General features: G+C 41.2%; 55 protein-coding genes (2 of these 55 only partly in view). 31 read left to right on the top strand and 24 right to left on the bottom strand.

Annotation, left to right across the window (positions count from 1 at the left end):
* Nucleotides 1-656: the 3' end of an ATP-dependent DNA helicase RecG gene (recG, locus tag P3L37_RS01295; RefSeq protein WP_004266086.1), read on the top strand. It extends 1,426 nt beyond the left edge of the window; 656 of the gene's 2,082 nt are visible here — the last part of the coding sequence; the start codon falls outside the window, past its left edge; its stop codon occupies nt 654-656.
* Nucleotides 657-753: 97 nt separating this feature from the next.
* On the opposite strand, the gene gltS is transcribed toward recG, so the two are convergent.
* The gene (gene gltS, locus P3L37_RS01290; protein ID WP_004266088.1) at nt 754-1,968 is read right to left on the bottom strand and encodes a sodium/glutamate symporter; all 1,215 of its coding nucleotides are present in this window, start codon (nt 1,966-1,968) and stop codon (nt 754-756) included.
* Nucleotides 1,969-2,203: 235 nt separating this feature from the next.
* On the opposite strand from gltS, the gene P3L37_RS01285 reads away from it, so the two are divergent.
* Nucleotides 2,204-3,592 carry a uracil-xanthine permease family protein gene (locus P3L37_RS01285; protein ID WP_004266089.1) on the top strand — a complete coding sequence of 463 codons (1,389 nt, stop codon included), beginning with the start codon at nt 2,204-2,206 and terminating at the stop codon, nt 3,590-3,592.
* Nucleotides 3,593-3,718: 126 nt separating this feature from the next.
* Complete coding sequence (locus tag P3L37_RS01280; protein WP_240105550.1) at nt 3,719-5,473, top strand: AsmA family protein; 1,755 nt, start codon at nt 3,719-3,721, stop codon at nt 5,471-5,473.
* A 79-nt stretch (nt 5,474-5,552) separates the two neighbouring features.
* On the opposite strand, the gene fabY is transcribed toward P3L37_RS01280, so the two are convergent.
* The 3 genes from fabY to yihX form a co-directional block, all read right to left on the bottom strand.
* Nucleotides 5,553-6,467 carry a fatty acid biosynthesis protein FabY gene (gene fabY / locus P3L37_RS01275; RefSeq protein WP_004266091.1) on the bottom strand — a complete coding sequence of 305 codons (915 nt, stop codon included), beginning with the start codon at nt 6,465-6,467 and terminating at the stop codon, nt 5,553-5,555.
* A gap of 23 nt (nt 6,468-6,490) precedes the next feature.
* Entirely contained in the window at nt 6,491-6,928 is a 438-nt protein-coding gene (gene dtd, locus P3L37_RS01270; RefSeq protein WP_004266092.1) for a D-aminoacyl-tRNA deacylase, read from the bottom strand.
* Nucleotides 6,929-6,989: 61 nt separating this feature from the next.
* A complete protein-coding gene (yihX, locus tag P3L37_RS01265) occupies nt 6,990-7,604 on the bottom strand; it encodes a glucose-1-phosphatase (RefSeq protein WP_004266093.1) in 615 nt (204 codons plus the stop codon).
* Between the two features lie 350 nt (nt 7,605-7,954).
* Between yihX and P3L37_RS01260 the strand changes: the two genes are divergently transcribed.
* The gene (locus P3L37_RS01260; protein ID WP_004266094.1) at nt 7,955-8,557 is read left to right on the top strand and encodes a hypothetical protein; all 603 of its coding nucleotides are present in this window, start codon (nt 7,955-7,957) and stop codon (nt 8,555-8,557) included.
* A 76-nt stretch (nt 8,558-8,633) separates the two neighbouring features.
* Here the strand turns inward: P3L37_RS01260 and typA are convergent, their stop codons facing one another.
* Nucleotides 8,634-10,457 (bottom strand): ribosome-dependent GTPase TypA, encoded by a 1,824-nt coding sequence (gene typA, locus P3L37_RS01255; RefSeq protein WP_004262702.1) that lies wholly within the window; start codon nt 10,455-10,457, stop codon nt 8,634-8,636.
* Nucleotides 10,458-10,890: 433 nt separating this feature from the next.
* Between typA and P3L37_RS01250 the strand changes: the two genes are divergently transcribed.
* The 14 genes from P3L37_RS01250 to P3L37_RS01185 all read left to right on the top strand — a co-directional run bounded on the left by P3L37_RS01250 (nt 10,891) and on the right by P3L37_RS01185 (nt 25,038).
* Complete coding sequence (locus tag P3L37_RS01250) at nt 10,891-11,745, top strand: PadR family transcriptional regulator (RefSeq protein ID WP_227024231.1); 855 nt, start codon at nt 10,891-10,893, stop codon at nt 11,743-11,745.
* A 359-nt stretch (nt 11,746-12,104) separates the two neighbouring features.
* Entirely contained in the window at nt 12,105-13,514 is a 1,410-nt protein-coding gene (gene glnA / locus P3L37_RS01245) for a glutamate--ammonia ligase (RefSeq protein ID WP_004266097.1), read from the top strand.
* A 156-nt stretch (nt 13,515-13,670) separates the two neighbouring features.
* Nucleotides 13,671-14,720: a nitrogen regulation protein NR(II) gene (glnL, locus tag P3L37_RS01240; RefSeq protein WP_004266098.1), complete on the top strand. Its 1,050-nt coding sequence runs from the start codon at nt 13,671-13,673 to the stop codon at nt 14,718-14,720.
* A gap of 9 nt (nt 14,721-14,729) precedes the next feature.
* The gene (gene glnG, locus P3L37_RS01235; protein ID WP_109912873.1) at nt 14,730-16,202 is read left to right on the top strand and encodes a nitrogen regulation protein NR(I); all 1,473 of its coding nucleotides are present in this window, start codon (nt 14,730-14,732) and stop codon (nt 16,200-16,202) included.
* 902 nt (nt 16,203-17,104) lie between these two features.
* Entirely contained in the window at nt 17,105-17,629 is a 525-nt protein-coding gene (locus tag P3L37_RS01230; RefSeq protein WP_109912401.1) for a fimbrial protein, read from the top strand.
* Between the two features lie 59 nt (nt 17,630-17,688).
* On the top strand, nt 17,689-18,357 hold the full coding sequence (locus P3L37_RS01225) for a molecular chaperone (protein WP_004266101.1): 669 nt from the start codon (nt 17,689-17,691) through the stop codon (nt 18,355-18,357).
* Nucleotides 18,358-18,383: 26 nt separating this feature from the next.
* Nucleotides 18,384-20,894: a fimbria/pilus outer membrane usher protein gene (locus tag P3L37_RS01220; protein ID WP_110731466.1), complete on the top strand. Its 2,511-nt coding sequence runs from the start codon at nt 18,384-18,386 to the stop codon at nt 20,892-20,894.
* A gap of 13 nt (nt 20,895-20,907) precedes the next feature.
* Nucleotides 20,908-21,879, top strand: a complete 972-nt coding sequence (locus P3L37_RS01215) for a fimbrial protein (protein WP_272667474.1) — start codon at nt 20,908-20,910, stop codon at nt 21,877-21,879.
* A gap of 9 nt (nt 21,880-21,888) precedes the next feature.
* Nucleotides 21,889-22,404 carry a fimbrial protein gene (locus P3L37_RS01210; RefSeq protein ID WP_123382638.1) on the top strand — a complete coding sequence of 172 codons (516 nt, stop codon included), beginning with the start codon at nt 21,889-21,891 and terminating at the stop codon, nt 22,402-22,404.
* A 13-nt stretch (nt 22,405-22,417) separates the two neighbouring features.
* Nucleotides 22,418-22,915 (top strand): fimbrial protein, encoded by a 498-nt coding sequence (locus P3L37_RS01205; protein WP_227024232.1) that lies wholly within the window; start codon nt 22,418-22,420, stop codon nt 22,913-22,915.
* Nucleotides 22,916-22,959: 44 nt separating this feature from the next.
* The gene (locus P3L37_RS01200) at nt 22,960-23,244 is read left to right on the top strand and encodes a helix-turn-helix domain-containing protein (RefSeq protein ID WP_004266107.1); all 285 of its coding nucleotides are present in this window, start codon (nt 22,960-22,962) and stop codon (nt 23,242-23,244) included.
* A 9-nt stretch (nt 23,245-23,253) separates the two neighbouring features.
* Complete coding sequence (locus tag P3L37_RS01195) at nt 23,254-24,240, top strand: fimbrial protein (protein ID WP_109912397.1); 987 nt, start codon at nt 23,254-23,256, stop codon at nt 24,238-24,240.
* A gap of 190 nt (nt 24,241-24,430) precedes the next feature.
* A complete protein-coding gene (locus P3L37_RS01190) occupies nt 24,431-24,652 on the top strand; it encodes a helix-turn-helix domain-containing protein (protein ID WP_004266109.1) in 222 nt (73 codons plus the stop codon).
* Between the two features lie 98 nt (nt 24,653-24,750).
* Entirely contained in the window at nt 24,751-25,038 is a 288-nt protein-coding gene (locus P3L37_RS01185; protein WP_109912396.1) for a helix-turn-helix domain-containing protein, read from the top strand.
* A gap of 75 nt (nt 25,039-25,113) precedes the next feature.
* Here the strand turns inward: P3L37_RS01185 and P3L37_RS01180 are convergent, their stop codons facing one another.
* Nucleotides 25,114-25,998 carry a LysR family transcriptional regulator gene (locus P3L37_RS01180; protein WP_004266111.1) on the bottom strand — a complete coding sequence of 295 codons (885 nt, stop codon included), beginning with the start codon at nt 25,996-25,998 and terminating at the stop codon, nt 25,114-25,116.
* Nucleotides 25,999-26,181: 183 nt separating this feature from the next.
* Between P3L37_RS01180 and ampC the strand changes: the two genes are divergently transcribed.
* Nucleotides 26,182-27,324 (top strand): class C beta-lactamase, encoded by a 1,143-nt coding sequence (ampC, locus tag P3L37_RS01175; protein WP_110731467.1) that lies wholly within the window; start codon nt 26,182-26,184, stop codon nt 27,322-27,324.
* Between the two features lie 145 nt (nt 27,325-27,469).
* Here ampC and hemN read toward each other — a convergent pair whose 3' ends face one another.
* The 14 genes from hemN to greB form a co-directional block, all read right to left on the bottom strand.
* On the bottom strand, nt 27,470-28,843 hold the full coding sequence (hemN, locus tag P3L37_RS01170) for an oxygen-independent coproporphyrinogen III oxidase (RefSeq protein ID WP_004266112.1): 1,374 nt from the start codon (nt 28,841-28,843) through the stop codon (nt 27,470-27,472).
* A 334-nt stretch (nt 28,844-29,177) separates the two neighbouring features.
* Complete coding sequence (gene yihI / locus P3L37_RS01165) at nt 29,178-29,693, bottom strand: Der GTPase-activating protein YihI (RefSeq protein ID WP_109912393.1); 516 nt, start codon at nt 29,691-29,693, stop codon at nt 29,178-29,180.
* A gap of 511 nt (nt 29,694-30,204) precedes the next feature.
* Nucleotides 30,205-31,539: an NCS2 family permease gene (locus P3L37_RS01160; protein ID WP_004266114.1), complete on the bottom strand. Its 1,335-nt coding sequence runs from the start codon at nt 31,537-31,539 to the stop codon at nt 30,205-30,207.
* 186 nt (nt 31,540-31,725) lie between these two features.
* Entirely contained in the window at nt 31,726-32,478 is a 753-nt protein-coding gene (locus P3L37_RS01155; protein ID WP_004266115.1) for an amino acid ABC transporter permease, read from the bottom strand.
* A 1-nt stretch (nt 32,479) separates the two neighbouring features.
* Nucleotides 32,480-33,232: an amino acid ABC transporter permease gene (locus P3L37_RS01150; RefSeq protein WP_004266116.1), complete on the bottom strand. Its 753-nt coding sequence runs from the start codon at nt 33,230-33,232 to the stop codon at nt 32,480-32,482.
* Between the two features lie 110 nt (nt 33,233-33,342).
* Entirely contained in the window at nt 33,343-34,182 is an 840-nt protein-coding gene (locus P3L37_RS01145) for an ABC transporter substrate-binding protein (RefSeq protein ID WP_004266117.1), read from the bottom strand.
* 371 nt (nt 34,183-34,553) lie between these two features.
* Nucleotides 34,554-35,267 (bottom strand): phosphate signaling complex protein PhoU, encoded by a 714-nt coding sequence (gene phoU, locus P3L37_RS01140; RefSeq protein ID WP_036958602.1) that lies wholly within the window; start codon nt 35,265-35,267, stop codon nt 34,554-34,556.
* 13 nt (nt 35,268-35,280) lie between these two features.
* Nucleotides 35,281-36,057 carry a phosphate ABC transporter ATP-binding protein PstB gene (pstB, locus tag P3L37_RS01135; RefSeq protein WP_004262838.1) on the bottom strand — a complete coding sequence of 259 codons (777 nt, stop codon included), beginning with the start codon at nt 36,055-36,057 and terminating at the stop codon, nt 35,281-35,283.
* A 38-nt stretch (nt 36,058-36,095) separates the two neighbouring features.
* Entirely contained in the window at nt 36,096-36,977 is an 882-nt protein-coding gene (gene pstA, locus P3L37_RS01130) for a phosphate ABC transporter permease PstA (RefSeq protein ID WP_004266119.1), read from the bottom strand.
* A gap of 1 nt (nt 36,978) precedes the next feature.
* Entirely contained in the window at nt 36,979-37,935 is a 957-nt protein-coding gene (gene pstC, locus P3L37_RS01125) for a phosphate ABC transporter permease PstC (protein ID WP_004262847.1), read from the bottom strand.
* A 130-nt stretch (nt 37,936-38,065) separates the two neighbouring features.
* The gene (gene pstS, locus P3L37_RS01120) at nt 38,066-39,109 is read right to left on the bottom strand and encodes a phosphate ABC transporter substrate-binding protein PstS (RefSeq protein WP_004266120.1); all 1,044 of its coding nucleotides are present in this window, start codon (nt 39,107-39,109) and stop codon (nt 38,066-38,068) included.
* A 612-nt stretch (nt 39,110-39,721) separates the two neighbouring features.
* Nucleotides 39,722-41,053 (bottom strand): two-component system sensor histidine kinase EnvZ, encoded by a 1,332-nt coding sequence (gene envZ / locus P3L37_RS01115; protein WP_004266121.1) that lies wholly within the window; start codon nt 41,051-41,053, stop codon nt 39,722-39,724.
* Nucleotides 41,050-41,769 (bottom strand): two-component system response regulator OmpR, encoded by a 720-nt coding sequence (gene ompR, locus P3L37_RS01110; protein ID WP_004266122.1) that lies wholly within the window; start codon nt 41,767-41,769, stop codon nt 41,050-41,052. Before ompR ends, envZ begins: the two co-directional genes overlap by 4 nt.
* A gap of 116 nt (nt 41,770-41,885) precedes the next feature.
* Nucleotides 41,886-42,371, bottom strand: coding sequence for a transcription elongation factor GreB (gene greB, locus P3L37_RS01105; RefSeq protein ID WP_109912392.1), 486 nt, complete (start codon nt 42,369-42,371; stop codon nt 41,886-41,888).
* 168 nt (nt 42,372-42,539) lie between these two features.
* On the opposite strand from greB, the gene P3L37_RS01100 reads away from it, so the two are divergent.
* The 4 genes from P3L37_RS01100 to P3L37_RS01085 all read left to right on the top strand — a co-directional run bounded on the left by P3L37_RS01100 (nt 42,540) and on the right by P3L37_RS01085 (nt 48,035).
* Complete coding sequence (locus P3L37_RS01100; RefSeq protein ID WP_110731469.1) at nt 42,540-44,870, top strand: Tex family protein; 2,331 nt, start codon at nt 42,540-42,542, stop codon at nt 44,868-44,870.
* A 341-nt stretch (nt 44,871-45,211) separates the two neighbouring features.
* Nucleotides 45,212-45,442, top strand: coding sequence for a ferrous iron transporter A (gene feoA, locus P3L37_RS01095; protein WP_004266125.1), 231 nt, complete (start codon nt 45,212-45,214; stop codon nt 45,440-45,442).
* A 29-nt stretch (nt 45,443-45,471) separates the two neighbouring features.
* Nucleotides 45,472-47,790: a Fe(2+) transporter permease subunit FeoB gene (feoB, locus tag P3L37_RS01090; RefSeq protein ID WP_110731470.1), complete on the top strand. Its 2,319-nt coding sequence runs from the start codon at nt 45,472-45,474 to the stop codon at nt 47,788-47,790.
* An 11-nt stretch (nt 47,791-47,801) separates the two neighbouring features.
* On the top strand, nt 47,802-48,035 hold the full coding sequence (locus P3L37_RS01085) for a FeoC-like transcriptional regulator (RefSeq protein WP_004266127.1): 234 nt from the start codon (nt 47,802-47,804) through the stop codon (nt 48,033-48,035).
* A gap of 48 nt (nt 48,036-48,083) precedes the next feature.
* Here the strand turns inward: P3L37_RS01085 and bioH are convergent, their stop codons facing one another.
* Nucleotides 48,084-48,863 (bottom strand): pimeloyl-ACP methyl ester esterase BioH, encoded by a 780-nt coding sequence (bioH, locus tag P3L37_RS01080; RefSeq protein ID WP_004266128.1) that lies wholly within the window; start codon nt 48,861-48,863, stop codon nt 48,084-48,086.
* Between the two features lie 54 nt (nt 48,864-48,917).
* On the opposite strand from bioH, the gene P3L37_RS01075 reads away from it, so the two are divergent.
* From P3L37_RS01075 to P3L37_RS01045, 7 genes are all read left to right on the top strand, one after another.
* Nucleotides 48,918-49,601 carry a hypothetical protein gene (locus P3L37_RS01075; RefSeq protein ID WP_042851463.1) on the top strand — a complete coding sequence of 228 codons (684 nt, stop codon included), beginning with the start codon at nt 48,918-48,920 and terminating at the stop codon, nt 49,599-49,601.
* A gap of 63 nt (nt 49,602-49,664) precedes the next feature.
* Nucleotides 49,665-50,243, top strand: coding sequence for a Fe-S biogenesis protein NfuA (gene nfuA, locus P3L37_RS01070; protein WP_004266130.1), 579 nt, complete (start codon nt 49,665-49,667; stop codon nt 50,241-50,243).
* Between the two features lie 89 nt (nt 50,244-50,332).
* Nucleotides 50,333-50,656 carry a thiosulfate sulfurtransferase GlpE gene (gene glpE, locus P3L37_RS01065; protein ID WP_110731471.1) on the top strand — a complete coding sequence of 108 codons (324 nt, stop codon included), beginning with the start codon at nt 50,333-50,335 and terminating at the stop codon, nt 50,654-50,656.
* A gap of 16 nt (nt 50,657-50,672) precedes the next feature.
* Nucleotides 50,673-51,518: a rhomboid family intramembrane serine protease GlpG gene (glpG, locus tag P3L37_RS01060; RefSeq protein WP_004266132.1), complete on the top strand. Its 846-nt coding sequence runs from the start codon at nt 50,673-50,675 to the stop codon at nt 51,516-51,518.
* 28 nt (nt 51,519-51,546) lie between these two features.
* Nucleotides 51,547-52,305 (top strand): DeoR/GlpR family transcriptional regulator, encoded by a 759-nt coding sequence (locus P3L37_RS01055; protein WP_004262881.1) that lies wholly within the window; start codon nt 51,547-51,549, stop codon nt 52,303-52,305.
* A 295-nt stretch (nt 52,306-52,600) separates the two neighbouring features.
* The gene (gene glpD / locus P3L37_RS01050) at nt 52,601-54,091 is read left to right on the top strand and encodes a glycerol-3-phosphate dehydrogenase (protein ID WP_110731472.1); all 1,491 of its coding nucleotides are present in this window, start codon (nt 52,601-52,603) and stop codon (nt 54,089-54,091) included.
* Between the two features lie 337 nt (nt 54,092-54,428).
* Nucleotides 54,429-56,000 carry an ATP-binding cassette domain-containing protein gene (locus P3L37_RS01045; RefSeq protein ID WP_272667472.1) on the top strand — a complete coding sequence of 524 codons (1,572 nt, stop codon included), beginning with the start codon at nt 54,429-54,431 and terminating at the stop codon, nt 55,998-56,000.
* A 41-nt stretch (nt 56,001-56,041) separates the two neighbouring features.
* Here P3L37_RS01045 and P3L37_RS01040 read toward each other — a convergent pair whose 3' ends face one another.
* The 3 genes from P3L37_RS01040 to P3L37_RS01030 are packed head-to-tail and all read right to left on the bottom strand — an operon-like array spanning nt 56,042 to nt 57,489.
* Complete coding sequence (locus P3L37_RS01040) at nt 56,042-56,566, bottom strand: DUF2569 family protein (RefSeq protein ID WP_004266135.1); 525 nt, start codon at nt 56,564-56,566, stop codon at nt 56,042-56,044.
* 11 nt (nt 56,567-56,577) lie between these two features.
* Entirely contained in the window at nt 56,578-56,937 is a 360-nt protein-coding gene (locus P3L37_RS01035; RefSeq protein WP_042851696.1) for a DUF488 domain-containing protein, read from the bottom strand.
* A gap of 39 nt (nt 56,938-56,976) precedes the next feature.
* Entirely contained in the window at nt 56,977-57,489 is a 513-nt protein-coding gene (locus tag P3L37_RS01030) for a DUF2569 domain-containing protein (RefSeq protein WP_004266137.1), read from the bottom strand.
* 151 nt (nt 57,490-57,640) lie between these two features.
* On the opposite strand from P3L37_RS01030, the gene P3L37_RS01025 reads away from it, so the two are divergent.
* Nucleotides 57,641-57,671, top strand: partial view of a DNA-3-methyladenine glycosylase family protein gene (locus P3L37_RS01025; protein ID WP_109912384.1) — the start only. The gene runs 869 nt beyond the window's last position; the window shows 31 of its 900 coding nt (coding positions 1-31); it begins with the start codon at nt 57,641-57,643; its stop codon lies beyond the right edge, outside the window.

The raw sequence follows: 57,671 nt of genomic DNA, 5'->3' as shown, positions 1-57,671 counted from the left end.
GTCAAGCCTGTATTGAAGAAGGCCGCCAAGCCTATTGGGTCTGTACGCTCATTGAAGACTCGGAATTATTAGAAGCACAAGCGGCTCAAGTGACCTGCGAAGAGCTCACACTGGCATTACCTGAATTGAAAGTAGGGTTAGTTCATGGTCGGATGAAACCTGCTGAAAAACAAAGTATTATGGCAGCCTTTAAAAGAAATGAAATTCAGCTGCTTGTCGCTACAACGGTCATTGAAGTCGGCGTTGATGTCCCTAATGCAAGTTTAATGATTATAGATAACCCTGAGCGCCTTGGCTTAGCTCAGTTGCACCAACTAAGAGGGCGAGTCGGCCGAGGAGCTATCGCATCTCACTGCGTATTACTGTACAAAACCCCGCTAACCCATACCGCGAAACAAAGACTACAAGTGTTGCGAGACAGCAATGACGGCTTTGTTATCGCACAAAAAGATCTCGAAATTCGTGGGCCTGGGGAATTATTGGGTACTAGGCAAACAGGAAATGCAGAATTTAAAGTTGCTGATTTATTACGTGACCAATATATGTTGCCAGAAGTGCAACGCCTTGCACGCCATATTCAACAAAATTACCCCGAGAATGCGCAACAGCTTATTGAGCGTTGGTTACCTGAGCGAGAACAATACAGTCACGCTTAAATCTTATATCTTCTTTTTATCCGTTCCTTAAAATGAAAATTGCCGTGAATATTTTCACGGCAATACCTGCTTTACTTGATTTATTATTAAATAAAAACTACCCAGCAATCGTTGGGAATATTGGCAACATTAAATACAATTTAATGACTATCGCATTAACAATATCAATAAAGAAAGCCCCAACCATTGGTACCACAAGGAACGCAAGATGGGATGGACCCAACCTATCCGTTACTGCTTGCATATTCGCAATTGCTGTTGGTGTAGCCCCAAGACCAAAGCCACAGTGACCAGCGGCTAAAATAGCAGCATCATAGTTCTTGCCCATCACACGGAAAGTGACAAAAATAGCGTATCCCGCCATCACACAGGCTTGTACTGCAAGAATGACAATCATTGGAATTGCTAATGACGCCAATTCCCATAACTTCAAGCTCATCAAAGCCATCGCTAAGAATAACGATAGGCTGACGTTCCCCATAACAGAAACTGCGCGGTCAAACACGCGATAGAAGCCAAGGATAGAAAGGCTGTTACTTAAAATCACCCCAACAAATAATACACACACAAATTTAGGTAACGCGAACACCGTGTCAGCGAGCTGACCTGCAATAAAGCTCCCCACCAATAGGCAAATAGCGATCAATGCAATAGTTTCAATTAAAACCATTGAAGTGATCATGCGGCCGGATTGTGGCTTTTCAAATGCAGTTGGAACGTCTTTATCATCTTCAGCCGTTCCAGGCGTTGGGATATTACGCGTTAGAAAACGTGCAACAGGTCCACCGATTAAACCACCAAGAACTAACCCAAATGTAGCACAAGCCATTGCAACTTCTGTTGCACTTTGGAAACCATAATTTTCAGTGAAAATTTTCCCCCATGCCGCACCAGTTCCATGACCACCGGATAAGGTAATTGAGCCAGCTAACAGCCCCATGAGAGGGTCTAATCCCAATAATTCAGCAAGAGCAATCCCTACTGTATTTTGGACAAGTAATAAACCGACAACTACAAAAATGAAGATAAACAATGCCTTACCGCCAGCCTTCAAGCTTGCAAGGTTGGCATTAAGACCAATTGTGGCAAAAAATGCCAGCATCATAGGTTCTTGCAGTGATAAGTCAAAAGAAAGGCTCCAGTCAAATAATTGTTTAAGCAATAAAAGACTAAAAGCAACTAACAACCCACCCGCAACGGGTTCAGGGATTGTATATTTTTCAAGAAAAGGGACTGATTTGACCAGTTTACGCCCAAGCAATAATACTAAGGTAGCTGCTACCAGTGTACCGTAGACATCGAGATGATACATTCACGTACCTCGTCTGTTGTTAAAATTATCAAAAACTAGTAAGACGTTAATTTCTTCCTTAAAACGCCAAAAGCAGGTTATAGGATTAGAAAAAAAAACTGTTATAAATACAAGTTAAAAGATATAAAAATGTGACAGCCTTATTTAACATTGATCAATATTTTTTACGCGCAAACGATTGCTTTTTAAATTCCTCGCATTACAATGCGTTTTTTGTTGGCGAGAAATGAAGGCAATGAATACTGCGACGTCTGAAAAGCAAACTACTGAAGCGACCACACAAACGCAAAGCGAACTCATCTACAAATTAGAAGACCGCCCACCGCTGCCGCAAGCCTTGTTTGCTGCCGGGCAACACCTTCTTGCGATGTTTGTCGCAGTTATTACCCCTGCAATGCTGATTTGCCAAGCTTTGGGGCTACCAGCCCACGATACTCAGCGTATCATCAGTATGTCTTTATTTGCCTCCGGTATTGCCTCTTTAATTCAAATTCGCGCGTGGGGCCCTATTGGCTCAGGCCTGCTTTCGATTCAAGGAACCAGTTTTAACTTTGTTGCACCTTTAATTATGGGAGGTGTTGCACTCAAGCAAGGTGGTGCTGATATCCCATCCATGATGGCAGCTTTGTTTGGTACTTTACTCGTCGCCGCACTCACTGAAGTCATTCTTTCACGCTTCTTACATTTAGCACGTCGCGTTATCACACCATTGGTCTCTGGCGTGGTCGTGATGATTATTGGATTGTCCTTAATTCAAGTGGGATTAACGTCCATTGGTGGTGGCTATGGTGCTATTAGTGACAATACTTTTGGTTCCCCTGATTACTTGATTTTAGCGGGGATTGTATTAGCCGTTATTATCCTCTTGAATCGCCAGAAAAACCCTTACTTGCGCGTTGCTTCTCTCGTCATCGCGATGGCGGTTGGCTACCTTGCCGCTTGGTGGATGGATATGTTGCCAAATGCGCAACCCGTGGAAGCCAATCAGCCAATTATTACTGTCCCTGAGCCTTTTTATTATGGCTTATCATTCGACTGGAACCTGTTGATCCCATTAATTCTTATTTTTATGGTGACTTCCTTAGAAACGATAGGTGATATTACCGCCACTTCTGACGTATCAGAACAACCTGTTCGTGGCCCTTTATACATGAAACGAATTAAAGGTGGCGTACTCGCCAATGGTTTGAATTCAATGGTTTCTGCGGTATTTAATACTTTCCCTAACTCTTGCTTTGGGCAGAACAACGGTGTTATCCAATTAACTGGGGTGGCAAGCCGCTATGTCGGCTACATTGTCGCTTTAATGTTGGTGTTATTAGGGTTGTTCCCTGCCGTTGCAGGCTTCGTGCAACAAATTCCCGAACCTGTGCTGGGCGGAGCAACCATTGTGATGTTTGGTACCATCGCCGCTTCAGGTGTAAGGATAGTCTCTCGCGAGCCACTCAATCGCCGTGCAATTATGATTATCGCCCTTTCTCTCGCAGTGGGTATGGGCGTTTCACAACAACCTTTGATTTTACAATTCGCACCTGACTGGCTAAAAACATTATTTTCTTCGGGGATTGCTGCGGGTGGTTTAACTGCAATTGTTCTGAATTTAGTCTTCCCTCTCGAAAAATAATCTTTCATTCTAGCCGCCAGTGTTGAACATTCTGGCGGTTTTTCTGTATGCTATCCTTAAATTGTCGCTATATTAGACGGTTTCTTTTTGTGTCTATTCGTCCACAAACCAAAGGAGCAGTAAACTGTGAAATGGTTAATCAAATTTACTACCTATGCACTTTTGTTACTGCTGCTATTGTTTATTTTTACTTATATCGGGCTACAAACCCGTTGGGGTGCATCCTACTCCAGTCAATTTTTAAGTAAATTTACCGACTACGATATTGATGTAGGAATTATGGGACATGAGTTTTCTAACCCCGGTGAATTCATTTTCCAAGATGTTAAATTAACGTCTAAAAACAGCGATCTCTCTTTAGATTCACGACAAGTCGTAATTGATATTAATTGGCGAAACCTATTTAGCGGTACGGCTATCAAACGTTTAGTTATCACTCAAGGAACATTATCGACAACCGTCTTACCAAATACGGTGCTGTTCCCTATTTCTGCAAATATTTTGCAATTTGAAAATAGCCAAATTACGCTTAAAAAAGACAACGATACTGTGCAAGTCACTGGCTTCACGGGAGGAATTACCCCTTGGAAACCAGCCGAAAAATCCCCTTTTGGTTACGGTGATTTTCGATTTACCTCTAACCAATTAAAATTCAATGGCCTTTCCTTCAAGAATGTTGCCATTACTGGTAAATTGCAGCAGCAAGGAACAGAAATAAGCCAAGCAAGTGCCTACTTAAATAATGGCTATATTGCGGGTGCTGGGAAGGTACTTAGCGATGGCTCTATCATGGTTGACTCCCTCACCATGAATAAAGTCGGCTGGGAAAATAATGTTGATTTCGATTCACTATTTGATGCAATAACGAGTGAAAAATCGCTGCAGGTCAAACAGGTAGAATTAACCAACGTTGATATCCAAGGAAGGGATTGGGCACTTTCTGGCTTAAGTACCGAAATTGATCAACTCAGCTTCTTAAGAGGAAGCTGGACTAATCCCAAAGGCAATATTAGCTTTAATGTCGACCAATTCGTCGTAAAAGACCAGCAACTGAGTACCTTAATTGGTGAGCTAAGTATCAATGGCGACAGCCTTAATATCAATAAGTTATCGGGTTACTATAATAAAGGTGTCTTTAATCTCAGTGGGTCTTGGCAACGTAATGATCAAATACTAACCATTGACGAAGGTAAACTCGCGGGTATCTTATATACCTTACCTGAAAATTGGTTGTCCTTCTTCGCAGAACCAACCCCAACGTGGTTATCTGGTTTAAACATCAAAAAGTTCACCCTTTCTCAATCACTTTTGATGAATATCCAGGCACAATTTCCTTTCGAATTGACCGCTCTAAGCGGCAATATCGAAAATGTCGATTTGATTAAACAAAAACAGTGGGGAATTTGGAGCGGTAAAGCGACATTTACTGCAGATAGCGGCACAATCAACCAAGTTCTCGTACGCCGGCCATTTATTGAAGTACGTCAAAGTGGTAAATCCTCAGCGGCGGTGAGCTTAACGGTCAGTACCGATAAAGGCATCAGTAAAATTGGCTTGCTGGTAAAGCAAGAACCGAAAAAAGTTCCCTTTTTACTGAGAGCATCAGGTTCTAATATTGACCTCGTTGATTTAAATCAATGGGGTTGGGCAGGCTTCCCCGCTCAAGTCATCGGTGACTTTGATGCAACATTACAAGGTGATTTGCTCGCCCCATCAGTGGAAAAAAGTTTGAATGGGGAATTGATGGCCATACCATTGCAAGGTAAACGTCTATTCCGTACTGTTGTGAACGGGGTTGTCACCTCTTCAGTAGAGTCCGAAACCGATTTGCAGCCTACTGAGCCTTCTTTGGCAGAACCGCTCCCCGCACTTAGCAATTAATAAAAACTGTCAATTCATAGAAATACAAAAGGCAGGTCAATCGAACCTGCCTTTCTTTTTTAATATTCAATGGGTAACTTTACTTGGCTGTTTCTACAGGTAACACCATATAAACACCGCTGAATACAGCGCCTACTTTACCATCAGGGTTACTAACCTCAACGTTCAGTTTTACTCGCGCCTTGCTACCTCGCGCTAAGCGGTCAAGGTCACCGCTCATATTGGCTAAGTCCGCAGTTGCTGTCGGCCTACCGCTTACTGGCTTACCATAACGAATACTGGCATCGACTAGCACAATATCACCACCAAGCTGGTGTTCTTGCATTAATAGCCAAATCAGCCCCCATCCTGTTAGGGTAGCTAATGAAAATTGGCTCCCTGCAAATATGGTTTCATGAGGGTTTTGGTTGCCCGCTTCTGGCATAGTGGTAATAAAACGAGTTCCTGTGTATTGGTCGATTCGGACACCCATTTTTTCACTCAATGGAATATACTTATACCAGGCTTGTTGTAACTCGCCACACCAGTCTGGGCGATGCAGAATTTGGTCTAATGTCTCAATGGGTTTGATCATCAAGTAATGGCGCACTGGCGTTTTTAGCTGCCCTGCTACTTGCCCTCGATTTTCAAACCCCATTTTATTGAAAAATGGAACTGCTTCTTCACGAACGCTTGATACAATGCGTTTTACCCCTTCTTGCCGAGCAACAGATTCCAGCGCCATGATAATCAACTTACCAAGCCCTTTTCCCTGCATTGCCGGGTTAACGGCTAAGAAACGAATAGCGCCTTCGTTGTCAGCATTAATATACAAACGACCAATGGCAAGAATACGGTTTTTATCATCGACGACCATTTGATGGTGTGCCGTTAAGTCATAGCCATCTTTTTCAGAACCTAGGGGTTGATTAAACGGTTTTCGCAACATTTCCCAGCGAAAATGGTAATAAGTTGCAAATTCAATATCGTCTTTCGGTGTACGTAAATGGTACATCGCTTCCCCCTTTAAAAATGGACTCACACTTGTAGCCAGAAGGTGACAGGGCCATCATTGGTTAAATTCACTTGCATGTCAGCGGCAAATTCACCCGTTTGTGTTTCAACCCCTTGTTGGCGACTTTGTTCAACAAAGTATTGATACAAAGTATCTGCCCTTTCAGGTTCTGCCCCCCCTGAAAAACTAGGCCGCATACCTTTTTTGGTATCAGCTGCTAAAGTAAATTGAGAAACCACCAGCAAGCTACCACCTGCTTGTTGAACATTGAGATTCATTTTCCCTTGTTCATCACTAAAAATACGGTAGCCTAATACTTTTTCACACAAACGTTTGGCTTTCTGTTCATCATCATCTTTTTCAACACCAAGCAAAACCAGCAGCCCAGCATTTATTTGTCCTACTATTTTCTGATCAACAACTACACTCGCATGAGTGACTCTCTGGATTAATGCAATCATGATGACTCTTTACAAAAAGATGGAGCAACGTTAGCCGTTGCCCCACTATAAAATCAGGATATTATTCAACTTCTGCACTAAAATCGTAAGTGCGGAAATATTCAGGAATGGTGTCTTTATTCACAACATGAATACTGCGAATACCAAGGGCTTCTGCGGCTTTTATATTTTCTTCGACATCATCAAAGAAAATAGCATCTGCAGCATCAAACTCTTCGGATTGCAGTACATATTTGTAAATTTCAGGATCAGGCTTACGCATGCCTAAATCTTGGGATAAATATAAGAAATCGGAGGAAGCTGCAATTTCTGGGTAGTGTGCTGGCCAGTAGTCGAGATGTAGGCGATTAGTATTCGATAAAACGACCACTCGGTGCCCTTGTTCACGCAGGCGTTCCATAATATCAATAACTTCAGGTCGTAACGAAATAAAAATAGCGTGCCAGCCTTCAGCAAAGTCTTCAAAGCTTAGTGTAATGTCCATTTCTTCACAAAGCAGCTCAGCAAACTCGATGTCTGAAATTTTTCCACACTCATGTAATTGAAAGATATTACCAAAAGTAAAACGTGATTTGATTTCTTCACTTGGTGTGCCGCTGAGTTCAGACCATTTATCAAATACACGATTAAAGTCGATATCAATAATCACATTACCCATATCGAAGATATACAGCATAAATTTTCCTCATTGTTATTCACTAAATTTACTTTAATCATTATTCGGGCAACTGAACAGCCCTAATTAGTGATAATTCAAGTTATTTTGTCAATTTATCGATTAAGCAATCCACACTTAGCGCAATTAATGAGCAGAAAACCAGCCGATTTATTCTGTTACCGAGAAAACGTTTTTTATCCCAAAGGTGCTATTTCACACCACACTCTCGGTTTTTGATACTAAATGTTAAGTCCCACTATCGGCTTTTTGCATAATGGCTTGTACGTAGCAAGTTACACATAAGCAATGTGAGCTGATATCAATGCATTATCAGTAATAAATAAATCTTAAAATATAAAAGCCAGACTATGAAAATAGATAAAACAATCTCTTGGCCGATTGCTATTCTATGGGGAAGTTTATTTTTAATTCCATTATTTAATTATTTCCCTCTGAATTTCAATATCGACCTTACAACAAAAGTTATTGAACATTTTCAATCCGCCACTCTAATTTTTTGTGTCTTTTTCACTTGGTTTTATATGAGACCATTACAGCAAAAAAGTCAGGGAATGAAATTATTTTGGTTATGGGCAACTATCTGGTGGGTAACATTATTTGGCAGAGGAACAAATTGGGGGCGAGAATTTTTCCCTAATCTGGATCACACTTATTTCAGGCTAATTTCTATTACCTTGATTAGCAGTTTAGTTTTGATGCTATGTGCTTCACCATTAAGAAAAAGTATTGTTTTTCACCTAAAAAACACAGCTATTCCACTTTGGAGCCTACTACTAACCCTGTGTGCTTTTTTAATTTCAGACAGTGTTGAACACCATAGGTTTCTCAGTTCAGTTTTTCTATATCATTCTGAACTTCAAAGCCTTATCGAAGAATTGTACGAAATCCCTTTAATTTTCGGACTATTTATTTCATCACTGTATTTTATGAAAAAAGATAAGCCTTTATAAATAAGTAAGGCGCCGAAAGGCGCCTTACTACACTCATAACTACAATAAAGTAATAAACAACATTACATCATGGTAATTAGTCTTCTTTAGAACGGTTTGCACGGCGGCGATCGTTCTCAGTCAAATGACGTTTACGCAGACGAATAGACTGCGGAGTCACTTCAACTAATTCGTCATCATCAATGAACTCAAGAGCTTGTTCCAGAGTCATTTTAATTGGTGGTGACAGAGTTGTCGCTTCATCAGTACCTGACGCACGCATGTTAGTCAGTTTTTTACCAGTTAAGCAGTTAACAGTTAAGTCGTTAGAACGTGAGTGAATACCAATGATTTGGCCTTCATACACTTCAGCACCGTGACCCAAGAACAGCTTACCACGGTCTTGCAGGCTGTACAGTGCATAAGCAACCGCTTTACCTTGTCCGTTAGAGATCAGAACACCGTTTTGACGGCCACCGATTTCGCCTGGGCGAACATCATCGTAATGGCTGAACGTTGAGTACAGTAAACCAGTACCTGATGTCATTGTCATGAACTCAGTACGGAAGCCAATCAGACCACGGCTTGGAATGACGTAATCAAGACGTACACGGCCTTTACCGTCTGGCATCATGTCACGCAGGTCGCCTTTACGCTCACCTAATGCTTTCATGATGTCGCCTTGATGCTGTTCTTCAACGTCTAACGTCACTTGTTCGAACGGCTCTTGTTTACGACCATCGATTTCACGAATGATAACTTTTGGACGAGATACGGCTAATTCGAAACCTTCACGACGCATGTTTTCAATCAGAACAGATAAGTGAAGCTCACCACGACCAGAAACGCGGAATGCATCTGGGTCTTGAGTTTCTTCAACGCGTAGTGCAACGTTGTGAACCAATTCTTTATTCAAACGGTCAAGGATCTGACGTGAAGTCACGAATTTACCTTCTTTACCACAGAATGGTGAGGTGTTAACACAGTAGAACATGCTAACTGTTGGCTCATCAACCGCTAATGCAGGCAGTGCTTCAACGCTACCGACTTGGCAAATGGTGTCAGAGATATTCAGTTCACCCAAACCGGTCAGAGCAACAATGTCACCCGCTTCCGCTTGTTGTGAGTCAATACGCTCTAAACCTAAGTGAGTCAGAACTTTACCAATTTTACCGTTACGAGTTTTACCTTCGCTATCGATAACCGTTACTTGTTGGTTAGGCTTAACAACACCGCGTTTGATACGACCAATACCGATAACACCTAAATAGCTGTTGTAATCCAATTGCGAAACTTGCATTTGGAATGGACCATCGATATCTACCGCTGGTGGCGCAACGTGTTCCACGATAGCTTCGTACAGTGGAGTCATGTCTTCAGCCATGTTTTCGTGGTCAAGACCAGCAATACCGTTTAATGCAGATGCATAAACGATAGGGAAATCGAGTTGCTCATCCGTTGCACCTAAGTTCACGAATAAGTCGAATACTTGGTCAACAACCCAATCAGGACGTGCGCCTGGGCGGTCAACTTTATTGATAACAACAATAGGACGTAAACCGTGGTCGAACGCTTTTTGCGTTACGAAGCGAGTTTGTGGCATTGGGCCATCCATCGCATCAACAACCAGCAGTACACAGTCAACCATAGACATAACGCGCTCAACCTCACCACCGAAATCGGCGTGACCTGGGGTGTCTACGATATTGATATGATAACCATTCCATTGGATAGCGGTATTTTTAGCAAGGATAGTAATACCACGCTCTTTCTCCAAGTCATTGGAGTCCATAACACGCTCATCAACAGTTTCACGTTCACCGAACGTGCCTGATTGCTGCAATAATTTACCAACCAGTGTGGTCTTGCCATGGTCAACGTGAGCGATGATGGCGATGTTTCTTAAATTTTGAATTGACAAGGATTTTTACCGTTTAATTGACAGGAAAGGAATATGCTTACTGAGCCGTTATTCACACCCAAAACATACTTTCTACGTTAATTTGCTGTTATTTTACACGTTTTTCCGCACAAGTGGAATAAATGTGAAACCCATCACTGTATAAAAAGTTTTTAGCGAAAAAACATTCAGTTGCGTAACAGTGCCAGATTCCCTCACAAAATAATGAGCATCATCTCTGCGAAACCACGAAGTGACAGAATAATACGCTAAAAACTTAATATTAGCAGCCCAAAAAAAGAACAAAAAATAGACTTTCTTTCTTAACTACCAGTTTAAATATCTTTTTGCGTTATTTAGATATATCTAAATTGACTAATTAGATATATCTAAATATAGTAAAACCAGAAAACAAATTCGATATATCTAAAGTTACAAACTAAGGAGTAACTATATGCTAATTAAATCTTGTCGTCATGTATATTATGCACGCCATGATGAAAATCAACATGGCCATCGCGGTGGATGTTGCCACAATGAAGGCCGTCATAGTCACGAACATTGCAACCACGGAGATGACTATTATGGTGATGACCGCCATGGGCACGGTGAACACTGCCACGGTGAAGGCCGTCATGGTCGTGGACACGGTGAACGCTGCCACGGCGAAGGCCGTCATGGACATGGACATGGTGAACGCTGCCACGGCGAAGACCGTCATGGTCGTGGACATGGTGAACGCTGCCACGGCGAAGGCCGTCATGGTCGTGGACATGGTGATGACCGCCAAAGAGGTCGTGGAAGAGGTAAAGGCCTACGTCGTTTATTCGACCATGGCGACCTTCATATTATGGTACTTTCGTTAGTCGCTAAAAAACCAAGCTATGGCTACGAAATTATCAAGGATATTCAAGAAGCCTCAAATGGCTTGTATGTGCCAAGCCCGGGTGTTATTTATCCCACTCTAACCCTGTTAGAAGAACAAGGCTTCTTGGAGTCTCAGATTGTTGAACGTAATCGAAAAAGTTTTACGATTACGCCGGAAGGCTCTGATCATTTAGCTCAAAATAAAGAAATTGAAGCGGTTATTGCTCGCAAACTGGCTAAAGCACGTGATATGCAACAAGGCAGTAATTTAGCAGAAGACATTGAAATGGCAGTCAGTCGTTTTAAAGCTTTATTACGTCACAAAATGGTTTTAAAACAACTAAACGAAGAGCAGACGCGCCAAATTGCCTCCATCATCAATGATGCAGTAAAACAAATTGAAGAAGTGAATACATTATTAACTAATAGCGATGAAGATTAATGTAGCTGTCTGGCATTAAACCACCTCATTTCTTTTTTATCCGGCCAACCTTATGCTTTAACAGAGCGCAATGTTGGCTTTTTTATTTGAGCTCCACTCGCAAACGCACTAGAACAGTGCAAAATAGTCATTTCATGCACTAATATAGTGCAATACGACCAATGCAGCATGATGAAAATCCCTCGTCCTCACGTAACAATCAGTATTTGCTATAATTAAAAAGTTGGCACGCTTTTCGCTTATCTATTTATAGAGCGCGTACTAACCACTTTTATATGACTAGCACGCCAGACAAACAACAAACACACCCTCAAAAATAGCTTGTGATTTGTTGATTAGACCCGACCAGGAGAGCCGAGATGTCCGCTGAACATGTTTTATCGTTAATTAAAGAGCACAATGTTAGATTTATTGATCTGCGTTTTACCGACACTAAAGGTAAAGAGCAACACATCACTATCCCTGCTCACCAAGTTGACGAAGACTTCTTTGAAGAAGGCCAGATGTTTGATGGTTCATCTATTGGTGGCTGGAAAGGCATCAATGAGTCAGACATGGTATTAATGCCTGACGCGTCTACCGCGATGTTAGACCCGTTCTTTGCCGATATCACATTGATTATACGCTGCGATATTTTAGAGCCGGGCACAATGCAAGGTTATGACAGAGACCCACGTTCAATTTCAAAACGCGCAGAAGATTTCCTGCGCTCTAGCGGGATTGCTGATATCGTTCTCTTTGGACCAGAGCCTGAATTTTTCGTTTTTGATGACATTCGTTTTGGCAACAACATGCACGGTAGCTACTACCATATCGATGATATCGAAGCTGCATGGAATACAGGAACCAAATACGAAGGTGGCAATAAAGGCCATCGCCCTGCAGTAAAAGGCGGTTACTTCCCCGTTCCACCGGTTGATTCATCACAAGACTTGCGTTCAGCCATGTGTACCACAATGGAAGAGATGGGCTTAGTTGTTGAAGCTCACCACCATGAAGTAGCGACCGCAGGCCAAAACGAAGTGGCTACCCGCTTTAATACCATGACCAAAAAAGCGGATGAAACTCAGATTTATAAATATGTCGTTCACAATGTTGCCCATGCATACGGCAAAACAGCGACCTTTATGCCAAAACCTTTAGTGGGTGATAATGGTTCTGGTATGCACTGCCATATGTCTTTATCTAAAGGTGGTGTGAACCTGTTCGCAGGTGACAAATACGGCGGTTTATCAGAAATGGCGCTGTACTACATCGGCGGTATTATTAAGCATGCACGTGCGCTGAACGCATTTACTAACCCAACCACTAACTCATACAAACGTTTAGTTCCGGGCTTTGAAGCGCCAGTCATGTTGGCATACTCTGCACGTAACCGCTCTGCTTCGATTCGTATTCCAGTGGTTGCGAGTACAAAAGCACGCCGTATTGAAGTTCGCTTCCCAGACCCTGCAGCTAACCCATATTTAGCGTTTGCAGCCCAGCTAATGGCGGGTCTTGATGGCATCATCAATAAAATCCACCCTGGCGATGCGATGGACAAAAACTTATACGACTTACCACCGGAAGAAGCCAAAGAAATCCCAACAGTTTCAGGTTCTTTAGATGAAGCGTTAGCCGAATTAGATAAAGACCGTGAATTCTTAACCCGTGGTGGTGTATTCACTAATGATGCTATCGATGCGTATATCGAATTAACCCGTGCCGACATCCAACGTGTTCGTATGGCACCACACCCTCTCGAATTTGAAATGTACTACAGTGTGTAACACGCCGTTCCACTGTTAGTCTTTGTTGCCGTGAAGCACTTGCCCCATCTTTCGATGGGGCCTTTTATCTCTAAGGTACTTACGCAACAAAAATCAAATATCGGTTGTTTGGTCTATCAGGTATAATGCACCAAAATAGTGCAGGAGCAACATTACATGAAAACCGAACACTTGCCAGCACCGGAACATATTCTCGACTCTCTCATTAATAGCGTGCTAATTTTGGATTACGACTTGGTTATCCATTACGCCAACCATGCTGCACTCCAGATCTTAACCCAAAGCCAGCGCAAGCTATATGGTACGCCTCTCCCCCTGTTATTCAGCTATTGTTCACTCAATGATGAACTGATGCTCAATAGCCTAAAAGAAGGCCATAGCTTTACCGAAAATGAAGTCACTTTAGTGTTTAACAACCATTCTCATGTGATGTCGTGCAGCGCCCAGCCTTTTTCAGAACAATTTATTTTAGTTGAGCTTTCACAATTAGATAGCCAGCGACGTTTGAGCCAAGAACTCGCACAAAATGCCCAGCAGCTCGCTGCCCGTGAACTGATCCGTGGGCTTGCTCACGAGATTAAAAACCCACTCGGGGGTTTGCGAGGCGCTGCGCAACTGCTCTCTAAAGCGCTGCCTGACCCACAATTAAATGAATATACTCAAGTGATTATCGAACAGGCCGACCGCCTGCGAGCACTGGTTGATAGGCTACTTGGGCCACAATACCCGGGGCCGAAAACGCAACAAAGTATTCATCATATTATGGAAAACGTAACGCGGTTAGTGTCATTAGAAAAACCCGATAATGTAACACTAACTCGTGATTATGACCCAAGTTTGCCTGAATTAGAGTATTACCCGGACCAAATCGAGCAAGTGCTTCTAAATATCACCCGAAACGCCTTACAAGCCCTCGCCGAAACGGGAGGTTATATCACTTTGCGTACACGAACAGCTTTTCAAGTCACATTGCAAGGTGAACGTTATAGATTAGCTGCACGTATTGATATTGAAGATAACGGTCCCGGTATTCCATTGGCAATTCAGGATACGTTGTTCTATCCCATGGTCAGCGGACGACCTGATGGCACAGGGCTCGGCCTGTCGATTGCTCGCAGTTTAGTTGACCAACACGCAGGAAAAATCGAATTTACCAGTTGGCCGGGCCACACTGAGTTTTCCATTTATCTACCAATTAAGAAATAGGAGATAACCATGACGCAGGGAAAAATTTGGGTGGTTGATGATGATAGCTCCATCCGTTGGGTACTTGAACGCGCATTAAATAATGCTAATTTTGCTTGTACCTGCTTTGATAGTGCGAATGCAGTGCTCAGCGCATTAGAAAACTCACTCCCTGATGTGTTGTTATCAGATATCCGTATGCCAGGTAAAAATGGTATTGAGCTACTAAATACAATTAAACAATCGCACCCCCTTTTACCGATTATTATCATGACCGCACACTCTGACCTTGATGCTGCCGTGAATGCCTACCAATCAGGTGCTTTTGATTACTTGCCAAAACCTTTCGATATTGATGAAACCGTTGCCTTGGTCGAACGCGCTTTAAATCATAGTCGTGAACAAAACCATGCAGGCCGTGAAGCTAAACCAGCCACCCCCGTTGTTTCTTCGACGATGATCGGTGAAGCACCAGCAATGCAAGAGGTCTATCGCATTATTGGCCGTTTATCACGTTCATCAATTAGTGTGCTTATTAATGGTGAATCAGGCACTGGGAAAGAGCTGGTTGCCCACGCGTTACATCAGCACAGCCCTCGCGCCGATGCCCCTTTTATTGCATTAAATATGGCCGCCATCCCCAAAGACTTAATTGAATCTGAGCTATTTGGTCACGAAAAAGGCGCTTTCACCGGCGCGAGCCAAGTACGTCAAGGCCGATTCGAACAAGCTAACCATGGCTCTTTATTTTTAGATGAAATAGGCGATATGCCCCTTGATGTCCAAACTCGCTTGTTACGTGTTCTGGCGGAAGGCCAATTCTACCGTATTGGCGGTTATACCCCAGTCAATGTGGATGTGCGGATTATTGCAGCAACCCACCAAGACCTCGAAAAGCGGGTTAAAGAAGGTTTATTTCGCGAAGACTTATTTCATCGGTTAAATGTCATTCGAGTGCAATTACCGCCATTACGTGAACGCATTGAGGATATCCCGCGTCTCGCCGATTATTTTTTACAAAATACGGCAAAAGAACTCGGTGTCGAGGCTAAGGTTCTCCACCCCGACAGCGAAAAAATTCTTCAGCGCTATTATTGGTCAGGTAATGTTCGCCAATTGGAGAATGTCTGCCGTTGGCTAACCGTGATGGCGGCAAGCCAAGAAATTTTACCGCAAGATTTGCCCGATGATTTGCTTGAAGAACATCCACAACAAAATGCCGTGATAAAATCATCGCAAACCGATGCCGTGCCAACACAATCATTGTCATCGCACAATCCGAGTTCTGCCGCTCAGTGGTTTGAATTACTTGAAGAGTGGACCGATAACGCATTAATAGAGGGCAAAGAAGATCTCTTTGCACAGACCATTCCCTTACTCGAACGTACAATGTTAAAGTGCGCGTTGAAATACACCAATGGACACAAACAAGAAGCCGCCCGTTTATTAGGCTGGGGGAGAAATACCCTAACCCGTAAATTAAAAGAGCTAGGAATTGAATAACTTCAAATGTTCACTATCATATTAAGATAATGTACGAAGTAATTTATTACTTCATACTTATCTTAATATTAAATAATTAGACCTTGATATTCAGGAATTAATTATTGATTTTACTATTCCAACACCAATTAACACAATGAATAATAAACAAAATAAAAAAAAGATATTGCAAGCAGAAAGCTTATTATCACCTGAACAGAATTTCAATTTATACAAGTAGCATTAATACAAAAATAACGTCGTTTATAGGAAATTTATAACAATGAACACTGTAGCTTAAACGTATCTATAAATAAGAAACTTCTTATGTAGCCTTAGCATAATTAATTAAAATTAAGGCTACTCAATTGAATTTAATCGAAGATATTCAAAGGGTAATTTAATGTTTTCTGAAAACCGAGATTAATCACCCTGCAATTTTCATTCATATCCTGAATGGTAATAACCTTTATTTATTCAAAAAATGAAATAAGTAGCACTTTTAGACCTACGAAATTCGATAGTTATACTATTATTTCGTTTTACGATAGTACAAATAAAACATTCTTCAAATGTGGTCTGATGTGCCAGGGCCTTATAAACCCAAATAATCACCATATGAGAGACAAATTAAATTTATCTCCCACATTATAATTATTCTTAGTTTTATATCGTTATTTCACTTTAGTAAAAAACTCATCTAAAAATATATTTACCTTAAGATAAAATAGAACTTCAATTGCTCTCCCATACGGTGTTAACTTAATTAAAAAAATTAAATACTTCAAAATTTAATTATATTTTACCAAATTTTACAAAACTTGTTTATTTTAAAAAATAGTTTCAAAATACTCTCCAATTGAGTAATTGGTAATTCCACCTACTCAATGAAAAATAAATAATTATCTTTTGGAGAAAAACAAATGAAAAAAAACTTACTTGCATCATTAATTGCTGCAACCTCAATCTTTGCTGTTAATAATGCATTAGCTGCAGATGGTACTATCGACTTTACCGGTGAAATCATTGACCAAGCATGTGAATTAGCTGCGGGCTCTGACGCATTAAAAGTAAACTTAGGCCAAGTATCTAAAAAGGCATTACCAACTGCAGGAAGTACTGCTGCTGCAACTAAATTTACTATTAAATTAATTAACTGCCCAGCTACAGTGACAACGGCTTCAGTTAAATTCGATGCTGACTCTTATATTGGTGACGATGAAGTTATTAAATTAAAAGAAGAAACCGGAGTTGCAACAGGTGTAGGCATTCAAATTACTGACGATACTAATAAAGTCGTTCCACTATTTACCGCATCTAAAGCATACCCATTGAAAGAAAATGTAGAAAATAATTTAGATTTCAGAGCGCGTTATATTGCCAAAACTGACTCTGTAACACCGGGTCCAGCGAACGGTACGGCAACTTTCACAATCAATTATAACTAAGTAACAAATAAGGTTTAAATGGAATTGAACCTTATCTAATAACATTCAATGGTGGTATTATGAGATCTATTATCTATATTTTTATTTCTTTATTTCTGCTAATAAATACTGCAAATGCAGGCGTTATTATTGGTGGAACTCGTGTTATTTATAATGAGGGAAACAAAGATGTTAGTATCAGTGTAGAAAACCCAGATAAGATCCCTTATTTAATTCAATCCTGGATAGATAATATAGATGAAAAAAAACAGTCAGATTTCACTATAACACCACCATTATTTAGGCTTAATGCTGAAAAAACAAATGCACTTAGAATATTTTTAACCGAAAATAAACTACCGAATGATAGAGAATCATTATTCTGGCTAAATATAAAAACGATCCCAGCAACAGAAAGAACAGAAAATTCATTACAAATTGCCTTTAAAACACAGATGAAACTCATTTATCGTCCTAAAGCTTTAAAGGATGTCAATTTTATTGAAGAGCAAAAAAAATTAGTATGGTCTAAATCTGGGAATAAAATTACAGTTAATAACCCAACACCTTATTTTATGAATTTTCAGAGCATCAGCTTTAACGGAACAAAAGCTAATGATGTTTCTTATGCTGCACCTTTCTCAAACGCAACTTTCGAGATTAATAACTCAAATACCAATGGAACAATTAAATGGGAAGTTATTAATGATTATGGCGCCGCGCCAGAAGCACTCGAAACGAAAATATAAAACTATAAAATAAGTTGGGCTTTATCATGAAAATAAATAAAATATCTCTAGGCCTACTATTATATTTAGGCTATACCGCATCGTTATATGCTGAAGAAAAAACAGAAAACAATGTCTACTTTGATCCCGATTTCTTAGAATTGCCGAATAAAGACTCAGTTGATTTATCACAATTTGAGAATAACGAACAATTAGCTGGTGACTACTATGTTGATATTTATGTCAATACTAATTTAATTGGTGCTAAAAATCTTAAATTCGAAAAAAATAGCCAGAACCAATTAATTCCGTGTTTATCACTTGCTGACATTAAAGAATTTGGTATCAAAACAGCGGAATACCCTGAATTGCAAACAGCAGGAAGTCACTGTGTCAATCTTGCCGCGATCCCTGATGCCACCAGTAACTTTGAGTTTGATTCTCAACGTTTATATTTAAGTATTCCTCAAATCGCATTAGACAGAAACCCAAGGGGTTACGTTGACCTAGCTAATATTGATAATGGGATCAATGCACTGTTATTAAATTATAGCTATAACGGGTCGAAAAATTATGATCGTAAAAAAAATGGCTCAGATAATACATCCCATTATGTGAATTTAAGACCCGGTTTAAATATTGGAGCTTGGCGGTTACGGAATTACACCACATGGTCAAGCAATACTGACCAATCTGGTAAATGGGACACCATTTATACCTATGCATCACGTGGCATAAATAGTATCAAAAGTCAGTTAACCTTGGGGGATAGTGTCTCACCTTCGATGGTTTTTGATAGCGTGCCATTTCGCGGAGCTCAGCTTGCGACAGATGATGATATGTCCCCTGAAAGTTTGCGCGGCTATGCACCCGTTGTACGCGGGATAGCGCGTAGCAATGCACAAGTAACGATCCGCCAAAATGGCTACATTATCTACCAAACTGAAGTGGCAGCGGGCCCTTTTGAAATCACAGACTTATACCCAACAGGGGGAAGTGGAGATTTACATGTCACCATCAAAGAATCCAATGGGAGCGAGCAATATCAAATCGTTCCTTTTGCTTCATTACCCGTATTACAGCGTGAGGGGTATTTTTCTTATAGCGTAACAGGCGGGGAATACCGCGCTTATGACAGTAGCATTGATAAAACTAAATTTGGTCAGTTTACCTTAATCTATGGTTTGCCTTACGGTATCACTGCTTATGGTGGTAGCCAAGTCAGTGAGCACTACCAATCTTATTCTATTGGTACGGGTCAAAACCTTGGACGGTTTGGTGCATTATCTATTGATGTTACTCATGCAAATTCAACGCTAAGTAATGATGTTACGGAAAAAGGTCAGTCATACCGTTTTCGCTATAACAAAAATATCAACGACATTGGTACTAATATTGCTTTGGCAGGTTACCGTTATTCCACTAAAGGGTTCTACAGTTTAGCGGAAGTCTTTGATGGCTATAGAAATACGAATTATGTTCCTGAGATTGAGCGCCGCCGTAATCGCGGTGAGATCACTCTCAGTCAAAATTTAGGAGATAGCTTTGGTTCAATTTCAGTCGGTTATATCAATGAGGACTACTGGAATAGTGACCGTAAAACACAATCTGCCACCGTGGGTTACAACAATAGTTGGCAAGGCATCAGTTATAGCTTGAATTATACCTATAACAAAAATACCAATAGTTACTCCTATAGCTCCGGAAGCCGCACGAAAAGTGAAGATAATCATCAACTTGCTTTCTCTGTCAGTGTACCGTTTAGCGTGTTTGATAATACTTTCTACTACAACTTTAACAGTAACAGCAGCAGTAATGGTCCAAGCACAGGCAGTATCGGGCTTTCCGCCTCTCAGCTCAATAACCGCTTAAATTGGAGTATGCAACAAGGCTTTACCACTCGAGAACAAGGCACTAGCGGTAATATGAATGCCTCTTATAAAGGGCAATATGGTGAAGTTTCAGGCGGAACTGGCTATAGCAAAGACAACTATAACCTCTATTACGGGGTTAATGGTAGCTTAGTGGCTCACTCTGGCGGACTAGTTCTTGGCCAGCAATTAGGCGAAACCGCGGCTATTGTAGAAATCCCTGACGCGGGTGATGTTCCTATTTTAAACCAAGCTGGGGTTGTCACCAATAACCAAGGTTATGCGCTCGTACCTTATGTCACGGCTTATCGCAAAAATGTGATTGATATCGATACCTCGGGGTTGCCTGAAAATACCGAAATGGAATTAACCAGCCAAAGTGTTGCTCCAAGTCGTGGTGCACTGGTGAAAGTCAATTTTGCAGCGAATGTCGGGTATCGTGCCATCATGATATTAAGTTTTGCTGATGGTAAACCCGTGCCTTTCGGTGCTCAGGCCATATTTAAAGATAATCCACAGCTAAATAATATAGTAGGCAATGATGGCGAAATTTATTTATCTGGCTTAGCTGAAAGCGGCAGTTTTATTATTCAATACAACGATAAACAGCAATGCCAAGTAAATTATAACTTAGCGGGTATATCGAATTATATGGGGTTATATAAAACAGCAGCGGTTTGCCGATAATAAGGAGTAAATAATGAAAAACTTTATTTATAAATCAATATTGCCTGTGAGTTGTATATATTTATACTCAGGATATGCTAATGCTGCTTGTACCTTAAACCCAAATTTAAATAATAAACTAGCTAATATACCGGCCGCAGTTTATAACGTTCAATATGATGATAATACACCTAGAGACTTAGGTTCTCTCAGTGCTAATTTTTCATCTACATCTCAGTGGGTAGCTAGTGATTCGAGCTCTTGTGCTACTTCATACTTAACGGGTAGCTTTATAAATAGCTGGTCACCAAATGCCAATAAAGTTGCCCTATCTAATATTTCTGGTATTGGTATTTCTGTTACAACTGCAGGCATTGGAGCATTTAATGCAACCTGGGATAAAAACAACGCAAATTATAATATATTAACAACGCATTGGAGCATCACAGTAAAAAAACTCGGTTCGGTAACACAAGGTGGCACATTAAGAGCCGGAAATGTTGCAAGGCTAACCGCAACTTACCGTGCGCCAACAAATGTGACTTGGACTTTAACAACCTTAAATATGCCGACCAATGCTATTCGTATCAATGTACTTAGCTGTTCATTAAAGAATAATCAGTCAACCTACAATATTGATATGCAAGATTGGTATGATACACAGTTTCCCAATATAGGCTCAACCAGTACACCGGTTAATATCCCAATTACATTAACTTGTGCAGCTGGCACCAATATTAAAGCGACTGTCACAAGTTCTAAATATGAAGATACTGCGACGGGAAAATTAGGGCTAACAGGAGCTAATAGTGCTACTGGTGTCGCAATACAATTATTGGATAAAAATAATAATCCAATCAAGCTGAATACCAAGAACAGCCTGCAAAATAATGTCCCAGCTGGTGATTACATGTTTAATTGGAAGGCACGCTATATAAAAACAGCAGATAATATTACGTCAGGTACAGCAAATGCGTCTGCAACTGTCAATATCCGCTATGAGTAGGAATAAAAAATGAAAATAATATCTAAAAATTTACTTTTACTTAGTAGCTTAATATTCAGTGGGAATTCATTCGCTGCTAGCACTGTCACGTTGAATTTCACCGGTAATATTAGAGCGGCAACTTGCAATATTACCGGTGGTAATAATATTGATATTGACCTGAAAAATATTTCTGCTGATGTATTTCGCAATGCGAGCTCGGGTTCTAACTGGAACACATTTAATATCAGCCTAAATAATTGCTCATCTTTTATTAACCAAGTAAAACTGACGTTTACAGGGACGGCAGATACCGCGGATGTAGCAAGTTTATACAAAAATCAAGGCACAGCTAAAAACCTAGCCGTACAACTACAAAATGGTAATGGAACAACTGCATTAGGTAACCAAAAAGTATTACAAGTTCCGACAAATGGGCAAGCGAATATTAATATTCCATTACGTACACGTGCCTTTAGCTCATTAGGTAATGCCACACCAGGAACCATTTCCGCCAATATTACGGCAACAATTACCTATTTATAAAAGAGAAAATAATATGAGACATTTTATCCTATTACTATCACTAATGAGCTGTTCTTTAACTGCATTTGGTCTAACTGCAAATATTAAAGTACATGGTGTCGTTATTGCTGCTCCTTGTGAAGTCGAAAAAAATAATTATTTAATTGATTTGAAAAAAATTAATATTTGGAATATCAAAGATACGCAGAAATCTCCGTGGGTTAATTTTTCCGTGAAGCTAAAAAATTGCCCTGTCGGTACCACTATAGCTGTAATGAAAATATCTGGCACTCCGGATGCAACAGTCACGGAACATTTTATTAATAATGGTACGGCGAAAAATGTGGCATTAAATTTAGCCAATACTACCAATAAAACAACAATAAAAAATGGTGATACGATTACTGCGAATGTTAATACACAAACACGAAATGTTGAAATTCCATTATCGGCAAGAGTATCCGGTTATGGCAATGGAATGATTGCAGGTTCTTTTAAAAGCCACTTAGAATTCACATTTACATATCAATAGTTAAATTTATTTCTATTATATTAGTTTTAATAGGAGAAAGCAGTATGCCTAATTACTATCCTATATCAAGAATAATTGGCAATAAAATTACCTATTACCGAAAAATGAAAGGCATGACATTAGAGAGTTTATCTAAAATAATAGGCGTTAGTGAACAACAACAATCACGCTATGAGCGTGGTATTAATCGAATTAATATTGATAGGCTTTATCATTACTCTAAGATATTTGAAATTGATATTATAGCTTTTTTTATTTTCAATTCTAGGGAGATCAATGAGATTGAGCATGCAAAAGAAAAATATTTAAATAAAAAAAGTAAATTTTAAGGATGTTTTATGACTAAAAAGAAAATATTATTGATAATAATAGGTTCAGTTTTTGCTTATTCTGCGTATACACAAGCGGCCTGTATTCAAAACCCGAACTTACGAAATGTTGTGGTTAATGTACCTACGAAAACCTATTCATTACAATATGACGATACAGGAGCACGAGACCTCGATACTATTCGAGTCAATTTTAAAGGCTCACAAGTCAATACATTTTCAGGCCCAAAAAGTAATGGCCAATGCGGTGATGCCTATTTACATGCTGATTATGTGAATGGTTGGGTACCAAACGGTAATAAAATTGCAGCCAGTAATATACCGGGCATCAGCATTCAAGTAAAAGCAACGGAAATTGGTTTCTTGAACACACGTTATGGACCACCAACATTAGCTAACCCAGCTGCTTGGGGTATTCCTAACCCATATTGGACTATTACTATCAAAAAAACAGGACAAGTCACACAGGGCGGAAATTTAAAGGCAGGGCATGTGGGAAGACTAACACAGCGTAACCCTGCACCACATAACAGTACGTGGAATTTAACATCGTTGAATATTCCAGCAGGTGCAATCAAAATTAATGTATTAAAGTGTTCGACAAAAGCGAATAGTTATACGGTTAATTTGGGAACTTGGTACGATACTCAATTTAAAGCAATTGGTACGACTAGCAATAGTGTCAATATACCCATTACATTAAGCTGTGCTGCAGGCACTAATCTAAAAGTGACAGTGACAAGTAGTGCTGGGTATGTTGATACTAATACAGGGAAAATTAAACTGTCAGGACAAGGGCAAGCGACCGGAATCGCCATTCAATTATTAGATAGAAACAGCAACCCAATAAAGCTTAATTCAAAGTTTACTTTGCAAAATAATGTTGCAGGTGGCGACTATATTTTTAATTGGAAAGCTCGATATATTAAAACTGCTAATAATATAACCGCAGGAGCCGCAAATTCAACAGCGTCAGTTAATATAAGATATGAATAAATAACACTCAACATCAATCATAAAAAGAGGTTAATTTACCTACAATTTGATTTTTATTGCTAACATCGAAAAATATCATCGAACAATTGATAAATAGCAAATTTACTATTTAATAAAAATGGTTAATATAGATATATAATCTTTACATAGTGTCTAGTTAGCAATAAAAAATATAATTTTAGGAGTCTATATGTCTTATTCAACATCTCACCTAATTGGTAAAAAAATACTTTTTTATCGAAAAACGAATGGGCTTTCAATTAATGAACTATCAGAGGTTATTGGCATCAGCCCACAACAGCAATCACGATATGAAAGAGGTATAAATAGAATAACGTTAGATAGACTGTTCCAGTATGCAACATATTTTGAGATTGATATTCAATCATTTTTTCAATCTATTGATATTTAATAAATTAAGTAATAATACATAACACTAGAAAAACAAATTACATTAATAATATTTAATTATATTCACATTACAATATTAAATAAGTTAGAGAGAACATTATGAAACGAAAAATATCTAAATCTGTCGGTTTAAAAATAAGGTCATTAAGAGAAAGTCACGGAATGAGTGGTAAAGAATTAAGCATGTTATTAGGTATTAGCCAACAACATCAATCACGCTATGAAAATGGTGAGGTTAATATTCATGTCGATACCATTTACCAATTGGCACAAATATTTAATGTTTCACCAACCTATTTCTTTACTACAGCCGCCACAGAGATTAATAGTACAGAGCTCCCTATTAGCAAAAAGAATTATTTCTCGGCTGAAGCTCTGGTATTTTAACTTCTAAATATGAGCATTATATTATGCTAGTAAATTAAATCTCGGTGCTATTTCTATTTATAGTATAGCACCGACTTATTGTTCTTTTTTAGATTCATCCACCAACCAATTATGAAATATCGCCATCGCCGGTGTCATAGCTCTCGATTTTAAACGACTTAGCCAATATCCACCTAAAGTCACAGAGATATTAAAAGGTTGAACTAATGTTCCAGCACTTAATTCATGGTTGAACATGCAACTTGGCACCAACGCTACACCGTCGGTTAATAGCGCGGCTTCAACCATCAAACGCGATGAATCAAATACAGGCCCTTTGACGCGCCATGGTTCCACTTCTGCGGCTAAAAACCATTTCTCCCATTCATCTTTACGATATGAACGCATTAACTGGTGGGATTTTAAATCTAACGGATGTTTCAGCTGATTTGCAACTTTCTCTGAACAAAGCACAGTATGCGCAGTTGAAAACAGTGGTGTATTCTCTACTAGTGGCCATAATCCTTCACCAAAACGAATAGCAAAATCAACGCCTTCAGCAGCTAAATTTACTACATTGTTATGGGTCATAATGCGTAAATCAATATAAGGATATCGTTCAGAGAATTGCGTTAGCCTTGGTAATAACCAACCCACCGCAAATGTACCGACCACTGAAATACTTAAAGCTTCCCGATAATGACCATCCTCAAATTGCAGTAATAGTGACTCGATTTGGTCAAAAGAGCGGCTCAATACGGGCAGCAAGGCAAAGCCTTCTTCGGTTAATGCCAACCCTCTAGGTAAGCGAATGAACAGTTCAAGTCCCAGTTGCTCCTCTAACAGCCTAACTTGTTGACTGACAGCGGCCTGAGTGACATTCAATTCTATTCCGGCTCGTGTAAAGCTTAAATGCCGTGCGGAAGCTTCAAATGCCCTAAGTGCATTGAGGGGTAGCCGATGACGATAATTTTCTGCCATAAGATTTTCTTTTACCTCATCGAATTTTATATCGTTTTGAATAATGCTTGAAAGCATGCATACTATTTTTCAACCACGGACTACCCGCTGAAAACCGTATATTAAAGCACTTTACACTTGCTATGAAGTGCTTTCCTGTTCCTGTCAGCAATAACTTAAACTTGTACTTATTGGAATAACTCTATGAAAAATCTTTTTCGTCAGGGGCGAATTTTTGTCGCTCTCAGTGTGGCATTAACGACACTATCCACCCATGCATTCACACAAAAAGATGTCGATAATATAATTAAACCTCTAATGGAACAAAAGCAGATCCCCGGAATGTCTGTAGCCATTTCTGTTGATGGAAAACACTATATTTATCACTATGGTGTGCAGTCTAAGCAAAGTTCAGTCCCTGTCAGTGATGAGACTTTATTTGAGATTGGCTCTTTATCTAAAACCTTTACTGCTACACTCGCAGCCTATGCACAAAACCAAGGAAAACTCGATTTTTCGCAAAAGGTAAGCCACTATCTTCCTGAATTAAAAGGGTCTGCTTTCGACCAAGTGACAGTAATGAACTTGGCTACACACACTTCGGGTTTATCGTTATTTGTGCCTGATAGTATTACGAATTCAGCGGAATTAATCCGTTATTACCAGCAGTGGAAACCGACCAAAGCCATTGGGCAATATCGCTCTTATTCAAATCTTGGTGTGGGATTACTCGGTATCGTTACAGCAAAACAACTCAAAATGCCATTTGAACAAGCGATGGAAAAATTGATGTTGCCTGCACTTGGATTAAAACATACTTATATTCATGTGCCTAAAAACCAACAGAAAAATTATGCCCAAGGTTATAATAAGAACGATCAACCCGTTCGTGTGACACCACAAATTTTAGATGCTGAATCTTATGGTTTAAAATCTAATGCTAAAGATCTAATTCGCTTCTTAGATATTAATATGCAAACGAAGAAAGTAGCAAAACCGTGGCAGGAAGCCGTAGAGAACACACATACGGGGTTCTACATGACCGATTCATTTATGCAAGATATGATGTGGGAAAGCTATTCATGGCCAGTATCTCTTGCTCAATTACAGCAAGGTAATCGAGATGAAATGGCGCTCACACCGCAAAAAGTTGAAGCTATCCATCCTGTAATGCCACCTGAAACTCAGGCTTTTTACAATAAAACAGGTTCAACCAATGGTTTTGCAGCCTATGCGGCATTTATTCCTGAAGACCGAATCGCGGTGGTGATTTTGTCCAACAAATGGTATCCAATCCCTGACCGCATTACCGCGACTTATCAATTAATTGAAAAAATTAATGAATAGATTTCTGACTAAGATAAGATGCTCTAAATAGTTCGTTCTGTCGCTAGGCGTCGAAATGAAGACAGCGCGGGGAGCATACACTAAGTATGTGACCCGTGTGGCTGAATGAAGACAACAACGCGACAGGACGAAATATGAAGAGCATTTAGATGACGCGGGAAAACTGCCGCTGCCTCATCTGATTACGCAAATACACATCAAAACACATGCAAATATTACGAATAAGTAAACGTCCTTGTGGTGTCACTTTAATACCTTTATCTGTTATTTCAACCAGCCCATCTTCAGCCATTGGTTTCAGCAGTTCTAAATCTTCCTTAAAGTAAGATTTAAAATCTATCGGATATAACTCTTCGATTTGCGCGAAACTCAATTGGAAGTTACAGATTAAGGTTTTGATGACATCGCGGCGTAGACAATCATCATCAGTTAAGGCGAGTCCACGCCACAGCGCGTGACCTTGCTCTTCAACTTGCGCATAATAGGTTTTCAAATCTTTCTGATTTTGTGCGTAGTTATCACCTAACATACTGATCGCAGAAACCCCTAATCCCAGTAAATCACAATCGCCTTGGGTGGTATAACCTTGAAAATTACGGTGCAGAATGCCTTCCCGTTGTGCCACGGCAAGTTCATCCTCAGGGCGAGCAAAGTGGTCCATACCAATAAATTGATAACCACCCCTGGTGAGAGTCGCAATTGTGTCTTGCAGAATATCGAGTTTTTGCTCCGCACTTGGTAAATCAGCGTCTTTAATTTTACGCTGCGCCGCAAATAAACTAGGCAAGTGCGCATAATTGAATACGCTTAAACGATCTGGCGATAATTCAGCCACTTTCTTTAGAGTAAATGCAAAGCTTTCAGGTGTTTGCTTAGGTAAACCATAAATTAAATCAATACTTGTCGAGGTAAAACCCATCTCTTTAGCCCGTTTAATTAAGGCGAAAATAAAATCTTCGTCCTGTTCACGGTTAACCAGTACCTGAACTTCTTTATTAAAATCCTGCACTCCCATACTTAGACGATTAAACCCTTCATGGCGCAAGTGGTCTATCATATCCAGTTCAATTTCACGCGGGTCGACTTCAATCGACATTTCCACATCATCCGCAAAATTAAAGTGTTTTTTCAATAAACCAACCAAATGGCTGACTTGAGCTTTATCGAGATAAGTTGGAGTACCACCGCCCCAATGCATTTGTGTCACGATGCGGTTTTTTAATAACGCTGCGCGCTGAATAATTTCTTTTTCAATTACTTGAAGATATTCATCGGCTTTATGTTTTTGGCGTGTCACTAATTTATTACAGCCACAGAAATAACAAAGTTTATGGCAAAAAGGAATATGAACATAGAGCGATAAGGGGCGATCAGGATAACGCTGCGTTGCTTGAACAAACGCATTCTCATCGTACTCTTGATTAAATTCCAAAGCGGTGGGGTACGAAGTATAACGTGGCCCTGAATAATTGTATTTTTGAATGAGAGAAAGATCCCAAACAATATTTTGCTCTGACATAACATTCCTCAATTGACCAAAAGCTCAAACTATAACGATGACTTCACTCTATTTAATTTGTTATTCGATGAGAGTGAAAATTTTATAACCTGCATAAGCATTATAGACTCTAAATATTTCGAGTTGCAGCTAGGCGACAAGTGAATGAGTCGCTAGGAGTATACATAAGTATATGACTAGTGCGAATGAACATAGTCAACAACGCTGCAGCTTTAAAATATGACGAGTATAAATATGTTAGAGAAAAGAGACTTGATGCAACATCAAAGAAAAGTGAGTTAGCAGAAAAAAATAGCCAAATCCCCCGCTAGCGCGAGGGATCTTTTAAACGAAATTATTTACTTTTTAAGATGCGCATAATGTCATCAAGTTTTTCTTCGTCTTCTTCCTCTTCTTCTTCGCTATATTCAATACCGAGAATATTCATCAGCTCATCGATACGGTCTAAACAAGTATCAACATATTCTTGTTCTTGCGCCGTGATGGTTTCGCCATCTTCTAGGCGTGCCAAAATGCTATCTAAACGGTCATCGCTTTCCAGCATTTCCAGCTCTTTTTCTGGTGTCAGTTTTTCTTTAACAGCTGGCTGTTTTTTCTCAACCGCAGGTTTCGTGACCTGTTTTTCATCCACAATTAAAGGCACTGGCTTTTTGCTACCTAAACGTGGGTCGGTTGAAGTATTTTGCCCACCATTTTGCTTATTAGAAGCCTGTTCTACATAACGGCTGCCAGACTTATGACCGCGATGTTTTTTCTCACGCTTACGCTCACGGCCTTCCGCATTTATCTCTTCTTTAGTTTTACGGTATTTTTTCTTTGGCTTAGCAGCCGCTTTTTTTGGTGCATTCATGGTCTGATACCTTGATAAAGTCAGTTTCTGCTGCGAAATCTAGCAGGATCCCATAAAGGGGGAAAGCACTAGTTTGCAATTTCAGCGGATTTTTTACTCCACCCTGCCTTCGCAATAGTACTTTAATGATTATACCTTAAATAATTTGTGTTGCATGTACACTCATGCAACACAAATTATTTAGAGCATGGAGGTTCAAATAACAAAAAGAGAAATGATTAACTCATTAAATAATTCTAAATAATTCAAGTTGTGGCTAGGCGTCAATCGAGGTTATCTCGGGGAGCATACATAAGTATGTGACCCGAGTAGCCGAGAGAAAACAACAACATCACAGCTTGAAGTATAACGAATATTAATGCGCTATCTTGAGCAATATTCTAAATAATTCAAGTTGTAGTTAGGCGCCAAACGAGGTTATCTCGGGGAGCATACACAAGTATGTGACCCGAGTAACCAAGTGTAGGCAACAACGTCACAGCTTGAAGTATGACGAATTATGAAGCGCATTTTAGGCGTCGACTAGGATCATTTTTAACAAAAACATCGCCGCGACTAAAATCACACACAAACCCAGATCACGCCAGCGACCAGTACCAATTTTCATTGCACAGTAAGCAATAAAGCCCAACGCAATACCTTCAGTAATCGAGAAACTAAATGGCATCATCACTGCAGTAATAAATGCGGGTACAGACTCAGTTAAGTCATCCCATTTCACGCGAGTTAGGCTTGATGTCATCAGCACGCCCACGTAAATCAAGGCTCCCGCAGTTGCATAAGCTGGAACCATACCTGCAAGAGGTGAGATAAACATAGTCAATAGGAATAAAACACCAACGACGATCGCGGTTAAACCTGTACGCCCACCAACAGAAACACCTGAAGAACTTTCAATATATGCAGTGACTGAAGATGTTCCCATCGCTGAACCTGCGACAGAACTCAAGCTGTCTACATATAAAGCTTGTTTCATTCGAGGGAAAGTCCCGCGTTCATTGGTGATACCCGCTTTGTCAGTCACCCCAATCATGGTACCTGATGAGTCAAACAAATTGACTAGCATAAAGGCAAAAATCACACCGGATAACGCTAAATCTAAAGAACCAGAGAAATCAACCTGCCCCACGACACTCGTGATACTTGGCGGCATTGAGAATATCCCAGAATATTTTACATCTCCCAGAGCCAGACCAATCAAAGTGGTCACCGCAATAGAAACTAATACCGCGGCATGAATATTACGTGCCGCTAAGATGGCAATAATAAAGAACCCGAGAGCTCCCAGCCAAACATTATGGTGAGTCAAGTTACCGATAGAAACTAACGTGTCCGGGTTAGCCACAATAATGCCGGAGTTTTTCAGCCCCATCATCGCAATAAATAGGCCGATACCACTGGTGATCCCGACGCGAAGACTCAAAGGAATATTGGCGATAATCCAATAACGTATACGGAATAGTGTCAGAATAAATAAGCCGACAGCCCCCCAAAATACGGCGCCCATAGCAACTTCCCATGAATACCCCATCGCCCCTACAACAACAAAAGCAAAAAAGGCATTCAAGCCCATCGCAGGTGCAACAGCAATGGGTAAATTTGCCAGTAGCCCCATTAAAATGCTACCAATTGCCGCAATCAAACAGGTGGTAACAAATACGGCTTTGATGTCCATGCCTGCAACTGAGAGTATTTGAGGGTTAACAAAGACGATATATACCATCGTCAGGAAGGTGGTGAAGCCTGCAACAACTTCTGTCCGTGCTGTCGTGCCGTGCTCTTGCAATTTAAAAACACGCTGAAACAAGCCCTGCGGTTGTGCCGAGCTAGAAGATTGATTACTCATTAGATATTGCGCCCAAAAAAAGTTTTTTTCGCCCTATACTACAATTAAAAACCACAAAAGAAAACGATTGCGTAAACTGCAAGGAGCCAAAATGTCCTAACTAACTGATACGCCAAGATGAAATAATAAAAATAACCCAAAATAGTGGAGTGAAAAAATGGTGGGTATTTCACCACCACTTTTGATTTAGGAAAGTGCTAACAATTTTTGTCGACGCCAAAACAATAAACGATGTTTCGCAGCCAGTTTTTGGGGTTGATGCTGTGCACTGAGCTTTTTCGCCACTCTATTCGCAATAATTTCTACCGCAAAGCACATCACAAAATAAATAAATGCAACGAATAAGAAAACTTCGAGAGGATAAACCATTTCACGGTTGTTCACTTGGGTTGCTAAGAAAGAAAGCTCCGCAACACCAACAACATAGGCTAATGAGGTGTCTTTAATTAATGCTACCCACTGGTTAATAAATGACGGTACCATCATGCGTAAGGCTTGTGGTAACACGATATTCCATAATACCTGCCAGCGGCTAAACCCCAAGGATAAACCTGCCTGCCACTGCCCTGCTCCTATTGCTAAAATGCCCGCTTTCACAGCATGAGCCAAATATGCGGAGGTAATCAATGCCAATGCGCATACTACCGTTGCAATACCCGGAATTTCCATACCCAATAAGATTGGCAACAGGAAATAGGTCCAAAAAATCAACATAATGACGGGAATTGCACGGAAAAATCCTAAAACTGCGGCGAACAGGTTAACCCAGAAGCCTCGTAGCATGGCTAAGGCTATTCCGCCCAATGTCCCTAATACAATGGAGGCCGCACCGGCAAGTAAGCTAATGACTAGCGTCAGCGCTGCGCCTTCAAGTGGTCCATCAGGGAAAGTACCGAATAATAAATATTGCCAGTTCTGCTCAATAACTGAAAAATCCATTTTATACCCCCTGAGCCAAATTACGCTGCTGGCGCCACTGGCCCCACCCCTCCATTACTGCAATAATAGCAATGTACAATACTGTCGCTACCCCAAAGGCAGTAAAGGTTTGCAGTGTCTGGCTATCAACCTGACGAGAGACATAAGACAGTTCTGCGACACCGATGGCCATCGTTAACGATGAGTTTTTCACCACATTCATATATTGGCCCAGTAGCGGAGGCATGGCGATTTTAACGGCTTGCGGTAATACCACTAATTTCATGGCCTGCCATGACGTTAATCCTAAAGCAAACGCGGCATATTTTTGCCCTTGGCGAACACCACGGATCCCAGCGCGAATTTCTTCGGCAATAAAAGGGACGGTATACAAGGTCAAACCAATAAAACCCGCTAAGAATTCAAATGACGGCCAACCCACGGTTATTCCAAATAAATGGATTTCATGGGGAGTATTTAGCCATTCCATTGCAGCAGAGGGTAAAATTTCACCGGAAGCAAAGTACCAAAAGAATAACTGCACCAACAAAGGCGTATTTCTAAAAATAGAAATGTAGATACTCACGGCCCAACGCACAGGAGCAATTTGACTATCCTTTGCTGATGCAACTATAAAACCCAATGCAGTGGCTGCAACAATGGTACAAATCGAGATCCAAACGGTGATCAAAAAACCGTAGCCAAACCATTCTAGATACTCGGGGGCCAATAAATGGGCAGACCAAAAATCACCACTCAAAAATTTTTCAAACATTGTTCACGACCTATTGCCTTCACAGCCTGTGATTAAAAACGCATCCCTTATAACCAAGAACCCCGCACAGAGTGCAGGGCTTCATATCACTGAATATTTACCGCTACCCGTTAAGACTGAGGTTGTTGCTCACTCAGTGGCGCAAATTTAAAGTCCCCACGTGGCTGTGCAGCTTTAGTATCTGGCCCAAACCAACGGTTATAAATTACCTCGGCTTTACCGTCTTTCTCCAGTTTCAACAATGTTTCGTTGACGTTTTCAACCAAACGGGTTTCACCTTTGCTTGCTGCCAATGCTTGGTATTCTTTCGTCAGGCTAAATGGGGAAATCTCAAAATCTGCTTTCACTTTTTCAGGTAAATTACCTAATAAACCAACCAGTTTCGCATCATCTTGTGTGATAGCTTGGACGTTGCCATTACGCAGTGCAGCGAATGCTTGCGGGGTATCGTCATAAGAAATCACCTTTGTATCAGGGAAGCGTTCACGTAAAGTCACTTCCTGTACAGTGCCTTTATCTGCACCAATACGTAATGGTTTGATATCGTCAGGCGTTTTTAATACGCCTTTACGGGCAATAAATTTTTGGCCTGTCGCAAAATCAGGGATAGAAAAATCAACTTGTTTTGCGCGTTCATCTGTAATGGTGAAATTAGCGCCAATCAGATCAACTTTGCCCGAAGTCAGAAGTGGGATACGGTTTGCTGGGTTAGTGGGACGAAGCTCAAGTTTTACCCCTAAGCTATCTGCAATTTCTTGTGCGATATCCACATCATAGCCCGCTAATTTTTTAGTTTGTGGGTCAATAAAGCCAAATGGTGGATTGCTATCAAACACAGAAATGCGGATCACACCCGCTTGTTTGATATCATCTAATTTATCTGCGCTAGCGACATTCGCTGTCAGCGCTAAACCTGTAAGTAAAACAGTCGTTAGAATACGAGCTTTCATTGAACACCCCTGACGGTAAATTTTTGTAAATCGACCATCACACGCTATCAACTATTACTTAGCACTTGAAATAATATTAAATAATATATTTATAACCAAATGGAATATTAACGGAGACAAAAAAAAGCCACCTTGATAACAAGGTGCCCCAGACATGGTTAAACCATCAATAGACTCTTATCGAGCAAGAAGAAAGTCGGTAGAAGAGATTGAGACAAATGATTGGAGTTGTAGCTTAATACTCTAAATAGTTCGTATTGTGGCTAGGCGGCAAGCAAGGATACCTCGGGGAGCATACATCAGTATGTGACCCTAGTAGCCGAGCGAAGCCAACACCGCCACAGCACGAAATATGACGAGTATTCGAGTAATTATTTATTCGTTAACATCTTCTCAAGACTATCCCCACCCACATGACGGAAATCCTGCCCCTTCACATAGTAGAAAATAAACTCACAGATGTTTTGGCAACGGTCACCGATGCGCTCAATTGAACGAGCACAGAATAGTGCTGTTAATACACTTGGGATCGTTCGTGGGTCTTCCATCATGTAGGTCATCAATTGACGTACGATGCCCTCATACTCTTGGTCAACTTTCTCATCTTCACGGTAGATACGAATCGCTTCTTCAAGATCCATTCGAGCGAACGCATCTAATACATCATGTAGCATTTGTACTGTATGACGGCCTAATGATTCCAAACTCACTAACAAGGGCTGGTGTTGATGAGAAAATTTTTCCAATGCGGTTTGACAGATTTTGTCCGCAACATCACCGATTCTTTCCAGCTCAGCAATCGTTTTTGAAATCGCCATAATCAGGCGCAAATCACTCGCCGTTGGTTGGCGTTTCGCGATGATTTTAACGCATTCTTCATCAATGGCCACTTCCATCATATTGACTTTATGGTCATTTTCGATAACTTCACGTGCTAGGGCTTCATCCTGATTATGCATGGCCGTAATGGCTTTGGTAAGCTGCTCTTCGACCAGTCCTCCCATCGTCATTAATTCAGTATGGATATGTTCCAGTTCAGCATTGAACTGCCCCGATATATGTTTGTTGTGATTCAGCGTATCCATCGTCGGCTCCATATCAACCGTAGCGGCCAGTAATATAATCTTCAGTTTGCTTCATTTCTGGGGTAGTAAACATTTTGTCAGTATGGTTAAACTCGACTAACTCCCCTAAATACATGAAAGCCGTATAGTCAGAACAGCGTGCTGCTTGTTGCATATTGTGGGTAACAATCACCACGGTGTATTCTGATTTTAATTCACTAATCAGTTCTTCAATTCGACCAGTTGAAATAGGGTCTAGAGCGGAACAGGGTTCATCTAGCAATAAAACCTCAGGGCGAATAGCAATACCACGAGCAATACAGAGACGCTGTTGCTGGCCACCCGACAAGCTATAACCACTTTGGTGTAACTTATCTTTGGTTTCATTCCATAATGCCGCCTTTGTTAACGCCCACTGCACGCGCTCATCCATTTCCACACGGGATAACTTCTCAAATAAACGCACACCAAATGCAATGTTGTCATAAATAGACATCGGGAATGGTGTTGGTTTTTGGAAAACCATTCCGACTTTTGCGCGCAATAACGCAATATCTTGTTTATCAGTCAGGATGTTTTGGCCATCCAGTAAAATTTCACCTTCTGCTCGCTGCTCGCCATACAATTCATACATTTTATTGAAGGTGCGTAATAACGTCGATTTACCACAGCCTGATGGGCCGATAAATGCAGTCACTTTATTTTTTTCAATGTCTAAAGAGATATTTTTCAGTGCGTGAAACTTGCCATAATAGAAGTTGAGGTCACGTACTTTAATTTTACTATTTGCAATATCGTTTGCATTAATCATGGTTTGCTTTTCTCTCTAAATCTTTATTTATCTGGCGCTTAGTGTTTTTTCTGTGCGAAAACAACACGTGCAATGATGTTAATCAGCAGGACACATAAGGTAATTAACAGAACCCCAGCCCATGCAAGCTCTTGCCATTCAGAGAATGGGCTCATTGCAAATTTGAAGATTGTCACTGGTAAGTTGGCAATTGGCTCGCTCATATCTGTACTCCAGAACTGATTTGACAGTGAAGTAAACAGAAGCGGTGCGGTTTCCCCAGCAATACGTGCAATTGCAAGCAAGATCCCAGTGATAATCCCTGACACAGACGCTTTTAGCGTAATAGATAAAATCATTTTCCATTTTGGTGTGCCAAGTGCATAAGCGGCTTCACGCAAGCTATCCGGAACTAATTTCAACATATTTTCAGTAGTTCGAATAACAATCGGAATTTGCAGCAATGCAAGCGCCACGACCCCAGCCCAACCCGAGAAGTGCTGCATTTGAGCAACCACAATGGTGTACACAAACAACCCTACAACGATAGATGGAGCTGATAATAAAATGTCATTAATAAAGCGGGTGACTGAAGCTAACCATGACTTACGCCCATATTCAGCTAAATAAATTCCCGCTAAAATCCCTAAAGGCGTACCGATAACTGTCGCCCATAAGATTAATAAGCCACTACCTACGATGGCATTTGCCAACCCGCCACCTTCCGTATTAGGTGGTGGAGTCATTTCAGTAAACAGATTGAGGGACATGCCATCAATCCCTTTCGTGACTGTAGAAAATAAAATCCACACTAACCAGAACAAGCCGAAAGCCATAGTTAACATCGAGACAAGTAGTGCCATTCTGTTAACTTGGCGACGCCACGCTTGACGACGAGCTCGTTCTTTTTCATTCACTGCGATAGGTTGAGATATCGACATTTTAACGGCCCTCATTTTTCGCAAGACGCATGACCATTAACTTGGAAATCGCTAACACAATAAAAGTGATAACAAACAGGATCAGTCCAAGTTCCATCAAGGCCGAGGTATGTAAGCCGCTCTCAGCTTCCGCAAATTCATTTGCCAGTGCTGAGGTAATACTGTTTCCAGGCATAAACAGTGATGCGCTATCAAGTTGGTAAGTATTACCAATCACGAAAGTAACCGCCATGGTTTCACCCAGTGCACGGCCAAGACCTAACATCACTCCACCGATTACCCCATTGCGGGTATACGGCAGCACGATATTCCAAATCACTTCCCATGTCGTACAGCCAATCCCGTAGGCTGACTCTTTCATCATCACAGGAGTTTGTTCAAATACATCGCGCATCACTGACGCAATATAGGGAATAATCATAATCGCGAGGATAATCCCCGCTGCTAAAATACCGATTCCGAATGCAGGCCCTGAAAATAGTTCACCGACAATCGGCACACTCGACATCACATTACCAACTGGTTCTTGGAAATACTCTGCAAACAAAGGTGCAAAGACAAATAACCCCCACATCCCATAAACGATACTTGGGATAGCAGCAAGGAGTTCAATCGCGATACCAAGAGGACGTTTTAGCCAATTGGGAGCCAGCTCGGTTAGGAATAGTGCTATACCAAAACTAACGGGTACTGCGATAATCAGAGCAATTAACGATGTAACGATAGTGCCATAAATAGGCACAAGAGCACCGAATTCTTCCGCCGGAGCATCCCACTCTTTGGTCCACAAAAACGAAAACCCAAACTTCTGCATACTTGGCCAAGATGCAAAAATAAGGGAAATAATAATGCCTCCGAGCATTAACAAAGTGATGAGCGCGGCAATCTTTACCAGTGCACTAAAAATCACATCACCTGATTTGCTGGGAGCTCTAAATGCCGTTGTTTTCTCGGCCATGCGCTTTGTTCTCATTTCATTCCTGCTCATTTCTACAGGATTGCGTTACAACGATGAGCGGGTAAGCTCTGTTCCTCAGCACTTACCCGCCATTTCCAACCCTAAGTGCACTTAGAAAACCTAAGTTCACCTAGAATAATGCTTTACCTTGGCTATCTTTAACTTCTGTTTTCCATGCTGCACGTACTGCGGTCACGACTTCTTGAGGTAAAATTGCGTAATCTAGTGCTTCCGCTTGTTTACCACCTTTATCATAAGCCCAGTTGAAGAAATCAAGAACCGCTTTGCCTTTTTCCGCATTCTCTTGCTGCTTGTGAACTAAGATGAATGTGGTTGAGGTTATCGGCCATGCATTCGCACCATCACGGTTTGTTAAATCTTGAGCAAAAGATTTAGACCAGTCCACTTTCTTCGCTGCTGCGCTGAAGCTTTCACCCGTTGGTGAAACCGCTTCGCCATCAGCGGAGATTAATTTAGTATACGCAAGGTTGTTCTGTTTTGCGTATGCATATTCAACATAACCGATAGAACCTGGTAGACGCTGTACGAAAGCTGCAACGCCATCATTCCCTTTACCACCTACGCTATTTTTCGGCCAGTTAACGGTAGAGCCCGCACCAACGTCTGATTTCCAGCTTGCGCTTACTTTAGCAAGGTAGCTCGTGAATACGAACGTAGTACCCGAACCGTCAGAACGTCTAACGACTGCGATAGCTTGGTCTGGTAAACTCACATTTGGATTCAATTTAGCGATTGCTGGGTCATTCCATTTAGTGATTTTACCTAAATAGATATCACCTAATGTGTTGCCATCTAAAGTCAATTGCCCAGACTCAATGCCTTTTACATTTACAGCCAGTACCACACCACCGATAACCGTAGGGAACTGGAATAAGCCATCTTCTTTGAGTTTTTCATCAGTTAATGGGGCGTCAGAAGCTCCGAAATCAACTGTTTTTGCATTAATTTGTTTGACACCACCAGAAGAACCAATCCCCTGATAGTTTACTTTATTACCTGTTTCTTTCTGATAAGAGTCTGCCCACTTCGCATAAACAGGAGCAGGAAAGGTCGCGCCAGCTCCGGTCAGGCTGGTAGCAGCAAAAGAAGACATTGCAGTCAGAGATAAAGTTGCTGCCATTACGCTTGCTAAGGTGGTACGCGTCATTTTCATAATCCCTCCGGGGATGTATAGAAACAATCAAGTATAAAATTGTTGGGTGTATGTCACGGTAGGAAAAATAGGACAATTTAGTTACGACAACATGTCGTTTTTATGACAGTTTTATGACAATTGCTGATTTTTTCACTGGCGAGAAAACAAAAACGAAGAAAAATACAATTTTACAACTTAAAATTCAATTAGTTATAAAAACAAAATTTCGAAACTAATATCAAAAAGAAAAATGACAGACTGTCATAAAAGCGAAAAATATTTTTATCCTGCAACTATAAAGTAATACTCAAAACAATTTGTGTTGCAGCTAGGCGGCAAGCGAGGATATCTCGGGGGAGCATACACAAGTATGTGACCCGAGTAGCCGAACGCAGCCAACAACGCTGCGGCGTAAAGTGTGAAGAGTAGAAGGATAGCTCTAAATAGTTCAAGCTGTAGGTAGGCGCCAAAACAGATAGCCTCTTTTCCTACTTGATACAAATAATACTCAAAACAATTTGTGTTGCAGCTAGGCGGCAAGCGAGGATATCTCGGGGGAGCATACACAAGTATGTGACCCGAGTAGCCGAACGCAGCCAACAACGCTGCGGCGTAAAGTGTGAAGAGTATTTAGTCTTCTTTCTCTTTAAGAGGAAGCAAAGCCCTAATAGCAAACCCGCCACGCTCACTTTTATGAATCTCAATGCTCCCTTCGTGAGCATCAACAATTCGACGAATAATCGCTAGACCTAACCCTGTTCCTTTGTTGCTACGGGCTTTTTCACCTTGCACAAATGGCTGGAACAGGCGGTGAATATCTTCTTCTTTGATACCTGCGCCATCGTCTTCAACTTGGAACCAAACTGAGTCTTCCGTTTTACCACTACTGACCTTGATCCAGCCATTACCATAGCGGTATGCATTAACTATCATGTTCGTAATAGCGCGTTTGATCGCTAATGGGTTACCATTAACAATCATTGAGCCGGGCTCAAGTGCGGTTTCAATTTCACCGATGACATTGCTTTCTGAGTTCACCGCGTCCATTAAAATAGCGTTAAGGTCACAGAATTCCATATCCATTTCTTGACCTGTTTTCAGGTAGGACATGAATTGACCGATAATCGCATCACACTCTTCAATATCTTTATTAATTGATTCCGCCAGATAGCTATCTTCTGGGCTCATCATCTCTGTTGCTAAACGAATACGGGTTAAAGGTGTTCTTAGGTCATGGCTTACCCCTGCCATTAAGACAGTTCGATCATTTTCTAAGGTTTTAATCCCTGCTGCCATGTGGTTAAAAGAACGGATGGCGGCCCTAACCTCGGTGGCGCCTTTTTCTTGCATTGGGGGCAAAATTACCCCTTTACCAACTTCACCTGCATGATACTCCAATTCAAGCAACGGCTTGTTTTGGTAGCGTATATACAACCATACCCCGGCAAAAATGGTGAGAAAAATCGTTAAGGTATAGCGAAAAACCAGGGAAAACTGATTTTGACCAATTTCAGTCAGAGGAACTCGCACCCAGATATCAGGTGCGAGATAAGACGTTAGCCATAGAATGGGATACTCTCGGCCTAGTTCGAGATGAACACTCGCCTTGCCACCAATATATTCGGACATATGTTCGCTTAGAAAATCATACTCTTTTGCCCAGTTCAGCCCTTCTTCCATTGCCGCTGAATGTGCATAAAAGGTAATCCCTAATTCATTGTAGATTTTCTTACGCAACGCGGGAGATACCCGCACTGAGGTTCCATCTTGTAGAACCATTTTCTCTGTCATTAATGTTCTTACTTCGTATGCCAATACCTTATTGAATTGTTGTAAGCTAGGCATCACAACAAAATTCAACACGACCATATAACTGGTTACGAGGCTCGCAAACAGTAAGGCTACAAATAAAAATAACGAGCGAGAAAATGTACTACGCCTTGAAAACCTCAGTCGCTTCATGCTTTACTTCCATCCGGAACAAACACATAGCCCAAGCCCCAAACCGTCTGAATATAACGAGGATGTGCTGGGTCTTCTTCAACCATACGACGCAAACGTGAGATTTGAACATCAATAGAACGTTCCATCGCACTGTATTCACGGCCTCGCGCTAAGCTCATTAACTTATCACGAGACAACGGTTCCCTTGGATAAGAAACCAACACTTTTAACACCGCGAATTCGCCGCTGGTTAATGGCATATTTTCATCACCTTGGAACATTTCTCGTGTTCCAAGATTTAATTTAAATTTACCGAAAGTAATTATTGCATCATCTTGAGATGGCGCACCCGGTAATTCATTAGCTTGACGACGTAATACCGCTCGAATACGAGCTAGCAATTCCCGTGGATTAAAAGGTTTTGGAATATAGTCATCCGCACCGATTTCTAAGCCAACGATACGATCAACTTCTTCACCTTTCGCTGTCACCATAATAATAGGAATTGGGTTATTTTGACTACGTAAGCGGCGGCAAATCGATAGGCCATCTTCACCCGGTAGCATTAAATCTAAGACGATCAAATGAATAGATTCCCTTGTCAGGATTCTGTCCATCTGTTCAGCGTTTGCAGCACTCCTTACCTGAAAACCCTGCTCAGTGAGGTAACGTTCCAGCAGTGCACGTAAACGCATATCATCATCGACGACAAGAACCTTATAACTTTCCTGCATTTTGTAGCCCTCAAGATGTGCATCTTTCAAATTATTTTTTTAATGAATGTAAATAAAACAATATTAATGCTCACTAATTTACCACTAACGTAGGATTTAATGAATCATTTTACTCTTCAGGTAGTTAGTGGGTGGTAGCTTATTTCTAACACAAAATAAGTCACCTGCCCTCCTGGCGTATTTACTGTTATTTCATCATCAACCTGTTTGCCTATCAAGGCTCGTGCTACCGGAGAGTCTATTGAAATCCATTGTTTTGTAGGGTTGAACTCATCAGCACCGACGATACGGAATATTCTGATATTTTCATTTTCATCTTCTAGTTTAACCCATGCGCCAAAAAAGACACGGCCTTCTTGGCGGGGATCAGGCTCGATAATCCTTAATTGATCCAATCTTTTGGATAAAAAACGGATGCGCCTATCAATCTCACGCAACCTTTTTTTACCATAAATATATTCTGCATTTTCTGAGCGATCCCCTTGAGCAGCGGCCTCTGAAACAGATTGAGTAACCCGAGGGCGTTCTTCCTTCCACAGGTACTTCAGCTCTTTATCTAATGCATCCCAACCTTCACGTGTAATTAAAAGACTTTTAGTCATAACCTTCAGATTTTAGCCAGTGGAGCCATAATTATAATATTTTATAGAACATAATCTGAGACTTTCCTACCAATAGGCTCAAATTCAGTCTGGAAATTCTCTTTCTCACCAAGTATAACAGTGCAGTAAATTTTTTAACTGTTCTTTCAGTAGGTATTTAAATTCGACATGAATGAAACTCTAAGCCAAATTATTGCAGCGGAACTGCAAGCCCAGCCGAAACAGGTTTTTTCTGCCATCACACTGTTAGATGAAGGAAATACTGTCCCGTTTATTGCGCGTTATCGTAAAGAAGTTACCGGTGGGTTGGACGATACTCAGCTTCGCCAGCTAGAAAGCCGTTTAGGGTACTTGCGCGAATTAAATGACCGTAAACAGACCATTCTTAAGTCGATAGAAGAGCAAGGTAAATTGACACCTGAGCTTGCCTCCGCTATTGACACTACGCTCAATAAAACCGAACTTGAAGACCTGTATCTTCCGTATAAACCGAAACGTCGCACCCGTGGGCAAATTGCCATCGAAGCAGGACTTGAGCCTTTAGCTGACACCCTGTGGAATGACCCTAACCAGTCACCTGATGAACTCGCAAAAACCTATATCGATGCAGACAAAGGTGTTGCTGATGTCAAAGCCGCTTTAGATGGCGCTCGCTATATCCTTATGGAACGCTTCGCCGAAGATGCGGCTCTTTTAGCGAAAGTTCGCGACTATATTTGGAAAAATGCCCATCTTGTTTCTGTTGTTGCAGAAGGTAAGCAAGAAGAAGGGGTAAAATTTAGCGACTATTTTGAACATCACGAACCTGTTGCTCAGGTTCCTTCTCATCGAGCTCTTGCGATGTTCCGTGGTCGTAACGAAGGAATTCTACAGCTTTCATTAAACTGTGATCCTCAGTTCGATGAACCACCAAAAGAAAGTTACTGCGAAGAAATTATCACCCGCCACTTAGATATTCGTTTAAACAATGCTCCGGCTGACCAATGGCGTAAAGCGGTGATCAGTTGGACATGGCGTGTCAAAGTATTACTGCACTTGGAAACAGAAGTGATGAGCTCACTGCGTGAAAAGGCCGAAGAAGAAGCCATTAACGTATTTGCTCGTAACCTCAGTGATTTACTGATGGCAGCACCTGCAGGAATGCGTGCCACCATGGGCTTAGACCCAGGCCTGCGGACTGGCGTGAAAGTCGCTGTCGTGGATGCGACAGGAAAATTAATTGCGACCGATACGATTTATCCGCATACCGGGCAAGCTGCCAAAGCGGCAACCATCGTCGCAGCACTTTGCCAAAAACACAATGTCGAATTAGTAGCGATAGGTAACGGGACCGCTTCTCGCGAAACGGAACGTTTCTTTGCTGAAGTACAAAAACAGTACCCAGAAGTAAAGGCACAGAAAGTGATTGTTAGCGAAGCTGGCGCTTCTGTTTATTCCGCTTCTGAACTTGCAGCGCTGGAATTTCCAAGCTTAGATGTGTCTTTACGTGGTGCCGTATCAATTGCCCGCCGCCTACAAGACCCGTTGGCTGAATTGGTGAAAATTGACCCTAAATCCATTGGGGTTGGCCAATATCAGCATGATGTCAGCCAGACGCAATTAGCGCGTAAGCTCGATGCGGTCGTCGAAGACTGTGTAAACTCCGTTGGTGTTGACTTAAATACCGCTTCTGTTGCCTTACTGACTCGGGTTGCCGGTTTAAGCAAAATGATTGCGCAAAACGTGGTGGACTGGCGCGACCAAAATGGCCAGTTTAGCGATAGAAAACAGTTACTCAAAGTTGCGCGTCTTGGGCCAAAAGCTTTTGAACAATGTGCAGGCTTCTTACGTATCACCAATGGTGAAAACCCATTAGATGCCTCTACTGTTCACCCTGAAGCTTATCCAATTGTCGAAAAAATTCTTGAGTCTGTCCGCCAGCCACTCAAAGAAATTATGGGTAATTCACAGGTACTTAATGCCTTGAGCCCACGCGACTTCACCACGGAACAATTTGGGGTTCCAACCGTCACTGACATCATTAAAGAGCTGGAAAAACCGGGCCGTGACCCACGTCCTGAGTTTAAAACAGCGACCTTCGCGGAAGGCGTAGAAACCATGAAGGACCTGACTCCTGGCATGATTTTAGAAGGTGCGGTTACCAATGTGACTAACTTCGGTGCCTTTGTAGATATTGGTGTTCACCAAGACGGTTTAGTTCATATTTCTTCACTTTCAAATAGTTATGTCGAAGACCCACACAAAGTGGTAAAAGCCGGTGACATTGTAAAAGTCAAAGTGTTAGATGTGGATATTGCGCGCAAACGTATTGCGTTAACGATGCGTTTAGATGAGCAAGCCGGTGATTCTAACAGTGCACCTCGCCGTGCTGCCCCAGAACAGGACAAAAATACACGTAAGGCTCCTCAATCAAGAGGTAATTCACGCCAAAACAACGCATCTTCTGGTAATAGTGCCATGAGTGATGCCCTTGCTGCTGCATTTGGCAAGAAGCGCTAACTTTTTAATAGGCATCGCAATGTACTTATTGTGATGCCTATATCAAAAAATAATCGCTGTAATTAATTATCCCAACCAATATATTGAACATTATTCCACCCTCTCCCCCGCGTTTACTCCGCCATTACTTTTGCTAACGAAACACCGCAAACTCAATGCTTCGTTGATCCACATCAAGTCAAACTGACGAAAAAAGAGGCTAAATATAACAAAAAGTGGATGATTATGATTCTCATTGTTAATTAGATTTATTTTTGTTTGGTAGTCTTATTACCTGAGCAATTGTAATCTTTAACAATTGTCATCGATATCATTATGAATTAAATGATTAGGAAGACACTATGGCAATACTTCCTCAATGCAGTTACAAAATACTTGGTTTCTCTCCAGAAATCAGTCCTGCATACCGACAAAAACTACTCTCACTCGGTTTACTTCCGGGTTCTGTCTTTAAAGTGGTGCGCTTGGCGCCTTTTGGTGATCCTGTACAAATAGAAACTCACCGTGTCAGCTTAGTGCTGCGTAAAAAGGATCTTGCCCTACTCAATCTAGATGAAGCGACCACCGTTTAAGTATTTCTTTTTTATTATTGGCAAACACTATGAAACGATTAACTATCGGCTTAATTGGTAACCCCAATGCAGGCAAAACGACCCTATTTAACCAACTTACAGGGTCAAGGCAGCGGGTCGGTAACTGGGCAGGGGTCACTGTTGAACGAAAAGTGGGTCGCTTCCATACCGATGACCATAAAATCGAGCTTGTTGACCTACCCGGCACTTACTCTTTGACCACCATTTCTGAACAAACCTCTCTCGACGAACAAATCGCCTGCTACTTTATTTTAAGTGGTGAGGCCGACATGCTCATTAATGTTGTCGATGCATCCAATTTAGAGCGTAACCTCTATCTGACATTACAATTAGTTGAGTTAGGCGTTCCATGTATTGTTGCCTTGAATATGTTGGATATCGCTCAAAGCCAACATATTGATATTAATATTACTGAATTAGAAAAACAGCTCGGTTGCCCTGTGATCCCAATGGTTTCAACTCGAGCAACTGGTATCGATAAACTGAAAAAAGCCATTGATACACATCCACAAAATAGCCAACAAGCCCTTGTGGAATATCCACCCCAGTTATTGCAGGCAGTGGATTCGTTATCTGAACAAATTTCAACACAACAATTTAGCCATCAGCAACGCCGCTGGTTAGCATTACAAATTCTCGAAGGAGATATTTATAGCCGCCAACGCGCAGAAATATCTGAAGGGCAATTACTGGCGATACGCCAAACACTGAAAGAAGGCTTAAACGAAGAGCCTGAACTACTCATCGCTGACGCACGTTATCAATCTATTGCCACAATTTGTCATGCCGCGATTAACAATAGCGCCGCTGAACCAAATCGACTAACACAATCACTGGATAGATTTATTCTGAGCCGTTGGCTCGGTGTACCTATTTTCTTATTTGTGATGTACCTGATGTTTGTCTTAGCCATTAACATTGGTGGGGCATTGCAGCCTTTCTTTGAAGGTGCTTCTGAGGCGATATTTATTCATGGTATTCAGTGGGTTGGTGCCTATTTCAGCTTCCCTGATTGGCTCACTATTTTCCTTGCCCAAGGTGTCGGCGGTGGTATTAATACAGTATTACCGTTAGTACCACAAATCGGGATGATGTACCTGTTTCTTTCAATACTGGAAGACTCGGGTTATATGGCACGAGCCGCTTTCGTGATGGACCGCCTCATGCAGGCGCTAGGTTTACCAGGTAAATCCTTCGTACCGTTGATTGTCGGCTTTGGCTGTAACGTACCATCAATTATGGGTGCACGCACGCTAGATGCACCACGTGAAAGGCTCATTACGGTACTAATGGCACCGTTTATGTCTTGTGGTGCAAGGCTGGCCATTTTCGCTGTTTTTGCTGCCGCTTTCTTTGGCAAAAATGGGGCTAGTGTGGTCTTTTCTCTCTATATTTTAGGGATTGTTGTCGCCATTTTGACAGGGTTATTACTAAAACATACCCTTATGCGTGGCGAGGCCTCTCCGTTTATTATGGAGCTTCCGGTTTACCATGTACCGCACATCAAAACATTGCTGATTCAAACATGGCAACGCCTAAAAGGCTTTGTGGTACGAGCGGGTAAAGTTATCGTCGTTGCCAGTATCTTTATTGGTGCATTAAATAGTTTCTCTTTCTCTGGTAAGCCTGTTGATAATATTAATGACTCTGCACTCGCTTCTGTCAGTAAAGTCATTACCCCTGCGTTACAGCCGATTGGTGTGCATGCAGATAATTGGCAAGCGACCGTGGGGTTAATTACCGGGGCGATGGCTAAAGAAGTCGTCGTGGGGACTTTAAATACTCTGTATACCGCTGAAGCCATTACTTCTGAGCCATTCGATGCAGAATCATTCAATTTATGGGAAGAACTGGGAGATGCGGTTTCTGAAACTTGGGACAGCTTAAAAGAAACTTTTACCTTAAGTGCGCTATCAAACCCTATCGAAGCCAGTAAAGGTGATGGAGAGATGGAGTCCGGTTCAATGGGCACTATGGCAGCGAAATTTGGTTCAGGCATTGCTGCCTATAGCTACCTAATCTTCGTCTTACTGTATGTGCCTTGCGTTTCGGTGATGGGTGCTATCGCACGTGAAACCAATAAAAGTTGGATGAGTTTCTCCATTCTGTGGGGCTTGAATGTGGCTTATAGCCTCGCGGCTCTGTTTTACCAAGTTGCCACATTCAGCGAGCACCCACAAAGCAGTTTGATTACCATTGCTGCGGTTGTCCTGTTCAACCTTGCCTTGTTCATATTCTTACGCCGCATGCGTAGCCGCGTAACCCTGAACATCAAAAGCAAAACTGCAGAGCAATGTTCTGGCTGTTCAAGTGATGCTTGCCACTAAGGAATAAAACGATGACTAGCTTGCTGCAAATAAGAGATTTAATCGCCTTATATGGGCAAGCTGACATCTCGCTACTCAGTGAGCAGCTAAATACACCGGTTCCATTAATTCAAGCGATGGTTGAGAAACTCATCAGCTTAGAAAAAATTGAACAAGTCGATATCAACGCTTGTTTAACGGGCAGTAGTTGTAAAGGCTGCCCAGAAAGCACTGATTGCGCTCATTTTGTGTATAAAATCAAATAATAGGCACACCATAAAAAAATCAGCCATGAGTTAGGCTGATTTTTTTATTTATTCCTCGATACGACTTTGAAAATCCAACAGGTATTCGCAAAACTCATCAGGATGGGAAATAAAGGGTGCATGGGCACTATTGCGCATAATGACAGATGGGGAATTAGGGTAAAGCTCATCTAAAATGGGCACTATTTTGCGCGGTACCAAGCCATCGAGATAACCATAAATGCGCAAGAAAGGAATGGGTAACTGTTTTAATTCATCGCGCAAATCTTCGGTACGCAATGATTCAAGCCCGGCATTTAACGTTTCAACCGTTGGGATAGGTTGTTCAAGTACCACGGACTTCAAGGTTCTAGCATCATTTCTTGCGCTTTCTGTCCCTAATGTCTGCAATGCTAAAAAACGCTCAACGGTACGATGAAAATCAGCCGAAAGTTGCTGTTCGAAACCTAATAAAACTTCCGGTCGGATCCCCGCCCAACCGTTTTCTTCTGCTTTAAAGCATGGAGAAGAAGCAACGGTAATTAACCCTTTGACTTCATAAGGATGGTCAAGCGCAACACGACTTGCAACTAGCCCACCAAGTGACCAACCGAGCCAAATCGCGTTTTTAGGCGCTTGTTCCCACAAAATATTTGCCATTGATTGAATATTCATAGGAAGGAAACCTTGGCTACGCCCATAACCTGGCAGGTCAACTAAATGAACCCGAAAGTGCGAAGCGATTCGCGGAATAATTGTTTGCCAGACTTGTGCGTTCAGTCCCCATCCGTGCAGCAACACAAGATCTTGTTTACCTTCACCAACGGTCTGCCAATATAACTTTGCCATCGTTACACTCTCTTCATTCATTTATTTGTCAATTCGTTTTAACGGGACGCTACTATGCTAACAATGGAGGGGGGCTGCTGGCTATGTCACCAATCACTAAAATTAACTCATCAGGGTGTTTGTCATTTTTGCCTCAAAGGACTACCTAAAATGCCAACCTGCTGTTTACGCTGCGCTTTACCCTGTGAGCAGCCTACCATGGAGTGCGGACGTTGCCTAAAAAACCCTCCCGCATGGCAGAGAATTATCACAGTAACCCCGTACCAAGGCGCTTTACGCTTGTTAATCCATCGTTTTAAATTTCAAAAACAATCTCAACTTGCTTTTACTCTAGCACGAATTTTTGCGTTATTTTGGCTCACGGGTTACCGCCAACAAAAATGGCAAAAACCGGACTTAATCATCACCATTCCACTGCATCGCCGCCGTCTGTGGTGGAGAGGATTTGACCATATGGCATTAATAGGCGAAAATTTATCCAGATGGTTAAATATCCCCTATTCGCAAAATTCATTATCACGTAGTCGTGCTACACTGGCACAGATTACACTAAAACGTGAGTATCGCCGAAATAACCTAAAGGGAGCATTTACCTTAAACAACTCGGTTTCAAACCTACATGTTGCTGTTCTTGATGATGTTATTACAACAGGTTCCACCATGAATACCGCAGCACAATTGTTGATTTGTGCGGGTGTACATACTGTTGATGCATGGTCACTGTGTCGCACCTTGTAGGAAAGGGGTAAATGGGCGTATTATAACCAACTAAAGCAGTCAACTATTATTGAGCAAATGATTATGATTAATATTACTGAAGCAGCACAGGCTCATTTTGCCAAATTGTTGGAAAATCAAGAGCCAGGAACTCAAATCCGTGTTTTTGTTATCAACCCAGGCACACCAACCGCAGAGTGCGGTGTGTCATACTGCCCTCCGGGTGCCGTTGAAGCAACAGATAAAGAACTAAAGTTCGAGAAATTATCTGCTTATGTTGATGAAATTAGCGCGCCATTCTTAGATGATGCCGAGATTGACTTCGTTACCGACCAACTGGGCTCACAACTGACGTTAAAAGCACCAAACGCCAAAATGCGTAAGGTCTCTGATGACGCACCATTAATTGAACGTGTTGAGTATGTTTTACAGTCACAAATTAACCCACAACTTGCCAGCCACGGTGGCCGTGTTTCCCTGATGGAAATCACCGATGAAGGCTTTGCAATTCTGCAATTTGGTGGCGGCTGTAACGGTTGTTCAATGGTTGATGTCACTCTTAAAGAAGGTATCGAAAAAGAACTTCTCAAAATGTTTGAAGGTGAGCTAAAAGGCGTTAAAGACCTAACTGAACACCAACGTGGCGAGCACTCTTTCTACTAATCAATACCACGAGTATTTGGCACTTGGTTTTTTACGGGTGCCTCTCATTTAACCTTTTATCGGTTGTTACCTACTGTATTTGGTATTTTATGGACCATTTTGAAACACTAACACCAGAGCAAGCTTACCAACATTGGGTGGACGGTACTGCCATACTGGTAGATGTACGAGACCCACAAAGTTTCCGCGCAGGCCATGCTAATGGGGCCTATCACCTCACCAATGAGTCACTAAGCCAATTTCTAGAACAAACGGATTACGAACAACCAGTTATGGTGATGTGTTACCATGGGCACAGTAGCCAAGGCGCTGCACAATATCTGATCAACATTGGCTTTGAATCTGTATACAGCATCAATGGTGGATTTGAAGCATGGTTAAGGGAATATCCACAAGCCGTTACGGCTCTCTAGATGAGAAAACGCATTCATGATCCACATCACCTCTTTTGCTAATCCTAGAATGGCACAAGCCTTTGTTGACTATATGGCTAGCAAAAATATCCACTTAATAATAAAGCCATCACAGGAACAAGCCGTCTTTGAGCTTTGGCTAGAAGATGAGCAATTTCAATCTCAAACCCAGAAAGAATTAGATATTTTTTTACAAGATCCAAATCACCCCCGCTACCTAGAAGCCAGTTGGCACACGGGAAGCGCAGATACCCAGTTTCAATATCGTAACTACCTGACCTGGGGCTACCTTAAAGAACAATCTGGCCCTTTAACTATCGCTGTTATTTTATTGTCGATTGTTGTATATCTTTGGGTAGAAATGACCGATGCCCGAGAAGTTCTACGCTATTTAGCATGGCCTATTGGCGACCAACAAACGGAACTTTGGCGTTGGTTTAGCCCTGCATTGGTGCACTTTTCGCTATCACATATTGGTTTCAACCTTGCGCTATGGTGGTTTCTGGCTGGGCAAGTTGAGCGAAAGCTCGGAACGGGTAAATTATTCACTATCTTACTAGTCTCTGCACTGTTTAGTAACTGGGGGCAGTCGCTGTTTAGTGAAAACAACTTTGGCGGCTTATCTGGTGTCGTCTATGCCCTTGTCAGCTATGTGTGGTTAACGGGTGAACGTCGGCCTGAAAGTGGCATCAGCGTCCCTCGTGGGTTAATGATATTCTCTATTATCTGGCTTTTTTTCGGTTACTTCGATGTTTTAGGTATGCATATTGCGAATGCCGCACATACTTCAGGGTTAATTATCGGCTTATTGATGGGAGTATGGGATAATAGGCACAGTTTTAAACACCAGAGCTCCAGATAAAACATTTTAATAATTAGAGGCTAACGCTGTGAAACAAACCCAGAGACATGATGCAATAGTTGAGCTTGTGCGTCTTCAGGGATATGTCAGTACTGAAGAACTCGTCGAACACTTTGAGGTAAGCCCTCAAACAATCCGTCGGGACCTCAATGACCTCGCTGAACAAAATAAAATTCAGCGGCACCACGGTGGTGCAGCACTGCCTTCAAGTTCCGTGAATGCGGCTTATAATGACCGTAAAATCATGTGGTCAGATGAAAAAGCGCGTATCGCACAACATGTTGCGAGCCAAATTCCTGACGGTGCAACATTGTTTATAGATATTGGTACCACTCCCGAAGCCGTTGCTCACGCATTGGTTAATCACAAAAACCTACGCGTGGTGACCAATAACCTTAATGTCGCCACATTACTGATGCCAAAAGAAGACTTCCGCCTAATTTTAGCGGGGGGTGAAGTTCGCTCAAGAGATGGCGGTATTGTCGGTGAAGCGACCCTCGATTTTATTTCTCAATTTAGGTTAGATTACGGTATTTTGGGTATCAGTGGTATTGATATGGATGGCTCATTACTTGAGTTCGATTACCATGAAGTTCGTACCAAACGCGCGATTATTGAAAACTCACGCTGTGTCATGCTCGTCACCGACCATTCTAAATTTGGTCGTAACGCGATGGTTAATTTGGGCAATATGAACCTGATTGACTACTTATTTACGGATAAACAGCCACCTGACAGCATTCTCAAAGTCATTGAGCAACATAATGTTCAATTAGAGCTTTGTTAATCAAATAATTATCTTAATGATGGTAGCGCCCGCTGCCATCATACTTCTTAGTCTCCTTTCCTATTTTAGTCTCCCCCGCCTTGCCATTGTTTTTTTCTTTTTCGCGCGAAACTCTCTTTTTTTCATTGTAAATAACAATATTTTATGTGTGGGTATTGAAAAAAAATTGTTACCAATATCACGCAGTTGTTATTTTTTTCATTAATAATAGTTGGCATCACTATCTATTTTGACTACAATCAAATGAGCGAAAACGAACATTATTGAAAGTGTTTCGAACATCTCAGGGGGATGCATGGAAACTAAAGACTTGATTGTCATCGGCGGCGGGATCAACGGCGCTGGTATTGCAGCAGATGCTGCAGGTCGTGGATTATCGGTATTACTGCTCGAAGCTCAAGACTTGGCAAGTGCGACTTCATCTGCGAGTTCTAAACTCATTCACGGTGGCTTACGTTATTTAGAGCATTATGAATTTAGATTAGTGAGCGAAGCATTGGCTGAACGTGAAGTGCTATTACGATTAGCACCACATATAGCCTTCCCAATGCGCTTCCGCTTACCTCATCAGCCTCATTTACGTCCAGCTTGGATGATCCGCATTGGCCTATTCTTATATGACCATTTAGGCAAACGTGTCAGCTTGCCAAGCAGTAAAGGTCTGAAATTCAACCAAAACTCTGTACTCAAATCTGAATTAACGAAAGGTTTTGAATATTCCGATTGTTGGGTTGATGATGCGCGTTTAGTTGTGTTAAACGCTCAAGAAGTGGTACGTAAGAATGGTGAGGTTCGTACTCGCACAAAAGTGACACGCGCCTACCGTGAAAACGGCTTATGGGTTGTTGAAGCTCAAGACTTACGTACGGGGGAAACTCATACATGGAAAGCGAAAGGGCTGGTTAATGCCACAGGGCCTTGGGTAAAAGAGTTCTTTGATGATGGACTGAAATTAAAATCACCTTATGGTATTCGCCTAATCAAAGGTAGCCACATTGTCGTTCCACGCGCACATGATGAACCACAAGCGTACATCTTACAAAATGAAGATAACCGTATTGTATTTGTTATCCCGTGGATGGATGAGTTTTCTATCATCGGTACGACTGACGTAGAATATAAAGGCGACCCGAAAGACGTCAAAATTGATGAAAACGAAGTTAACTATTTACTGAAAGTGTATAACGACCACTTCAAAAAACAGTTAACCGTGAGTGATATTGTTTGGGATTATTCAGGTGTTCGCCCACTGTGCGACGATGAATCAGACTCACCACAAGCCATTACTCGTGATTACACATTGGATATTCACGATGAACAAGGCCAAGCGCCATTGTTGTCTGTATTTGGTGGTAAATTAACGACTTATCGTAAGTTAGCGGAAGCCGCTGTGAATAAATTAGCGACTTACTATCCAAATGCAGGTAGCCCATGGACCAAAAATGGCCAATTACCGGGTGGTGATATCGAAGGTTGTGACCGTGATGGTTATGCACGCGTGTTACGTCAACATTATCAATGGCTTCCTGAAGGCTTAGCGCTACGTTTTGCCAGAACCTACGGTAGCAACAGTAAATTAATCCTTGAAGGCGCGAATTCACTCAGCGACCTCGGTGAAGCATTCTCTGCGAATGTCTACGAAGCGGAATTACGTTACTTAGTCAAACATGAATGGGTAACAGAGTTGGATGATGCTATTTGGCGTCGCACTAAATTGGGTATGTGGCTGAATGAAGAAGAAAAGCAGCGCATTGCTCAATGGTTGTCAGAGAATACCTCTGCATAATCGTAAAAATCTCGTTGTTATAAAATCTCGTTGTTAATGGAAAAAGCCAGTCGCTATTATTGACTGGTTTTTTCTATTATTAAATCGTTAGCACGACTTTCAGAAAAAACCCAATCACGATAAGTTGCATCAATCAATTTAACCTGTTTATAATGTGTGCGAATTTATCGCTCACCCAACTTCGCAGGTACGCCTCACGATGAACTAAGCACTGCCAGAAAATATTTTCCAATACCCTTTTGGTATTCATTTTTCTGTTCCTGGCAGGCAACCGCTTTCATCGACGCTTCTTGATAAGTCAACGACGTTGTCTGTCCTCATTATTTTGGAGGTGCATATGACGATTGCTTGTCACTTTTCACAGCTCAATATTGAATTTAACCAAACCGCCTTTTTTCCTCCGTTAAGCGGGACGCTGTCATGCCAAAAAAATGCCCTAATTGGTCATAATGGCAAAGGAAAATCTGTCTTGATGCGTATTCTTGCTGACCAATTATCCCCTACGCAAGGGAATGTACATTGGAACCTTCCCTTTATCTATGTCGAGCAATTAACGCGACTAACTGGCGAAACACTCGTCGATGCCTTAGGCATGAATGAACTTTATCACGCATTTTCACGCATTGAGGCAGGGAATGGTTCTTTGGCAGATTTTGAACTAACGGAAGATAAATGGCATTTACCTTCCCAATGGCAAAGTTTATTGGATTCATCAGGACTCGCTATCTCAATGGAAGCCCCCATTGCCCATTTAAGTGGGGGGGAACGTACTCGCCTAGCCCTTTGTCGTGCATTTCTTCATCAAAACCACTTTTTGCTACTTGATGAACCAGATAACCATTTAGATACACAAAGTCGGCAATGGCTCAATCAAAAGCTTACTGAGCATCGAGCTGGTTGTCTCATTATTTCTCACAACAGAACCCTATTAGAAGAAATGGATACCATTTTTGAGTTAACGGAAAAAGGCTTACATGAATATGGGGGAAATTATACGTTATACGATACCCAAAAAAACTTGGAAATCGCTGCAATTGACGCACAAGGTGAACGCTTAGAAAAACGCATTCACCAAGAGAAAAAACAACAGCAAGCCACATTACAAAAAGCCGCTCAACGCAAAAAACAAGGTGAAAAAATTCGCTATGGTGGGTCGCAATCCTTACTGCTGCTTGATATGCAGAAAAATCGTGCGGAGAAAAAGCAATCAAATGTCGCAGAGCGGCACCAACGAGTGATGGATAATCTACAAAACCAGCAACAGGAAAACCAAGAAAGAGCTCGCCATATCAAGCCGCAAAAAATGACGATTAACTATCAAAATGAAGGAAATAAAGTCACAATTTTTGCTTCTGACTTGCGTTTGCTTTACGGTTATTCGTCACCACTCTCATTCACTGTATACAGTGGAGAGCACTGGCATATTCAAGGAGTTAATGGTTGCGGTAAATCAACGCTACTTAAAGTGCTTGCAGGCCTGTTGCCATCATCTTCAGGAGAGTACCGCCTAAGCGGTGAGTTTTACTATTTAGATCAACACCTCAATTTACTCGATAAAACATTGCCTGTCGCTGAAGCGCTTTATCAATACCAACCTGTATTTACTGTAGAACAGTGGCGCACGCAATTAGGCATGTTGCGGATACGAGGAGATAAGTCATTGTTACCACTACAGCAGCTCAGTGGTGGTGAGCAGCTAAAAGCAACGCTATTGGCACTCACACATAGCCCGAGTCCACCCGCTATTTTATTACTCGACGAGCCCGATAATCATTTAGACTTAGATTCAAAACAACTACTTGAAGCGCTATTGCAGGACTACCAAGGAACACTATTACTGGTTTCCCACGATGACGCGTTTATTGCAAACTGCAATATAACCCACACTCTAAATCTTTCTGATAAATAACCGTATGTTAGGCCACTACTAATATGGAGTGGCCAGATACTTTAATGGATAAACGTATTTTTGACGCGATGTGAAACTAAAAAGTAGGGGATCCATAACACACAATAGAAGCTGCCATTTATGGCTGTAATAATATTTGAATGATTAATTTCCAATCCAAATATATATGGGAATACAAAACGGGCAACCAATACCATTAAAGTAAATAACACCATAGTGATGATAAATAGCCACTTCGCTTGTTTTTTCCATTTAACTGCGGCGATAAATGTCCAAAGAAACAGTGCAATCAAAACACCATAACCTAGTTGCAAGAGATAGAAACCTGTCGCAAAACCTGGAATATAAAAATCAGAATCCGCTTGAGTTGCCAATGGCCATGCGGTTTGAACTTGTGAAATTTCTTGCAATAACATCATGACTGTTTTGTACAGCATATAAAACAGTCCGATAATTGGTAAAATTAACCAGCCACTAATCCCGTGTAACGGCTTTTTAACCGCTGGTTGAGCCACCGATGATATTATTGCTGGCTCTGTTTGTGTGGTTGATTGCTGAATATCCATTCCGATAACCTTTATTTACTTTTACTTTGCATTTTATCTTCAAGAAATGCTTTGAGTACAATTGCTTGATTATGTTCTGTATTTTTAGCACTGTATAACAGTGTTAAATCACCTTGTTTTGCCTGAGAAACCAACGCCTGCCAAGCCGTTGTGTTATTAAGTTCCTGCTGATATCGTTCGATAAACTGTGCAAACTGATCTGTGTTCTGATGAAACCATTTACGTAGTTCATTAGAAGGTGCAACGTCTTTATTCCAAGAGTCGTGTTGTAAATCTGTTTTTTTTATTCCTCTTGGCCACAGTCTATCAATAAGCACACGGTAGCCATCGTTATCGTCAACAGGGTCATAAACTCGTTTGCATTTAATCATCATTTACCTACCCAATAAAAAATCACAAAATTTTATTTGTTAATTTACAAAGGTATTTTTAACTCGCCTTGAAACTAAAAAATACGGTATCCAAATTGCACAAGCAATTAGTGCCCGAAAAATATCTTTGATATCCGAGGATTCAACTTCTAAATCCAATAAAATACTTGCGAGTATGATATCCGTAACCGTCAAAACTAACGAAAAGATCTGGAAAAAAATATAAATTTTAATTGTGAGTTTTTTCTTTGTAAAAAAGACATAACTTAGAAAAAGCAAGGTCGCGTATAAAATAACGTTACCTAAAACTTCAAAGTAGATGAGCTCTTTAAATAATGGAATAAATGAGCTTGATTGTGGGTCTGTTAATTCAATCCAATATTCAATCACTTGAACATTTTGCTCATAAATAGAAAAAGGCAAAATAATCAAAGACAAAACTATCCCTAACATGGGTAAAATAAGCCATCCACCAATGCCTGTTAATTCTTGCCTTGGTTGTGATGATGGTACCGAAGTGCCATGAGATGAACTGTGACCCTCAGTTTTCATTTACACTTCCTTATTAAATGGATAAATAATATCAGTACAAAATAAATAGCTCTGTACAAGATAACATATCTGCTCTGTAAAAAATGAGTAACTAAATGCGCTAATTCACAATAATATTGTGAATAAAGAAAAATCTGACAAGGCCATCATTATGCAAATATTTACCGCACAGCTAACTCTCC

This window comes from Providencia sp. PROV114, assembly GCF_032704305.1.
Lineage (GTDB): Bacteria > Pseudomonadota > Gammaproteobacteria > Enterobacterales > Enterobacteriaceae > Providencia > Providencia rettgeri.
This window is presented reverse-complemented; position numbering and strand designations above follow the sequence as displayed.

Bases quoted from the DNA above. Each gene is read 5' to 3' on its own strand.
- gltS (WP_004266088.1), bottom strand. From the start codon at position 1,968: ATGTATCATCTCGATGTCTACGGTACACTGGTAGCAGCTACCTTAGTA.
- P3L37_RS01285 (WP_004266089.1), top strand. From the start codon at position 2,204: ATGAATACTGCGACGTCTGAAAAGCAAACTACTGAAGCGACCACACAA.
- fabY (WP_004266091.1), bottom strand. From the start codon at position 6,467: ATGTACCATTTACGTACACCGAAAGACGATATTGAATTTGCAACTTAT.
- dtd (WP_004266092.1), bottom strand. From the start codon at position 6,928: ATGATTGCATTAATCCAGAGAGTCACTCATGCGAGTGTAGTTGTTGAT.
- yihX (WP_004266093.1), bottom strand. From the start codon at position 7,604: ATGCTGTATATCTTCGATATGGGTAATGTGATTATTGATATCGACTTT.
- P3L37_RS01260 (WP_004266094.1), top strand. From the start codon at position 7,955: ATGAAAATAGATAAAACAATCTCTTGGCCGATTGCTATTCTATGGGGA.
- P3L37_RS01250 (WP_227024231.1), top strand. From the start codon at position 10,891: ATGCTAATTAAATCTTGTCGTCATGTATATTATGCACGCCATGATGAA.
- glnA (WP_004266097.1), top strand. From the start codon at position 12,105: ATGTCCGCTGAACATGTTTTATCGTTAATTAAAGAGCACAATGTTAGA.
- glnL (WP_004266098.1), top strand. From the start codon at position 13,671: ATGAAAACCGAACACTTGCCAGCACCGGAACATATTCTCGACTCTCTC.
- glnG (WP_109912873.1), top strand. From the start codon at position 14,730: ATGACGCAGGGAAAAATTTGGGTGGTTGATGATGATAGCTCCATCCGT.
- P3L37_RS01230 (WP_109912401.1), top strand. From the start codon at position 17,105: ATGAAAAAAAACTTACTTGCATCATTAATTGCTGCAACCTCAATCTTT.
- P3L37_RS01225 (WP_004266101.1), top strand. From the start codon at position 17,689: ATGAGATCTATTATCTATATTTTTATTTCTTTATTTCTGCTAATAAAT.
- P3L37_RS01220 (WP_110731466.1), top strand. From the start codon at position 18,384: ATGAAAATAAATAAAATATCTCTAGGCCTACTATTATATTTAGGCTAT.
- P3L37_RS01215 (WP_272667474.1), top strand. From the start codon at position 20,908: ATGAAAAACTTTATTTATAAATCAATATTGCCTGTGAGTTGTATATAT.
- P3L37_RS01210 (WP_123382638.1), top strand. From the start codon at position 21,889: ATGAAAATAATATCTAAAAATTTACTTTTACTTAGTAGCTTAATATTC.
- P3L37_RS01205 (WP_227024232.1), top strand. From the start codon at position 22,418: ATGAGACATTTTATCCTATTACTATCACTAATGAGCTGTTCTTTAACT.
- P3L37_RS01200 (WP_004266107.1), top strand. From the start codon at position 22,960: ATGCCTAATTACTATCCTATATCAAGAATAATTGGCAATAAAATTACC.
- P3L37_RS01195 (WP_109912397.1), top strand. From the start codon at position 23,254: ATGACTAAAAAGAAAATATTATTGATAATAATAGGTTCAGTTTTTGCT.
- P3L37_RS01190 (WP_004266109.1), top strand. From the start codon at position 24,431: ATGTCTTATTCAACATCTCACCTAATTGGTAAAAAAATACTTTTTTAT.
- P3L37_RS01185 (WP_109912396.1), top strand. From the start codon at position 24,751: ATGAAACGAAAAATATCTAAATCTGTCGGTTTAAAAATAAGGTCATTA.
- P3L37_RS01180 (WP_004266111.1), bottom strand. From the start codon at position 25,998: ATGGCAGAAAATTATCGTCATCGGCTACCCCTCAATGCACTTAGGGCA.
- ampC (WP_110731467.1), top strand. From the start codon at position 26,182: ATGAAAAATCTTTTTCGTCAGGGGCGAATTTTTGTCGCTCTCAGTGTG.
- hemN (WP_004266112.1), bottom strand. From the start codon at position 28,843: ATGTCAGAGCAAAATATTGTTTGGGATCTTTCTCTCATTCAAAAATAC.
- yihI (WP_109912393.1), bottom strand. From the start codon at position 29,693: ATGAATGCACCAAAAAAAGCGGCTGCTAAGCCAAAGAAAAAATACCGT.
- P3L37_RS01160 (WP_004266114.1), bottom strand. From the start codon at position 31,539: ATGAGTAATCAATCTTCTAGCTCGGCACAACCGCAGGGCTTGTTTCAG.
- P3L37_RS01155 (WP_004266115.1), bottom strand. From the start codon at position 32,478: ATGGATTTTTCAGTTATTGAGCAGAACTGGCAATATTTATTATTCGGT.
- P3L37_RS01150 (WP_004266116.1), bottom strand. From the start codon at position 33,232: ATGTTTGAAAAATTTTTGAGTGGTGATTTTTGGTCTGCCCATTTATTG.
- P3L37_RS01145 (WP_004266117.1), bottom strand. From the start codon at position 34,182: ATGAAAGCTCGTATTCTAACGACTGTTTTACTTACAGGTTTAGCGCTG.
- phoU (WP_036958602.1), bottom strand. From the start codon at position 35,267: ATGGATACGCTGAATCACAACAAACATATATCGGGGCAGTTCAATGCT.
- pstB (WP_004262838.1), bottom strand. From the start codon at position 36,057: ATGATTAATGCAAACGATATTGCAAATAGTAAAATTAAAGTACGTGAC.
- pstA (WP_004266119.1), bottom strand. From the start codon at position 36,977: ATGTCGATATCTCAACCTATCGCAGTGAATGAAAAAGAACGAGCTCGT.
- pstC (WP_004262847.1), bottom strand. From the start codon at position 37,935: ATGGCCGAGAAAACAACGGCATTTAGAGCTCCCAGCAAATCAGGTGAT.
- pstS (WP_004266120.1), bottom strand. From the start codon at position 39,109: ATGAAAATGACGCGTACCACCTTAGCAAGCGTAATGGCAGCAACTTTA.
- envZ (WP_004266121.1), bottom strand. From the start codon at position 41,053: ATGAAGCGACTGAGGTTTTCAAGGCGTAGTACATTTTCTCGCTCGTTA.
- ompR (WP_004266122.1), bottom strand. From the start codon at position 41,769: ATGCAGGAAAGTTATAAGGTTCTTGTCGTCGATGATGATATGCGTTTA.
- greB (WP_109912392.1), bottom strand. From the start codon at position 42,371: ATGACTAAAAGTCTTTTAATTACACGTGAAGGTTGGGATGCATTAGAT.
- P3L37_RS01100 (WP_110731469.1), top strand. From the start codon at position 42,540: ATGAATGAAACTCTAAGCCAAATTATTGCAGCGGAACTGCAAGCCCAG.
- feoA (WP_004266125.1), top strand. From the start codon at position 45,212: ATGGCAATACTTCCTCAATGCAGTTACAAAATACTTGGTTTCTCTCCA.
- feoB (WP_110731470.1), top strand. From the start codon at position 45,472: ATGAAACGATTAACTATCGGCTTAATTGGTAACCCCAATGCAGGCAAA.
- P3L37_RS01085 (WP_004266127.1), top strand. From the start codon at position 47,802: ATGACTAGCTTGCTGCAAATAAGAGATTTAATCGCCTTATATGGGCAA.
- bioH (WP_004266128.1), bottom strand. From the start codon at position 48,863: ATGGCAAAGTTATATTGGCAGACCGTTGGTGAAGGTAAACAAGATCTT.
- P3L37_RS01075 (WP_042851463.1), top strand. From the start codon at position 48,918: ATGCTAACAATGGAGGGGGGCTGCTGGCTATGTCACCAATCACTAAAA.
- nfuA (WP_004266130.1), top strand. From the start codon at position 49,665: ATGATTAATATTACTGAAGCAGCACAGGCTCATTTTGCCAAATTGTTG.
- glpE (WP_110731471.1), top strand. From the start codon at position 50,333: ATGGACCATTTTGAAACACTAACACCAGAGCAAGCTTACCAACATTGG.
- glpG (WP_004266132.1), top strand. From the start codon at position 50,673: ATGATCCACATCACCTCTTTTGCTAATCCTAGAATGGCACAAGCCTTT.
- glpD (WP_110731472.1), top strand. From the start codon at position 52,601: ATGGAAACTAAAGACTTGATTGTCATCGGCGGCGGGATCAACGGCGCT.
- P3L37_RS01045 (WP_272667472.1), top strand. From the start codon at position 54,429: ATGACGATTGCTTGTCACTTTTCACAGCTCAATATTGAATTTAACCAA.
- P3L37_RS01040 (WP_004266135.1), bottom strand. From the start codon at position 56,566: ATGGATATTCAGCAATCAACCACACAAACAGAGCCAGCAATAATATCA.
- P3L37_RS01035 (WP_042851696.1), bottom strand. From the start codon at position 56,937: ATGATTAAATGCAAACGAGTTTATGACCCTGTTGACGATAACGATGGC.
- P3L37_RS01030 (WP_004266137.1), bottom strand. From the start codon at position 57,489: ATGAAAACTGAGGGTCACAGTTCATCTCATGGCACTTCGGTACCATCA.